The sequence below is a fragment of the Streptomyces sp. NPDC001443 genome (genome assembly GCF_053597355.1).
Window position 1 is genome coordinate 1 of record NZ_JBSFIA010000024.1, and the last position, 51,053, is coordinate 51,053.

39 protein-coding genes and 1 pseudogene are annotated in these 51,053 nt (G+C 71.6%); 18 read left to right on the forward strand and 22 right to left on the reverse strand.

What is annotated here, in order from left to right; translation table 11 throughout:
- Positions 1-215: 215 nt before the first annotated feature.
- On the forward strand, positions 216-614 hold the full coding sequence (locus ACWC24_RS23860; RefSeq protein WP_450664891.1) for a RidA family protein: 399 nt from the start codon (positions 216-218) through the stop codon (positions 612-614).
- Positions 611-1,135, forward strand: a complete 525-nt coding sequence (locus ACWC24_RS23865) for an N-acetyltransferase family protein (protein WP_450664892.1) — start codon at positions 611-613, stop codon at positions 1,133-1,135. Before ACWC24_RS23860 ends, ACWC24_RS23865 begins: the two co-directional genes overlap by 4 nt.
- 42 nt (positions 1,136-1,177) lie before the next feature.
- Here the strand turns inward: ACWC24_RS23865 and ACWC24_RS23870 are convergent, their stop codons facing one another.
- On the reverse strand, positions 1,178-1,756 hold the full coding sequence (locus ACWC24_RS23870; protein ID WP_450664893.1) for an adenylosuccinate lyase: 579 nt from the start codon (positions 1,754-1,756) through the stop codon (positions 1,178-1,180).
- Between the two features lie 419 nt (positions 1,757-2,175).
- On the opposite strand from ACWC24_RS23870, the gene ACWC24_RS23875 reads away from it, so the two are divergent.
- From ACWC24_RS23875 to pssA, 9 genes are all read left to right on the forward strand, one after another.
- Positions 2,176-3,981, forward strand: a complete 1,806-nt coding sequence (locus tag ACWC24_RS23875; protein WP_450664894.1) for a 3-hydroxyacyl-CoA dehydrogenase family protein — start codon at positions 2,176-2,178, stop codon at positions 3,979-3,981.
- Positions 3,982-4,123: 142 nt separating this feature from the next.
- Positions 4,124-4,957: a TetR family transcriptional regulator gene (locus ACWC24_RS23880; protein WP_450664895.1), complete on the forward strand. Its 834-nt coding sequence runs from the start codon at positions 4,124-4,126 to the stop codon at positions 4,955-4,957.
- Between the two features lie 412 nt (positions 4,958-5,369).
- Positions 5,370-6,713 carry a crotonyl-CoA carboxylase/reductase gene (gene ccrA / locus ACWC24_RS23885; protein ID WP_450664896.1) on the forward strand — a complete coding sequence of 448 codons (1,344 nt, stop codon included), beginning with the start codon at positions 5,370-5,372 and terminating at the stop codon, positions 6,711-6,713.
- An 8-nt stretch (positions 6,714-6,721) separates the two neighbouring features.
- A complete protein-coding gene (locus ACWC24_RS23890) occupies positions 6,722-8,749 on the forward strand; it encodes a protein meaA (protein WP_152889570.1) in 2,028 nt (675 codons plus the stop codon).
- Positions 8,746-9,711, forward strand: a complete 966-nt coding sequence (locus ACWC24_RS23895; RefSeq protein ID WP_450664897.1) for an HpcH/HpaI aldolase/citrate lyase family protein — start codon at positions 8,746-8,748, stop codon at positions 9,709-9,711. Before ACWC24_RS23890 ends, ACWC24_RS23895 begins: the two co-directional genes overlap by 4 nt.
- Before the next feature lie 5 nt (positions 9,712-9,716).
- Positions 9,717-10,229 (forward strand): MaoC family dehydratase, encoded by a 513-nt coding sequence (locus ACWC24_RS23900; protein WP_152889566.1) that lies wholly within the window; start codon positions 9,717-9,719, stop codon positions 10,227-10,229.
- A 2-nt stretch (positions 10,230-10,231) separates the two neighbouring features.
- On the forward strand, positions 10,232-11,437 hold the full coding sequence (locus tag ACWC24_RS23905; protein ID WP_152889564.1) for an acyl-CoA dehydrogenase family protein: 1,206 nt from the start codon (positions 10,232-10,234) through the stop codon (positions 11,435-11,437).
- Positions 11,438-11,606: 169 nt separating this feature from the next.
- A complete protein-coding gene (locus ACWC24_RS23910) occupies positions 11,607-12,254 on the forward strand; it encodes a phosphatidylserine decarboxylase (protein WP_351617628.1) in 648 nt (215 codons plus the stop codon).
- A 22-nt stretch (positions 12,255-12,276) separates the two neighbouring features.
- Positions 12,277-13,095 carry a CDP-diacylglycerol--serine O-phosphatidyltransferase gene (gene pssA / locus ACWC24_RS23915; protein ID WP_162468798.1) on the forward strand — a complete coding sequence of 273 codons (819 nt, stop codon included), beginning with the start codon at positions 12,277-12,279 and terminating at the stop codon, positions 13,093-13,095.
- A gap of 155 nt (positions 13,096-13,250) precedes the next feature.
- Here the strand turns inward: pssA and ACWC24_RS23920 are convergent, their stop codons facing one another.
- The gene (locus ACWC24_RS23920; RefSeq protein ID WP_450664992.1) at positions 13,251-14,369 is read right to left on the reverse strand and encodes a glycerate kinase; all 1,119 of its coding nucleotides are present in this window, start codon (positions 14,367-14,369) and stop codon (positions 13,251-13,253) included.
- Positions 14,370-14,584: 215 nt separating this feature from the next.
- Here ACWC24_RS23920 and ACWC24_RS23925 point away from each other — a divergent pair, with 215 nt between their 5' ends.
- Positions 14,585-15,679 (forward strand): ADP-ribosylglycohydrolase family protein, encoded by a 1,095-nt coding sequence (locus ACWC24_RS23925; protein WP_450664898.1) that lies wholly within the window; start codon positions 14,585-14,587, stop codon positions 15,677-15,679.
- A 73-nt stretch (positions 15,680-15,752) separates the two neighbouring features.
- On the opposite strand, the gene ACWC24_RS23930 is transcribed toward ACWC24_RS23925, so the two are convergent.
- Positions 15,753-16,733 carry a hypothetical protein gene (locus ACWC24_RS23930; RefSeq protein ID WP_450664899.1) on the reverse strand — a complete coding sequence of 327 codons (981 nt, stop codon included), beginning with the start codon at positions 16,731-16,733 and terminating at the stop codon, positions 15,753-15,755.
- 310 nt (positions 16,734-17,043) lie between these two features.
- On the opposite strand from ACWC24_RS23930, the gene ACWC24_RS23935 reads away from it, so the two are divergent.
- The 4 genes from ACWC24_RS23935 to ACWC24_RS23950 all read left to right on the forward strand — a co-directional run bounded on the left by ACWC24_RS23935 (position 17,044) and on the right by ACWC24_RS23950 (position 22,151).
- Positions 17,044-17,637, forward strand: a complete 594-nt coding sequence (locus tag ACWC24_RS23935; RefSeq protein WP_450664900.1) for a DUF4291 domain-containing protein — start codon at positions 17,044-17,046, stop codon at positions 17,635-17,637.
- A gap of 137 nt (positions 17,638-17,774) precedes the next feature.
- The gene (locus ACWC24_RS23940; RefSeq protein WP_450664901.1) at positions 17,775-18,440 is read left to right on the forward strand and encodes a hypothetical protein; all 666 of its coding nucleotides are present in this window, start codon (positions 17,775-17,777) and stop codon (positions 18,438-18,440) included.
- Positions 18,441-18,762: 322 nt separating this feature from the next.
- Positions 18,763-20,823, forward strand: coding sequence for a restriction endonuclease (locus ACWC24_RS23945; RefSeq protein WP_450664902.1), 2,061 nt, complete (start codon positions 18,763-18,765; stop codon positions 20,821-20,823).
- Between the two features lie 152 nt (positions 20,824-20,975).
- Positions 20,976-22,151 carry a hypothetical protein gene (locus tag ACWC24_RS23950; protein ID WP_450664903.1) on the forward strand — a complete coding sequence of 392 codons (1,176 nt, stop codon included), beginning with the start codon at positions 20,976-20,978 and terminating at the stop codon, positions 22,149-22,151.
- Between the two features lie 10 nt (positions 22,152-22,161).
- On the opposite strand, the gene ACWC24_RS23955 is transcribed toward ACWC24_RS23950, so the two are convergent.
- Entirely contained in the window at positions 22,162-23,061 is a 900-nt protein-coding gene (locus ACWC24_RS23955; protein ID WP_450664904.1) for a phosphotransferase family protein, read from the reverse strand.
- A 123-nt stretch (positions 23,062-23,184) separates the two neighbouring features.
- Here ACWC24_RS23955 and ACWC24_RS23960 point away from each other — a divergent pair, with 123 nt between their 5' ends.
- Positions 23,185-23,925 carry an SIR2 family NAD-dependent protein deacylase gene (locus tag ACWC24_RS23960; RefSeq protein WP_450664905.1) on the forward strand — a complete coding sequence of 247 codons (741 nt, stop codon included), beginning with the start codon at positions 23,185-23,187 and terminating at the stop codon, positions 23,923-23,925.
- Here the strand turns inward: ACWC24_RS23960 and ACWC24_RS23965 are convergent.
- From ACWC24_RS23965 to ACWC24_RS24010, 10 genes are all read right to left on the reverse strand, one after another.
- The gene (locus tag ACWC24_RS23965) at positions 23,922-24,404 is read right to left on the reverse strand and encodes a methylated-DNA--[protein]-cysteine S-methyltransferase (RefSeq protein ID WP_450664993.1); all 483 of its coding nucleotides are present in this window, start codon (positions 24,402-24,404) and stop codon (positions 23,922-23,924) included. The two genes, ACWC24_RS23960 and ACWC24_RS23965, sit on opposite strands and share 4 nt — an antisense overlap.
- A 20-nt stretch (positions 24,405-24,424) precedes the next feature.
- Positions 24,425-25,894, reverse strand: coding sequence for an AlkA N-terminal domain-containing protein (locus tag ACWC24_RS23970; protein ID WP_450664994.1), 1,470 nt, complete (start codon positions 25,892-25,894; stop codon positions 24,425-24,427).
- 123 nt (positions 25,895-26,017) lie between these two features.
- Entirely contained in the window at positions 26,018-26,515 is a 498-nt protein-coding gene (locus ACWC24_RS23975; protein WP_450664906.1) for a DUF7144 family membrane protein, read from the reverse strand.
- On the reverse strand, positions 26,512-27,978 hold the full coding sequence (locus ACWC24_RS23980) for a hypothetical protein (RefSeq protein WP_450664907.1): 1,467 nt from the start codon (positions 27,976-27,978) through the stop codon (positions 26,512-26,514). The genes ACWC24_RS23975 and ACWC24_RS23980 overlap by 4 nt, the downstream gene beginning before the upstream one ends.
- A 160-nt stretch (positions 27,979-28,138) precedes the next feature.
- Positions 28,139-29,551: a dihydrolipoyl dehydrogenase gene (gene lpdA / locus ACWC24_RS23985; protein ID WP_450664908.1), complete on the reverse strand. Its 1,413-nt coding sequence runs from the start codon at positions 29,549-29,551 to the stop codon at positions 28,139-28,141.
- A 257-nt stretch (positions 29,552-29,808) separates the two neighbouring features.
- On the reverse strand, positions 29,809-34,002 hold the full coding sequence (locus ACWC24_RS23990) for a molybdopterin-dependent oxidoreductase (RefSeq protein WP_450664909.1): 4,194 nt from the start codon (positions 34,000-34,002) through the stop codon (positions 29,809-29,811).
- Between the two features lie 183 nt (positions 34,003-34,185).
- Entirely contained in the window at positions 34,186-34,701 is a 516-nt protein-coding gene (locus ACWC24_RS23995; RefSeq protein ID WP_450664910.1) for an O-acetyl-ADP-ribose deacetylase, read from the reverse strand.
- 176 nt (positions 34,702-34,877) lie between these two features.
- Positions 34,878-36,290 (reverse strand): phytoene desaturase family protein, encoded by a 1,413-nt coding sequence (locus tag ACWC24_RS24000; protein ID WP_450664911.1) that lies wholly within the window; start codon positions 36,288-36,290, stop codon positions 34,878-34,880.
- A gap of 238 nt (positions 36,291-36,528) precedes the next feature.
- Positions 36,529-37,374, reverse strand: a complete 846-nt coding sequence (locus ACWC24_RS24005; protein WP_450664912.1) for an inositol monophosphatase family protein — start codon at positions 37,372-37,374, stop codon at positions 36,529-36,531.
- Positions 37,375-37,558: 184 nt separating this feature from the next.
- Positions 37,559-39,367 (reverse strand): gamma-glutamyltransferase family protein, encoded by a 1,809-nt coding sequence (locus ACWC24_RS24010; protein ID WP_450664913.1) that lies wholly within the window; start codon positions 39,365-39,367, stop codon positions 37,559-37,561.
- A 646-nt stretch (positions 39,368-40,013) separates the two neighbouring features.
- On the opposite strand from ACWC24_RS24010, the gene ACWC24_RS24015 reads away from it, so the two are divergent.
- Positions 40,014-40,721 (forward strand): hypothetical protein, encoded by a 708-nt coding sequence (locus tag ACWC24_RS24015; protein WP_450664914.1) that lies wholly within the window; start codon positions 40,014-40,016, stop codon positions 40,719-40,721.
- Between the two features lie 25 nt (positions 40,722-40,746).
- Here ACWC24_RS24015 and ACWC24_RS24020 read toward each other — a convergent pair whose 3' ends face one another.
- The 8 genes and pseudogenes from ACWC24_RS24020 to ACWC24_RS24055 all read right to left on the reverse strand — a co-directional run.
- Complete coding sequence (locus tag ACWC24_RS24020; RefSeq protein WP_450664915.1) at positions 40,747-42,273, reverse strand: NCS1 family nucleobase:cation symporter-1; 1,527 nt, start codon at positions 42,271-42,273, stop codon at positions 40,747-40,749.
- Between the two features lie 137 nt (positions 42,274-42,410).
- Positions 42,411-43,430, reverse strand: coding sequence for a TIGR03842 family LLM class F420-dependent oxidoreductase (locus ACWC24_RS24025; protein WP_450664916.1), 1,020 nt, complete (start codon positions 43,428-43,430; stop codon positions 42,411-42,413).
- Between the two features lie 11 nt (positions 43,431-43,441).
- On the reverse strand, positions 43,442-44,845 hold the full coding sequence (hydA, locus tag ACWC24_RS24030) for a dihydropyrimidinase (RefSeq protein ID WP_450664917.1): 1,404 nt from the start codon (positions 44,843-44,845) through the stop codon (positions 43,442-43,444).
- A gap of 97 nt (positions 44,846-44,942) precedes the next feature.
- Positions 44,943-45,785 carry a nitrilase-related carbon-nitrogen hydrolase gene (locus tag ACWC24_RS24035; RefSeq protein ID WP_450664918.1) on the reverse strand — a complete coding sequence of 281 codons (843 nt, stop codon included), beginning with the start codon at positions 45,783-45,785 and terminating at the stop codon, positions 44,943-44,945.
- 188 nt (positions 45,786-45,973) lie between these two features.
- Positions 45,974-47,527, reverse strand: coding sequence for a PucR family transcriptional regulator (locus ACWC24_RS24040; RefSeq protein ID WP_450664919.1), 1,554 nt, complete (start codon positions 47,525-47,527; stop codon positions 45,974-45,976).
- 108 nt (positions 47,528-47,635) lie between these two features.
- Positions 47,636-48,919: an aspartate aminotransferase family protein gene (locus ACWC24_RS24045; RefSeq protein WP_450664920.1), complete on the reverse strand. Its 1,284-nt coding sequence runs from the start codon at positions 48,917-48,919 to the stop codon at positions 47,636-47,638.
- Positions 48,916-49,758, reverse strand: coding sequence for a nitrilase-related carbon-nitrogen hydrolase (locus ACWC24_RS24050; RefSeq protein ID WP_450664921.1), 843 nt, complete (start codon positions 49,756-49,758; stop codon positions 48,916-48,918). Before ACWC24_RS24050 ends, ACWC24_RS24045 begins: the two co-directional genes overlap by 4 nt.
- Before the next feature lie 260 nt (positions 49,759-50,018).
- Positions 50,019-51,053: pseudogene (locus ACWC24_RS24055) on the reverse strand (hypothetical protein); the annotation flags it as partial.

Below are 51,053 nucleotides of genomic sequence, written 5' to 3' on the forward strand. Positions count from 1 at the left end.
GTTTAACCAGGTGGAATCCCCCCACCGCCCCCGGCGGCGCCCGGGCCGGCCGCCCCCCCCCCCGCCCCCCCGGGACCGCCGCACGCGGCGGACCGGGCGGGCCGGACCGTGTGGCCGAGCGGGCCTCGGAAGTCGGCCGAACCGACCGGGCGGGCGGCCCGGGTGGGAGGAAGCCCGTCGAAGGCGTCGGGGGCGGGATGGTCCAGGATGGACGCATGAGTGAACCGACCAGGATCGCCGCTCCCGACGGGGTCGCCCCCGCGGCGCAGTACAGCCATGTCGTCACCGCCACCGGCCGGCTCGTCGCGGTCTCCGGCCAGGTCGCGCTCGACGAGGACGGGACGCTCGTCGGCGCGGGCGACGCGGCGGCCCAGGCCCGCCAGATCTTCCGGAACCTGCGGCACTGTCTGGCCGCGGCCGGAGCGAGCTTCGACGACGTCGTCAAACTCACCTACTTCGTCACGGACATGGCCCAGATGCCCGCGATCCGGGCGGCCCGCGCCGAGCACATACCCGACGACCGGCTCCCGGCCGCCTCGGCCGTGCAGGTGGCCGCGCTGGTCCGGCCCGAGTTCCTGATGGAGATCGAGGCGTTCGCCGTGGTGGACGCGTGAGCGGACTCGTCGTCAGGGACATGGAGTTCGCCGACTGCGACCGGGTCTCCGAGATCCGTGTCCGGGGCTGGCGGAGCGCGTACCGGGGCCTCATGCCGCAGACGTACCTCGACGGCCTGAGCGCGGCCGCGGACGCCGAGCGGCGCCGCACCTGGTTCAGGCAAGGTGACGGCCAGGTGGGGAACCTGGTCGCCGAGCGGGGCGGCGAGCTCGTCGGCTGGGCGGCGCACGGACCGTACCGGGACGGCGAAGTGCGCACCGAGGACGCCGAGTTGTACGCGATCTACGTCCACCCCGGGCACTACGGCGGGGGCGTCGGCCGGGCGCTGCTGGCCGAGTCGGTCCGCCTGCGCGCGGCCGCCGGGCACCCCCGCATGTTCCTGTGGGTGCTGAAGGAGAACACCGGCGCCCGGCGCTTCTACGAGCGGGCGGGCTTCCGTGCGGACGGCGCCGAGGAGCCGTTCGAGGCGGGCGGGACGGAGGTCCTCGAGGTGCGATACGCCCGGGACCTGACGGGCTGACGGCTTGACGGACCGACGGCCGCGAAAGCCGGGCCGAGGGCCTCACCCGCGCCGCGGGATCCGTGCCAGCGCGCGCACCGCCGGCTCCGCCAGCGCCGGGTGGGCGAGGGCCTCGTCGAGCACGGGCCGGGCGCGGGGGTCGCCCAGCGTCCCGAGCCCCTCGACACAGGCGAGGGCCACCCGGCGGTACGGGTCGTGCGGGGAGCGCAGCCGTCGGCGCAGCACGGTGATCAGTGCGGGTACGGACTCGGGGGCGTCCAGTTCGACGAGCAGCCGGACCGGGTGCAGCGCGTAGGCCACGCGCAGTTCGTTGGTGGCGAGGGCGGCCGCCGCGCGGGCGGTACGGGGGTCGCCCAGCCGGGCCAGCGCGTACGCGGCCGAGACGCAGCGCTCGGGGTCGCGGTGGTTGAGCAGCAGGACGAGCGTCTCGAAGGCGCGCCGGTCGCCGGCCAACCCCAGCCGGAAGGCGGCCAGTTCCCTGGCCCACAGGGGTTGCCCCGGGGCGGTGAGCACCTCCGCGAGCGCGTCGTGATCCCTGGTCGCCGCCAGCCGTTCGCAGTCGGCCGGTCCGCCCGACTCCCGCCGTAAGCGTTCCGTGAGTGATCGCAACTCTTCGTCCATGGGGTCGAGACTAGGGCCGGTCCCGGGCGTGCAGTGCGGCTCCCGGTCCGCAGGTCGCAAAATCAGGGGCTGGCGCGCTCGTTACTCACGGGTTAAGCTCAGACGAGCGAGTTCACCCACTCGCGTTTCTCCTCGTACCGGCCTGGTGACGCAGCCGGTTCGAGTGTGGTCGGTTCGGTGCCTCGTGTACCGCTGTACGACCCGGCTCCGGGACAGGGCCGGTCGGTTCCCGCCGTTCGCCGCACGGGCGTGTGCACGCCCTCCCCGCTCCCGGTTCCGTCCGGACGGAGACCCGCGGCGTCGGCACCGGGCGTGTGCGCATGCAGCCCGCCAACACCCGCACTCCTCGCACCCCGTGCGCCTCTCGCGGCGCACCCGGGCGCGCTCCCAGTCGTCACCCTCTCTCCAGGAGTCCCGCGATGGCCACTCCCCTGTCCGACACCTCTCTGTCCCCCCTGAAGACCATTGCCGTCGTCGGCCTCGGCACCATGGGCACCGGCATCGCCGAAGTCCTGGCCAAGGCCGGCCGTGAGGTCGTCGGTATCGACGTCAGCGAGTCGCAGGCCGCGCTGGCCGTCGCGGCCCTGGAGTCCTCGACCGCCCGCGCCGTGCAGCGCGGCCGGCTGACCGAGCAGGAGCGCATCGACGTCCTCGCCCGGGTCCGCACCTCCGGTGACCTGCGGGCCGCCGCCGACGCCGACCTGGTCATCGAGGTGGTGCCGGAGTCGTACGAGATCAAGCACCAGGTCCTGCGCGAGCTGGACGGCATCGTGCGCCCCGAGACGATCCTGGCCACCGGCACCAACGCGCTGTCGGTGACCCGGCTGGCCGCCGACTCGGCCCGCCCCGAGCGCGTGCTCGGCCTGCACTTCTTCAACCCGGCCCCGGCGATGAAGCTGGTCGAGGTCGTCTCCTCGGTGCTGACCGCGCCGCAGGCGGTCGCCGCCGTCACGGACCTGGCGGTCGATCTCGGCAAGGAGCCCGTCGCGGTCGGCGACCGGCCCGGGTTCCTCGCGGACGGGCTGCTGTTCGGCTACCTCAACCAGGCGGCCGCGATGTACGAGGCGAAGTACGCCTCCCGCGAGGACATCGACGCGGCGATGCGGCTGGGCTGCGGACTGCCCATGGGCCCGCTGGCCCTGCTCGACCTGATCGGCGTCGACACCGCGCGTACGGTCCTGGACGCCATGTACGCCGAGTCCCGCGACCGGCTGCACGCCCCCGCCCCGATCCTCAAGCAGCTCAGCGAGGCCGGCCTGACCGGCCGCAAGTCGGGCCGCGGCTTCTACACCTACGACGCCCCCGGCAGCGCCACGGTCGTGCGGGACGCGCTGACGCCGCTGGAGGGTGCCGAGCTCACGCCCGGCCGCCAGGTGCGCTCCGTCGGCGTGGCCGGTTCCGGGACGATGGCCTCCGGTATCGCCGAGGTCTTCGCGAAGGCCGGTTACGCGGTCGTGCTGGCCGCCCGCAGCGAGGAGAAGGCGCAGGCGGCCAGGGCCCGGATCGGCAAGTCGCTGGCGCGTTCCGTCGACAAGGGCCGGATGAGCGCCGAGGCCGCGGCGGAGACCCTGGACCTGATCACCGCGGCGGGCTCCTACGACGCCTTCGCGGACGTCGACCTGGCCGTCGAGGCCGTCGCCGAGGACCTGGAGGTCAAGCGGCAGCTGTTCGCGACGCTGGACAAGGTCTGCAAGCCGGGCGCGGTGCTGGCCACCACCACGTCCTCGCTGCCGGTCGTCGCGTGCGCGCGGGCGACCACGCGTCCGCAGGACGTGATCGGCATGCACTTCTTCAACCCGGCCCCGGCGATGAAGCTGGTCGAGGTCGTCCGTACGGTGCTGACCTCGGACGACGTCCACGCGACGGTCCGCGAGGTCTGCGTCCGGATCAAGAAGCACGCCGTCGACTGCGGCGACCGGGCCGGCTTCATCGTGAACGCGCTGCTCTTCCCGTACCTCAACAACGCGATCAAGATGGTGCAGGAGCACTACGCGTCGCTGGACGACATCGACGCGGCGATGAAGCTGGGCGGCGGCTACCCGATGGGCCCCTTCGAGCTGCTGGACGTCGTCGGACTGGACGTCTCGCTGGCCATCGAGAAGGTCCTGCACCGCGAGTTCCGCGACCCCGGCCTGGCCCCGGCACCCCTCCTGGAGCACCTGGTGGCCGCGGGCTGCCTCGGCCGCAAGACGGGCCGGGGATTCCGCGAATATGCCCGCCGCTGAGCGTCCCGGCGACCGGTTCCGGTCGGGCACGGACTGGGGCGGACTGCTCGATCCGGGTGGATTCGGGCGGTCCGGCCGGCCCGACCCTCCCCCGCCCCTCCAGGGCGGGGGAAACCCCGGACCTGCGCACCGAGCTGCGCACATGCAGTACGTTCGGGGCATGCCCCAGCCCGCCAAGTCCTCACGTACCCCAGCCGCGCCAGACGCACCGGAGAGCGCCGCGGGCAGCCGCGCGGCCGCGCAGCGGCTGAAAATGCGCCGCGAACTGGCGGCCGCCGCGATGGAGCTGTTCGCGACCAAGGGCTACGAGGCGACCACGGTCGACGAGATCGCGGCCGCGGCCGGGGTCGCCCGCCGCACCTTCTTCCGGCACTTCCGCTCCAAGGAAGAGGCGATCTTCCCCGATCACGACGACACCCTGGTGCGCGCGGAGGCGGTGCTGAACGCGGCACCCCCGCACGAGCACCCGCTCGACACCGTGTGCCGGGGCATCAAGGAGGTCATGCGGATGTACGCGGCCCGGCCGGAGATCTCGGTCGCCCGCTACACGCTGACCCGTGAGGTGCCCACCCTGCGGGAGGCGGAGATCGCCTCGGTGGCCCGCTACGAGCGGCTGTTCACCCGCTATCTGCTGGGCCACTTCGACGAGCACGCGCACGACGACGACGCCAACGACGACCCGCTGCTCGCCGAGGTCGCCGCGTCCGCGGTGGTCACCGCCCACAACCACGTCCTGCGGCGCTGGCTGCGGGCCGGCGGCCAGGGCGATGTCGAGGCCCAGCTCGACCACGCCTTCGCCATCGTGCGCAAGACGTTCGGTTCGGGGATCGGCGCGGGCCGCGGGACGGCCCCCAAGCCCGCCGCGGCCCCGGCGGCGGTCTCCCACCAGGGCGAGGTCCTGGTGACGGTCGCGCGCACCGACGCCCCGCTGGACGAGGTCATGCGGACCATCGAGGAGGCGCTCCGGGAGCGCTGACCACCCGACCGACCCCTGTGACGACGGCCACCCTCCCGGGTGGCCGTTTTGGCATGTCAGGGCACTTTTTCCACCGGATTTCAGAGCCCGTTCGATCGATCATCGCTCATTTGTTACGTAAAGATTTCATCTGAGATGAATTTCTGGCACCCCGTGCCTTGCACGGTGACACGGAGTGCCATACGTTGAAGTGGTCCGGGCGGCCGGCGTGCAGAGACCATTCGCACGTCGGCTGTCCCCGCAACCACCTGGTCGCGCGCCCGGACGCCTGCGTCACAGGCAACCTCCCGCGCCACAAAGCGCTGCCGAAGCTCCACCCCCGCCGAACCGACGGCACTCCTCACACCCTCAGCAGCACCGCCGCAACCCTCAGCGCCCCTCCCTCAGGGCGCTCACCGCCGGAGGCAACACCGTGACCGTTAAGGACATCCTGGACGCGATCCAGTCGCCGGAATCGACGTCGGCCGACTTCGCCGCTCTCGAGCTGCCCGAGTCGTACCGCGCGATGACCGTGCACAAGGACGAGACGGAGATGTTCGCGGGCATGCAGACCCGCGAGAAGGACCCGCGCAAGTCGCTGCACCTCGACGAGGTGCCGCTGCCGGAGCTGGGCCCGGGCGAGGCCCTGGTGGCCGTGATGGCCTCCTCCGTCAACTACAACTCCGTGTGGACCTCGATCTTCGAACCGCTGTCGACGTTCGGGTTCCTGGAGCGCTACGGCAAGCTCTCCGAGCTCACCAAGCGCCACGACCTGCCGTACCACATCATCGGTTCCGACCTCGCGGGCGTCGTCCTGCGCACCGGCCCCGGCGTCAACGCCTGGAAGCCGGGCGACGAGGTCGTCGCGCACTGCCTGTCGGTCGAGCTGGAGTCCTCGGACGGCCACAACGACACGATGCTCGACCCCGAGCAGCGCATCTGGGGCTTCGAGACCAACTTCGGCGGCCTCGCCGAGATCGCGCTCGTCAAGTCCAACCAGCTCATGCCCAAGCCCGGTCACCTCAGCTGGGAGGAGGCGGCCGCCCCGGGCCTGGTGAACTCCACCGCCTACCGGCAGCTGGTCTCCCGCAACGGCGCCGGCATGAAGCAGGGCGACAACGTCCTCATCTGGGGCGCCAGCGGCGGCCTCGGCTCGTACGCGACGCAGTTCGCGCTGGCCGGCGGCGCCAACCCGATCTGTGTCGTCTCCAGCCCGGAGAAGGCCGACATCTGCCGCTCCATGGGCGCCGAGAACGTCATCGACCGCAACGCCGAGGGCTACCGGTTCTGGAAGGACGAGCAGACCCAGGACCCGCGGGAGTGGAAGCGCTTCGGCAAGCGCATCCGCGAGCTCACCGGCGGCGAGGACATCGACATCGTCTTCGAGCACCCCGGCCGCGAGACCTTCGGCGCCTCCGTGTTCGTCACCCGCAAGGGCGGCACCATCACCACCTGCGCCTCGACCTCGGGCTACATGCACGAGTACGACAACCGGTACCTGTGGATGTCCCTGAAGCGGATCATCGGCTCCCACTTCGCCAACTACCGCGAGGCGTGGGAGGCCAACCGCCTGATCGCCAAGGGCAAGATCCACCCGACGCTGTCCAAGGTCTACTCCCTGGAGGACACCGGGCAGGCCGCCTACGACGTGCACCGCAACCTCCACCAGGGCAAGGTCGGCGTGCTCTGCCTGGCGCCCGAGGAAGGCCTCGGCGTGCGCGACGAGGAACTGCGCGCCCAGCACGTCGACGCCATCAACCGCTTCCGGAACATCTGAGGTCCACCATGAGCGAGCGTCAGAAGGACCGGCCGTGGTTGATGCGGACCTACGCCGGTCACTCCACGGCGGAGGCGTCCAACGAGCTGTACCGGCGCAACCTCGCCAAGGGCCAGACCGGCCTGTCGGTGGCGTTCGACCTGCCGACGCAGACCGGCTACGACTCCGACCACATCCTCGCCCGCGGCGAGGTCGGCCGGGTCGGCGTGCCCGTCGCGCACCTCGGTGACATGCGCCGGCTGTTCCAGGACATCCCCCTGGAGCAGATGAACACCTCGATGACGATCAACGCCACCGCCATGTGGCTACTGGCGCTCTATCAGGTCGTCGCCGAGGAGCAGGGCGCGGACGTCACCAAGCTCCAGGGGACGACGCAGAACGACATCGTCAAGGAGTACCTGTCGCGGGGCACCCACGTGTTCCCGCCGGGGCCGTCGCTGCGGCTGACGACGGACATGATCTGCTACACGGTCAACCACATCCCCAAGTGGAACCCGATCAACATCTGCAGCTACCACCTGCAGGAGGCGGGGGCCACGCCGGTCCAGGAGATCGCGTACGCGATGTCCACCGCGATCGCCGTGCTGGACGCGGTGTTCGCGTCCGGCCAGATCCCGGAGGACCGCAAGGGCGATGTCGTCGCCCGCATCTCCTTCTTCGTGAACGCGGGCGTCCGCTTCGTCGAGGAGATGTGCAAGATGCGGGCGTTCGGCCGCATCTGGGACCAGATCACCCGCGACCGGTACGGCATCGCGGACGCCAAGCAGCGCCGCTTCCGCTACGGCGTCCAGGTCAACTCCCTCGGCCTGACCGAGGCGCAGCCGGAGAACAACGTCCAGCGGATCGTGCTGGAGATGCTGGCCGTGACGCTCTCCAAGGACGCCCGCGCGCGTGCCGTGCAGCTGCCGGCCTGGAACGAGGCCCTCGGCCTGCCCCGGCCCTGGGACCAGCAGTGGTCGCTGCGCATCCAGCAGGTGCTGGCGCACGAGAGCGACCTGCTGGAGTACGAGGACATCTTCGCGGGCTCGCACGTGATCGAGGCGAAGGTCGCCCAGCTCGTCGAGGACTCCCTCGCCGAGATCGACCGGATCCAGGAGATGGGCGGCGCGATGGCCGCCGTCGAGTCCGGCTACCTCAAGTCGCAGCTGGTCTCCTCGCACGCCGAGCGCCGGGCCCGGATCGAGTCCGGCCAGGAGAAGATCGTCGGCGTCAACATCTTCGAGACGACCGAGCCCAACCCGCTGACCGCCGACCTGGACACGGCGATCCAGACGGTGGACCCGGCGGTCGAGGCACGGGTCGTCGAGTCGCTCGGGCAGTGGCGCGACACCCGCTACCAGCCGCCGTTCAACCACCCCCGGCCCTGCAAGGCGCTGGAGCGCCTCAAAGAGGCCGCCAAGGGCACCGGCAACCTCATGGAGGCCACCCTGGAGTGCGCCCGCGCCGGGGTCACCACCGGCGAGTGGGCGGGCGCGCTGCGCGAGGTGTTCGGGGAGTTCCGGGCCCCGACCGGCGTCTCCTCGGCCCCGGTGGCCGTCCCCGCCGAGGCGGGCTCGCCCATGGCGGAGGTCCGCCGCAAGGTGGACGCCACCGCCCGGGAGCTGGGCAGCGGAAAGCTCCGCTTCCTGGTCGGCAAGCCGGGCCTGGACGGCCACTCCAACGGTGCCGAGCAGATCGCCGTGCGGGCCCGCGACGCCGGGTTCGAGGTGGTCTACCAGGGCATCCGGCTGACCCCCGAGCAGATCGTGGACGCCGCCCTCGCCGAGGACGTGCACGCGGTCGGCCTGTCCATCCTCTCCGGCTCGCACGCCCAGCTCGTCCCGGACGTGCTGGAGCGGCTGCGCGAGGCCGGCGCGGCGGACATCCCGGTGATCGCGGGCGGGATCATCCCGAACGCCGACGCCGAGCAGCTCAGGGCCGCCGGAGTGGCCGCGGTCTTCACCCCGAAGGACTTCGACATCACCGGGATCATCGGCCGTATCGTCGACGAGATCCGGAAAGCGAACAAGCTCGACCCCCTGGAGGTCCCCGCATGACCACGCCCGTCAACCGTCTGCGTCCGCGACGCTCCTGCCTCGCGGTCCCGGGGAGCAACCCGCGCTTCCTGGAGAAGGCGCAGGGCCTGCCGGCCGACCAGGTCTTCCTGGACCTGGAGGACGCGTGCGCGCCGCTCGCCAAGCCCGAGGCGCGGCACACCATCGTCAAGTTCCTCAACGAGGGCGACTGGAACGGCAAGACGCGGGTCGTGCGCGTCAACGACTGGACGACCGAGTGGACGTACCGCGATGTCGTCACGGTCGTCGAGGGCGCGGGCCAGAACCTCGACTGCATCATGCTGCCGAAGGTCCAGACGGCCCAGCAGGTGGTGGCGCTCGACCTGCTGCTGACGCAGATCGAGAAGACGATGGGCTTCGAGGTCGGCAAGATCGGCATCGAGGCGCAGATCGAGAACGCCCAGGGCCTGAACAACGTCAACGAGATCGCCACCGCGTCCCAGCGCGTGGAGACGATCATCTTCGGCCCGGCCGACTTCATGGCGTCGATCAACATGAAGTCGCTGGTCGTGGGTGAGCAGCCGCCCGGCTACCCGGCGGACGCCTACCACTACATCCTGATGAAGATCCTGATGGCCGCCCGCGCCAACAACCTCCAGGCGATCGACGGCCCCTACCTCCAGATCCGCAACGTCGAGGGCTACCGCGAGGTCGCCCGGCGCGCCGCCGCGCTCGGCTTCGACGGCAAGTGGGTGCTCCACCCGGGCCAGGTCGAGGCGTCGAACGAGATCTTCTCGCCGTCGCAGGCGGACTTCGACCACGCCGAGCTGATCCTGGACGCGTACGACTACTGCACGTCCGAGGCCGGCGGCAAGAAGGGCTCGGCGATGCTCGGCGACGAGATGATCGACGAGGCCAGCCGCAAGATGGCCCTGGTCATCTCCGGCAAGGGCCGCGCCGCCGGCATGCAGCGCACCACCAAGTTCGAGATCCCGGAGGCCTGAGCGCGATGCAGTTCGGACGGACCTACGAGGAGTTCGAGGTCGGGGCGACGTACAAGCACTGGCCCGGAAAGACGGTCACGGAGTACGACGACCACCTGTTCTGTCTCCTCACGATGAACCACCACCCGCTCCACATGGACACCAACTATGCGGAGAACACGACGGACTTCGGCAAGAACGTCGTCGTGGGCAACTACATCTACTCGCTGCTGCTCGGCATGTCCGTCCCGGACGTCTCGGGCAAGGCGATCGCCAACCTGGAGATCGAGTCGCTCAAGCACGTGGCGCCGACCTTCCACGGCGACACGATCTACGGCGAGACCACGGTCCTCGACAAGACGCCCTCCCGGTCCAAGTCGGACCGCGGGATCGTCCACGTGGAGACCAAGGGCTACAAGCAGGACGGCACGCTCGTGTGCGTGTTCCGCCGCAAGGTGATGGTGCCGACCGAGACGTACATCAAGGAGCGCGGCGGCGAGCAGCCCGGCCGCCCGGAGCTCAAGCAGCAGGAGAAGTAGAGATGGCGCGACTCGCCCAGACCGCCGGTCTGACCGACATCCAGCAGGAGATCCTCTCCACCGTCCGCGACTTCGTGGACAAGGAGATCATCCCGGTCGCCACCGAGCTGGAGCACCGCGACGAGTACCCGCAGCAGATCGTCGACGGCCTGAAGGAGCTCGGCCTCTTCGGGCTGATGATCCCCGAGGAGTACGGGGGTCTCGGCGAGTCGCTCCTGACGTACGCCCTGTGCGTGGAGGAGATCGCCCGCGGCTGGATGTCGGTCTCCGGCATCATCAACACGCACTTCATCGTGGCGTACATGCTCAAGCAGCACGGCACGCAGGAGCAGAAGGACCACTTCCTGCCGCGCATGGCGGCCGGCGACATCCGCGGCGCGTTCTCGATGTCGGAGCCGGCCCTCGGCTCGGACGTCTCGGCGATCTCGTCGAAGGCCGTCAAGGACGGCGACGAGTACGTCCTGAACGGCCAGAAGATGTGGCTGACCAACGGCGGCACGTCGTCCCTCGTGGCCGTCCTGGTGCGAAGTGACGAAGGACACCCCGAGGGCACGGCCCCCCACAAGTCGATGACGACGTTCCTGGTGGAGAAGGAGCCCGGATTCGGTGAGGTCCGTCCCGGTCTGACCATCCCCGGGAAGATCGACAAGATGGGGTACAAGGGGGTCGACACCACCGAGCTGATCATGGATGACCTGCGGATCTCCGCGGATCGCGTGCTCGGCGGGGTCACCGGGCGCGGTTTTTACCAGATGATGGACGGCGTGGAGGTCGGCCGCGTCAACGTGGCGGCGCGCGGCTGTGGCGTCGCCCAGCGCGCCTTCGAGCTCGGTGTCCAGTACGCCCAGCAACGTCACACTTTCGGCAAGGCGATCGCCCAGCACCAGGCGATCCAGTTCAAGCTCGCCGAGATGGCTACCAAGGTCGAGGCCGCCCATGCCATGATGGTGAACGCAGCACGCAAAAAGGACTCCGGGGAGCGAAACGACCTCGAGGCAGGGATGGCGAAGTACCTCGCCTCCGAGTACTGCAAGGAGGTCGTCGAGGACGCCTTCCGGATCCACGGCGGCTACGGCTTCTCCAAGGAGTACGAGATCGAGCGCCTCTACCGCGAGGCCCCGATGCTGCTGATCGGCGAAGGTACCGCCGAGATCCAGAAAATGATCATCGGTCGCAGATTGCTCGAAGAGTACCGAATCCAGGGCTGATTGTCCGGCTACGGGGTGTTTTCTTAGAGAAGAAGATCACACCCCGTCAGCGGCCTCCAGCCATCGACTAAGGTTCCCGACTTACCCAGTTGCGGCTCTTAGCCGCTACGATCGCCGGAAAGCCGCCGTCCCCTGATATAGCGCGGCATCACCGCTACGAAGGTCATCCATGCCCCACAGCCAGTCCTCTGCACCTCGCGGCCGGGTCCGCCTCGCGCGCGGAGCATCGCCGTGGCTTCTCCCGACCGTCGCCACCGCCGCCCTCAGCCTGGCCCGCGCACGCCGTTCCGGCGCCGCCAAGGCCGTCGCCGTGCCCGCGACCGCGCTCGCCGCGGGCATGCTGTGGTTCTTCCGTGACCCGGAGCGCGAGATCACGCAGGGCCGGGTCATCTCGCCCGCCGACGGTGTGGTGCAGAGCATCATGCCGTGGAAGGACGGCCGGACCCGCGTCGCGATCTTCATGAGCCCGCTCAACGTCCACGTGAACCGTGCGCCGCTGGCCGGGACCGTGACGTCGGTCGAGCACATCCCCGGTGGGTTCGTTCCGGCGTTCAACAAGGAGAGCGAGAACAACGAGCGCGTGGTCTGGCATTTCGACACCGAGCTCGGTGACATCGAGATGATCCAGATCGCCGGCGCCGTCGCCCGCCGCATCGTGCCCTACGTCCCGCAGGGCACGAAGGTCGAGCAGGGCGACCGGATCGGCCTGATCCGCTTCGGTTCGCGTGTCGACATCTACCTGCCCGAAGGCGTGGAGGTCGCGGTCGAGGTCGGTCAGAAGACCGTGGCTGGGGTGACTCGCATTGACCGTGATTGATCCGGAGACCCAGGCAGGCTGGGTGCCCGAGGCCGACGAGGTGGACGACGAGGAGGAGATGCCTCTTTCTCTCCGCCTGTCGATAGCGGACACGCTCACGCTCGGCAACGCCACGTGCGGCTTCATGGCGGTGTACTTCACCACCACCGGCATCCTGATCCCGCACCTCACCGGCAGCCAGGAATCCGGCATGGCCCGCCACAGCGCGGCCACCGCCGTCATCCTGATGCTGTGCGCGGCGGTCTTCGACCTCTTCGACGGCCTGGTGGCGAGGAAGCTGCGCTCCTCCCCGATGGGCGCGGAGCTGGACAACCTCTCCGACCTGATCAGCTTCGGCCTGGCGCCGGCCTACTTCGTCCTCGTCTACGGCATGGTCGCGGACGACGCGTACCAGCGCGTGGCGGCGGTGGGCGCGATCGTGGTGCTGCTGGCGGTCGTCCTGCGGCTCGCCAGGTTCTCCTGCGTGACGGTCAAGAACGGAATGTTCCAGGGCATGCCGAGCCCCTTCGGCGCGCTGACGGTCGTCTCGATCGTCCTGCTGGAGCTCCCCTTCGTGGCCACGCTGCTGGCGATCCTGGGCACCGCCTGGCTGATGGTCAGCCGCGTCGAGTACCCGAAGCCGCGCGGCCGGCTCGCCGGAGCTGTGCTCGTCTGGATCGTGCTGAGCATGGGCCTGCTGGCGGCCTGGGCCTTCGACGCCCCCGGCGGCCAGATGCTGCTCCAGACGGGCTGTGCGCTCCAGCTGGTCATGGGCGCGGTCATCCCGCTGTTCGCCACGGCCCGCCGGGTGAACAACTTCCGCGACAACCGGCGCGAGGCGCGGGCGGCGCAGCTGCCGTAGCGCTCCGCCGGGTTCGGCCGGACAAGAGAGGGGCCCCGGGTCTTCCGACCCGGGGCCCCTCTCTCTGTGTTCCCCGCGCCCCTTCAGGGGTGCGGGCAACTGCGCGAACGAGCCCCACCGGCCGCAGACGACCACCAGGGCGACCACCGGGGGCATCAGGTCAGGAAGTCGGTGGCGATCCGGACCGCCAGGCGTTCCAGGATCGGGCCCGCCTCGGAGATGCAGATGGCGATGTCGGGCTCGATCTCCGTGAGCGGGTACGCGCGCCGGATCCCGGCCCGGCCGAGCGCCTCGGGCGGCAGCGCGAGCCGGCCGCACACGGCGACGACCTCCTTGCCCGCCGCGCGGGCCGCCGCCGCGACACCGGCCGGCGCCTTGCCGTGCAGGGTCTGCGCGTCCAGCGAACCCTCACCGGTGATCACCAGGTCGGCCCGCTCCAGCGCGGGCGCGAAGCCGAGGACGTCGAGCATCACCTCGATGCCGGGCCGGAACCGCGCGCCGAGCAGCAGCGCACCGTAGCCGACACCGCCCGCCGCCCCCGCCCCGGGCGCCACCGCGTGCGCGGCGGCGCGCGTACCGACCGCCGCCTCCAGCACCTTCGCGTAGTGGGCCAGCGCGACGTCGAGCGCCTCCACGTCGTCCGGGGAGGCCCCCTTCTGCGGACCGTAGACCGCGGGCGCGCCCTTCGGGCCGGTGAGCGGGTTGTCGACGTCGCTGGCGAGCACCAGCTCCACCGAGTCCAGCCGCGGGTCCAGACCCGACAGGTCCGCCCGCGCCAGGCCGTCGAGCCCACCGCCGCCGGGCGGCACCGGCTCGCCCTCCTCGTCCAGGAAGCGCGCGCCGAGCGCGGACAGCATCCCGGCGCCCCCGTCGGTGGTGGCGCTCCCGCCGACCCCGAACACGATCGTCCGCGCTCCCGCGTCCAGCGCGCCGCGCAGCAGTTCCCCGGAGCCGTACGTCGATGCCGTGAGCGGGGCGAAGACACCCGCGGGCAGCCGTTGCAGCCCGCTCGCCTCCGCCATCTCCACGACCGCGGTGTCGCCGCGCAGCGCGAACGCGGCCGTCACCTCCTGTCCGAGGGGGCCGGCGACCCGGAGCTCGCGCCGCTCGAACCCGGCGGCGACCGCCGCGTCCACGGTGCCGTCGCCGCCGTCGGCCACGGGCAGCGCCTCGACCCGCAGGTCCGGCACGACCCGGCGCAGCCCGGCCGTCACCCGCTCGGCGACCTCCACGGCCGTCAGCGACCCCTTGAACTTGTCCGCGGCGACAAGCACCCGCCGGGTGTTGTCCACGCTTGCGTCCGCCACGCCGAACTCCCCTTGCTCTCCGGGCCCGTGCACATCGGGGCCAGTCGCGCCGTTGCGACCTTAACCGCAGCGCACGCCCGCCGTCATGCCCCGCCCGAACCCTGGGAATCCGCCGGCAGCCCGCTGTGCCGGACGCCGCGCGCGGCCGAGCGGCCGTCCCCGGAATCGGGTAGACCGAAGCCATGACCTCTGTGGGCAACGGGCCGCGGCTCGCCGACCGCGTTCTCGGCGGCTGGCTGGGCCGGATCGCGGGCAACATGCTCGGCAAGCCGGTCGAGCAGGGCGACCTGTGGACGCGGGACCGTATCGACGGCTATCTGCGGCGGGCCGGCGCCCTGCCGCTCACCGACTACCTCCCCGAGCCGGCGAGCGAGGACGACGCGGTGCGGCTGCGCCCCGAGTGGCGCGCCTGTGTCCGCGGCCGCATCGACGGGAGCTGCCGCGACGACGACGTCGACTACGCGATCCTCGGCCTCGACCTGCTGGAGACCCACGGCTTCGGCTTCAGCACCGAGCAGGTCGGCGATCTGTGGCTGCTGCGGCTGCCGTACCGTCAGACGTTCACCGCCGAGCGGGCCGCGTACCGCAACCTCGCGAACGGACTCAAGCCGCCGCTGACGGCTACGTACGACAACCCGTACCAGGAGTGGATCGGCGCGCTGATCCGTGCCGACATCTACGGCTGGACCTGCCCGGGCGCCCCGCAGCGCGCCGCCGCCCTGGCCCGCCGGGACGCGGTGCTGTCGCACACCGGCAACGGCGTGTACGGGGCGATGTGGGCGGCGGCCCTGATCGCCGCGGCGTTCACGGCGCCCAGCGTGCGGCACGCCGTGGACACCGCGCTGACGGTGATCCCGGCGAGCAGCCGCCTCGCGCGGACCGTGCGCCGGGTGACCTCGCTGCACGAGACCCGGCTGGGCTGGGCGGACACCCTCACCACGCTGTCCGAGGAGACCGCGGGCCTCGGCTGGATCCACACCGTCCCGAACGCGGCCGTCCTGACCGCCGGGCTGCTGTACGGGGAAGGCGACTTCACCCGGACCGTCGCGCTGACCGTGCGCGGCGGCCTGGACACCGACTCCAACGGCGCGACGGCGGGCTCGGTGGCCGGTGTGCTGACCGGGGCGGACGCCATCCCCGCCCGGTGGAAGGACCCGCTGCACGACACGGTCCGCAGCGCGGTCTTCGGCTTCGACGGCGCCAGGATCACCGACCTCGCGGCCCGCACCCTGCGCCTGACCGAAGCATCGGGCTTCTCCCAGGCTCCCACGCGGTGAGAACCGCGCACGAGGTCCGTGAACGCCGCTCGGCGACGCGGGCCGAGCCACGTCCACAGACCTGGACCCTCACCTACGCCGCGTCCTCCGAAAAGGCGTCCTGGTCCATCATCGCGGCGCCGAACCCGCCCAGGAGGTCTTCGATGTCCAGCTCGGTGGCACCGGCCGGGGCCGTGGGCGTCCGGCCCTCGCTCATCCGCATCACCAGACCCAGCTTCTTCACCTTCGCGTTCTCGGCCAGCTTGGCGAGGTCGACGGAGACCTCGGTCAACTCACCGTTCTTGAGTGTGAAGTCAGCCGTGACCTTGGCGTTCGGGGCGTCCTTGAGGTCCTTGTCCGTGGGCAGTTCCATGCCCGCCGGCAGGTTCTTCGCGAGCGGCCGGATCTCCCCGAAGAGCTTCGTGATCAGCGTACGGAACGGAGCGGTGGCGGTGATGTGCTCGGCGCCGTCCTTGCCGTCGACCGTCTTGAAGTCGACCTCGCGGGCGATGGTCCCGCGCAGTGCCTCCAGCAGTCGCTTCTGCGTCTTGGCGTCGAGGGTGGTCTCCGGCGCGGGCTTCGCACCCGGCACCGCTCCCATCCCGGCGGTGCCCTCCTGCATCTCCTTGGTGTTGATCTTCACCCACTCGCCCTGGAGCATCTTCTTGAGCCCGTTCGCCTCCGGGGGCAGGTCCTTCGCCGACGGCGCGGGGAAGCCCATCGCCTTGCTGACGGCGTTCACATCGGAGCGGATGTAGGTGTAGTCGCCGACGACCCGGTACTCGGTGAGGTCGCCGTCCTTGTTGCTGAGCTTCAGTGCCATGCCGACGTAGTCCTTCTCCCCGGACTCCCCGATCGGCTTCCTCGACTGCACGGTGACACTGGCCTTCACGCCACTGAACAGTTCGGCGACGTCGTCGGACATCCCCTCCCCGGCCACCGGGTCCGACGTGGCGTCCAACGCCTTCAGGCTCGCGGCGTCGGTGTCGAGATCGAACTCGAAGGAGATCGCCTTCTCCTTGCCGAGCTTCTCGAAGGCGTCGTCGAGCTTCTGCCCGGCGGTGAGCTGCTCCACGGTGCCGCAGGCGGCCGAAGCCGCCAGGACGACACCGACAACTGCGGTGGCGGTCAGGGTCTTGCGTATGGCGATGATGATCGTCTCCTCGTCAGCGCGATCACACCGTGATCGCGCTGACGAAGACTCACGAAACCGCGAAAGGGTTGTACCTCGCACGGTCGCCGTCGAACAGGCGTTGCAGCCCCGCGAGTTCGGCCTGCCCCCGAGAAGCGGCTCACCGGCGGCGCGGCCACCCCCGGTCGTTCACGGCGAACAGCGGTCGAAAATCGGTGGCCACCTGAAACAGGCCGACCCCACGCTGTACGCCATGGAAGAACCGCACCGACAGATCCGCGCACTCCACACGGCATCCACGATCACCGTCTACCAGGCGTACGCCCCTGAACTCGGCGGCCCCGCCGCCCGCAACGGCCGCTTTCCCTCCACGTGGCGGCGAAATCGCATGACGTGGATCAAACCGAGCTTCACATGGATGATGTACCGCTGCGGCTGGGGTACCAAAGCGGGGCAGGAGACGGTCCTCGCCGTCGAGATCACCCGCGAGGGCTTCGAATGGGCGCTGCGCCACGCCTGCCTGTCGAGCTACGTTCGCGGCCTGCACCCCGACCGGGCAGCCTGGAAAAGGGAGTTGAAGCGCTCGCCCGCTCGCGTGCAGTGGGATCCCGAGCGGGACCTGCACCTCAAGCCCCTGCCCCACCGGTCCCTGCAACTCGGGCTGTCCGGTGAGGCCGTACGGCGCTACGCGGACGAATGGACCGTCTCCATGCGCGACGTGACCCCGCTCGCCCACGAGATCCACGCACTGGTCCGCAACGGCGACCTGGACTCCGCCACCCGACTGCTGCCTCAGGAACGCCCCTACTCCCTCGGGAGCGAACTCCTCGCCCGTCTACAGGGATGACGGGCCGACTCATTCGACATACCGCGGCTGCACGGGGGACTCATGGCAGCACCGGCTCGGCCGGGCGTTCTCCACAGACGCGTTCTCGCAGTTCATAGGTGCGTAGCAGCGCCGACCACATGCCTCAGGGGGCACACATGGGCACGTTCAGGCGCGTCAACCTGTTCTACGGCGTCGACCACGAGCAGGTGTACGCAGCGTTGGAGGAGTTCTGGCACCAAGAGGAGCACACGCTCGATCTGAAGAACGTCCACGACGTCAACCTCGATTCCTACGCCCTGCACGAGCGGCGCGGCGACTGGACCGTGCTGGAATGGACCCGAGGTTGGGAGTGGGTCCTGCGCCGGCGCGCCCAGCTTCACGTTTCACGCGCCTACGACTGCCCGGGCCTGCTGGTCTTCATCTACGACGACGATTTCTGGGGCTGCGAACTGTTCCACCACGGCGGAACGATCGACCAGTTCCAGCAGGAGACCGGCATCATCGGTCCGTTCTTCGACGATCTTCCGTGCCAGGGGCGCCCCGACCTCCTGCTGGCCCAGTTCCCGGCTCTGGACCTGGACATCGAGCATGCACGGGGCTATCTGACCCACTACAGCATCGACGACCCCAAGTACGCGGACATCGACTGGGAGAACGAGCACGACCCTCTCAACAGCCCCGTCCGTCCGAGCGACGGGTACGGCCGCCTTGAAGGAGGCGTCTACTGGGACTTCCAGAACTTCCTCGGCGTCGACCACCACGCCCCGGTCTGGCGGAGGTTCACCACCTCGCCCCGGGAACTCGGCAGAACGGACAGATGATCGGCTTTGCCCGAGACGAAGGTGACTGCGCGCACCGCTGATCATCGTCGCCCGGATCGCCCCCCGTACGACGCCCGCGAGTCACCCCTGTGCCCGCTCCTCGCACGGAGCACAGAACGCGCTGCCAGCGGGCCCCGGCCCGGGCTTCCGTCCTGGTTACCCTCCGGTCACGTTGACCTGCGGGGATGAGGCGACCGTATCTCCTTCGACGAGTGGATTTGCGAGACGGTGATTGCTGGCTAGAGTCGTCTCGTCACAACTGGTTGTGGGGACGACCAGGGTGCTTTTCGGCTGCCAACGTCCTGGGGAGGGCCTGCAGCACATGAGTCGTCGCTCCACTGGTTTTGTCGGCGTCTGGGCTGAGATGCAACGGCAGCAGCAGCGTCAACGGGAGGCCGAAGCCAGACAGCGGAGACAGCAGGAACAGCAGGCGCGGGCGTACCAGCGGCGAGCTGCCCAGAGTCACCGCGACTACCGGCAGGCGGAGGCTCTACGGCGTACGGAGGAGCTGGACGCGCAGGTCGCGTCGCTGCAAGGTCTTCTTGCCGCGGGTTGCCGGGCCCCGGCCTTCAGGGCCGCCGCTCTCCTGCGGCCCGAGGAGGTCCAGCCCTTCGCCCCAGGGCCGTTGGCGCAGCCGGTGCCCATGCCGGATTTCGATCACTACCAGACGCAGAACGGCTGGACCGCGAGTCGCCGGGCCCAGGCGCAGGCCGAGGCACGAGCACGCTTCGAGCGGGACCGGCAGGCGGCGCAAGCCGCGGAGGCCCACCGGCAGCAGCAGTTGGCGGCGTACCGGCGGGAGTACCAGCGGTGGGTCGATGCTCAGCTGGCCGATGTACGTCGCCACAACGCCGGCGTCGTGGCGACGACCGAGGGCGTGAGGCGCCGCGACGCCGACTCGGTGATCGAGTACTTCTCTGCCGCCCTCTACGCCTCGACGGCCTGGCCGGAGGGTTTCCCGCGCCAGGTGGCAGCGGCCTACGACCCCGCGGCCCGGCAGTTGGTGCTGGACTGGGAGTTGCCCGCCTACGGCATCGTGCCGGAGGCCAAGGCCGTCCGGTACCTGGTCGGGGCCGACCAGGACAAGGAGACTCCCCGCCCGGTGGGCCAGCGCCGCGCTCTGTACAGGGAGGTTCTGGCTCAGTGCATGCTGCTGGTCCTGCACGAGCTGTTCGCCGCGGACGAGCTGGACGCGCTCGAATCGGTGACTTTGAACGGCTTCGTCGACGGGCACGACCCCACGACGGGCCGGCCGGGCCAGATCTTCCTCGCGACCGTCATGGCCTCGCGCTCCTCGTTCCGTGACCTGCACCTGGCGCAGGTCGACGCGTGCAGTTGTCTGGCCGACGGTCTGCGCGGGCAGCTCTCGCCCCGGCCGGACCAACTCGCACCGGTACGGCCGAGCAGGCGGCCGCAGGACGTCGGGAGCCGCGTCGCCGCCCACGGCAGCGACGAGGGACCGGACCTCTTCGCCATGGACCCGATCGCCTTCGAGGATCTCGTTGCCGATCTCTTCCGCGCCATGGGGATGCAGGCGGTGACCACGCAGCGCTCCAACGACGGCGGTGTGGACGTCGACGCCCTGGATCCGACACCGATCCGGGGCGGCAAGATCGTCGTGCAGGTGAAGCGCTACCGCAACACGGTGCCGCCCACCGCTGTGCGTGACCTGTACGGAACCGTGCAGGACGCCGGTGCGAACAAGGGTGTCCTGGTGACGACGTCAGGGTTCGGCCCCGGCTCGCACGCCTTCGCCAACGGCAAGCCGCTGGAACTCGTCTCGGGCGCCGAACTCGTGGACCTGCTGCATCGCCATGGGCTGCGTGGGCGGCTCGGCGAAGGCGGTCGGCAGGTCGCGGCACAGCCGACGCCGTCCGTGCCGGACACTCGGCTGCCGGACGAATACAACATCCTGGGCATGGCGTGGACCGGGAGCGTCGCCCTGGACGTGTGCGCTCTCGTCTGCCGCGGCAACCGGGTCCTCAGTGACGATCACTTCGTCTTCTACAACAACCCGCGGACTCCGGACGGTTCGGTGCGCGCTCTCCCCGCCACCGCACCCGACAAGGCCGCGATCTGTGTGTCCTTCGACGGACTGCCCGACGACGCCGACCGGCTCGTGCTCGTGGCCGCCATCGACCCGGACACCGACCCGGACGCCGACCTCTCCGGTTTCACGGACGCCTGCATCCGCCTGCTCGACCCGAGGCTGGCCGAACTGGGACGTCTGGACGTCTCCGACGGCCGGCCGAACGAAACCGCCCTGGTGCTCGGCTCCTTCCGGCGAAGGGCGAACGGGGACTGGGACTTCGTCCTGGGCGGCAAGGGCTACCCGGGCGGCCTGGAAGAACTCGTCCAGGACTTCGGCATCGAAGTCGAGTAGCTCCACCCGGGGCCGGAGTTGCCGGGCCGGCGACGCCACACGCGGAGCTCGGAGCTCAGATGTTGCTCAGACCGCTTGTCCGGCGGCCGTCGTGCTGGTCAGCTCTACGCACGCCTGAGCGACACCGGGCGCTCATCGCCGAAGGGGGCCCCATGGATCGTGTCCGGCAGACTCCACCCGAAAGCCCTGCCCTGGTCAGGTGGGCGACTGTTGCCGCGTACGCCGTCGCCGCCGTCGTCCATCTCGTGACGGCGGGACTGCTCATCGGTGGCGTGCTGTTGATCGTGCTCGGGTTCCGCACGGTGGTTCAGCCGATGCTGGGTTTGATACTGCTGGGCCTGGCGCTTCCGCTGTGCCCGCGCCCCGGCAGGCTGGATGCCGAACTGCCCACGCTGCGGCACGCGGACGCCCCGGTCCTGTTCGGTCTGCTGGACCGGATGGCGGACGCGACCGGGGCGCGACGCCTCGACTCGATCCAACTCGGTCCGGAATTCGCCGTGACCGTCACGCGCTACGGTGTACGCCGCAAGCGGTGCCTCGTCCTCGGCCTCCCGCTCTGGGCCGCCGGACCCACCCAGCAGTCGATCGCCGCCATAGCCCACGCTCTGGGGCACCTCGCCGGTCACGATCTCCGGGACGACGCGTTCGTCGGGTCCGCACTCAAGTCCCTTGACGCTGCGGCCCGGACGATGCGCGCCAGGACCAACCCGTACGTCAGATCAAGCGTCCCCGCCCATTCCTGGCAAGCGGGCAAAGTGGCAACGGGCGCAGCACGTTTCAACGCCCGGACCTGGACGAGTGAGTGGGCGCTCGCGATCCCGAGGGCGGCGGTGGCCGCGACGGCCCGCCTGCTGCGCCGGCTCACCCTGCCGGTCGCACGCCGTGCCGAGTTCGCCGCGGACGACGTGGCCGCCCGTACGGCTTCCACCGAGGCCGCCGTCGCCGCACTGCTGGACCGGGACCTGGCGCGCGCGGTCGGCTTGGAAGTGCATCGCCTGGCCATCCGGGCCCGGACGCTCACAGGCGACCGCTCCGCGACGGCCGCACCGGAGGAACTCTGGGACAAGGCCGCCCGCTGTGCCGAGAGCCTGCGCGAACAGCGGGGCCGTGGCGAAGCCACCGATCCCGAGGGCGGCGGTGCCGCGGCCGGCACCGCCGGCCTCCCGTCCGAGACCCTGCGCATGGATCGGCTGACCCGGGCTCCGAGACACAGCGCGACGATCGCGCTCGACGAACCCGACCGGAACCGCATCGAGGACGAACTCCGCCTTCCCGGACAGGCGTTGGCGCGCAAGGTCGTGCGTGATTGCGTCCCGCTGTCAGGCTGAGCGGAGGCGGTCACGGCGGGAACAGCCATTCCATCGCGGCAAGGCTCTTGTCGACGTACTTGTCCTGTTCCGTCTCGATGCCGTGTGCGAGGTCCTCGAAGACGCTGCACCTGGCATAGAACACGGCACGCTCGCCGATCGCCGCGAGGTCGTCGGCGTCGGTTCGACAGCTGTCGACGGCGGCGCGGGCGGCGGCGGGGCCGAGATCGCGGTAGATCAGTCCGAAGTCGTGGGCCGGATCGACGACGGCCGCGTCGCTCCAGTCGATGACGCCGGTCACCGTCCATGTGGCCGGGTCGACGAGAACGTGTTCGATTCCCAGATCGTTGTGGGAGAACGTCGGGGTGCGTCCGTCGTCCGGTGGTGCGGCCTCCAGGAACGCCTCGACGGACCGGCGGTGCGCCGCCGGTACCCGCCCGGCCACCGCCACGTAGTGCTCCGCGGCTTCATGCCGCCACTCGGCCGGCGGCTGGTGGTCCACGTCCACCAGACCGTCGAACCGATCGACCGGAGCGGCGTGCAGCGCTGTGAGCAGCTCGCCGAGCGCGGCGGCGATGGACGTGGCGTGGAGCGATCGCTGATGCAGCGGCATGTCCAGCAGTGGCACACCGGGGAGCTTGCGGTAGGCCAGACATCCATGCTCCGCGACCGTGAACGTCGGTTCGGGGACGGGCAGCGGCGAGATCTCGGCGACGGCGGCGAGCACACGGGCCTCTCGGCCCACGAGGGCGGTCCGCCTCGCCGGGTCGGGCTCCTTGCTGAAGCGCACGATCAGCTCGCCGTTGATCTCGTACGCCAGGTTGTCCAGTCCCTCGCCGAGCGGCACGACGGATTCGATCCGACGGTCGAGCATGTGCGTGGCCACGACGCTGCGGACAACCGCGACGCGGTCGCGGCTGCGACTGGTCATCCGCCGACTTTATCAATCGGTCGCACGAGGCCGGCAGTGGTCGTCGGGTGACCGCGCGACCGTCGGCGCGGGCCCCTGAATATCCATTCGCCCCGCGAGGGGAAGCGTCTTACCCTCAGCCCCATGAACAAGCCCCTCGTCGCCATCCTCAGCGGTGCCGGCGTCTCCACGGACTCCGGTATCCCGGACTATCGCGGCCCCAACGGGCTGTGGCGGCGGGATCCCGAGGCCGAGAAGCTTGTGACGTACGAGTACTACATGGGTGATCCGGAGATCCGGCGGCGGTCGTGGCAGATGCGGCGCAAGAACCGGGCGCTGACGGCCGAGCCGAACGCGGCGCACCTCGCCGTCGCCGAGCTGGAGCGGGCCGGGGTGCCGGTGCGGGTGATCACGCAGAACGTGGACGGGCTGCATCAGCTCGCCGGGCTGTCCGCCCGCAAGGTCGTCGAACTGCACGGCACCGCACGGAAGTTCGTGTGCACGAAGTGTCATGTGCGCGGGTCCATGGAGGACGCCCTGGCCCGGGTCGAGGCGGGTGAGGACGATCCGCCGTGCCTGGAGTGCGGCGGGATCCTCAAGTCGGCCACCGTGATGTTCGGCGAGCGCCTCGACCCGGTCGTGCTCGGTGACGCGCTCGCCATCACCAAGGCCTGCCAGGTGTTCATCGCCGTCGGCACCAGCCTCCAGGTGCAGCCCGCCGCCGGGCTCGCGGGGGTCGCCGCGGACCACGGGGCACGGCTGGTCATCGTCAACGCCGAGCCGACGCCGTACGACGAGATCGCGGACGAGGTCGTACGGGAGCCGATCGGTACGGCGCTGCCCGCGCTGCTGCGCGAGCTCGCCGGTGCGGACGACCGGGCCTAGAACAGGGCCGTTCCGCGTTCGAAGTCCAGCAGGCGCTGCTTGCGGTCCAGGCCGCCGCCGTAGCCGGTGAGACCGCCGCTCGCGCCGATGACGCGGTGGCAGGGGACGATGATGCCGACGGGGTTCTTGCCGTTGGCCAGGCCCACCGCGCGGGAGGCCTTGGGGTTGCCGAGGGCGTCGGCCAGTTCGCCGTACGTACGGGTCTCGCCGTACGGGATGGCGCGCAGCTGCTCCCAGACGGTCTGCTGGAACGGCGTTCCGGTCAGGCGCAGTTCGAGGGTGAACTCCTTCAACTCGCCCGAGAAGTAGGCCTCCAGCTGTTCCTCGGTCGCACCGAAGGCGGTGGCGTCGTGCGTGCCGAAGGACTCCTCGGGCGGGCGGTGGCGCTGCTCGGTCATGTAGAGGCCGCTCAGCACGCCGTCGTCGGCGACGAGCGTGAGGGGGCCGTACGGACTGTCGACGACGGTGTGGTGCCTGATGGGGCTCATGGTGGATGTCCTTAAGCGGGCAGGAAGTTGATCGGGTGGCTGTCCGTCGCCCAGAGGTACTGGACCGCGTAGGCCCGCCAGGGGCGCCAGGCCGCCGCGCGGGCGGTCAGCGCCGCCGAGGTCGAGGGCAGGCCCAACTCCTGTGCGGCGCGGCGGATTCCGAGGTCGGTGGCGAGGAAGGCGTCGGGGTCGCCCAGGGCGCGCATGGCGATGACGTCGACCGTCCAGGGGCCGAAGCCGGGCAGGGCCAGCAGGCGCTCCCGGGTCTCCTGCCAGTCGCCCTCCATGCCCAGGTGGATCGACTTCTCGGCGAGTGCGGTGACGAGGGTGGTGAAGGTCGTACGGCGGGTGCGGGGCATCGCCAGCGTCTCGGGGTCGAGGCCGGCCAGTGCCTCGGGGGACGGGAACAGGTGGGTGAGGCCGCCCTCGGGGTCGTCGACCGGTTCGCCGTACGCGGTGACCAGCCGGGCCGCGTGGGTGCGGGCGGCGGCCGTGGAGACCTGCTGGCCGAGCACGGCCCGTACGGCGAACTCCGCCTCGTCCACGGTACGGGGGACCCGCCGCCCCGGGGCCTTGTCCACCAGGGGCGCGAGGACCGGGTCCGTGCGCAGATGGTCGTCGACCGCGACCGGGTCGGCGTCCAGGTCGAGCATGCGGCGACAGCGGCTGATGGCCACGGGCAGGTCGCGCAGATCGCTGAGGGTGAGGCGGCAGGCGATGTGGTCGGGCCGCGGGGCCAGCCCCACGATGCCGTGCCCGTACGGCAGCCGCAGCGTGCGCCGGTAGGCGCCGTCCCGCCACTCCTCCACCCCCGGTACGGCCGTCGCCGCCAGGTGGCCGAAGAGGTTGTCGGGGTTGAGCGGGGCACGGAACGGCAGGCGCAGGACGAGGACACCGGGGGTCAGGGCGGTCGTCGTACCCGGGCGGCGGGCGCGTAGTTCGCTCGGGGCCAGCGCGAAGACCTCGCGGACGGTGTCGTTGAAGGTGCGGATGGACGAGAACCCGGCGGCGAAGGCGATCTCCGCCATGGGCAGCGCGGTCGTCTCGATCAGCAGCCGGGCGGTCTGGGCGCGCTGCGCGCGGGCGAGGGCGAGCGGTCCGGCGCCCAGTTCGGCGAGCAGCTGGCGTTCGACCTGGCGGGAGCTGTAGCCGAGCCTGGCGGCCAGGCCCGGTACGCCCTCGCGGTCCACCACGCCGTCGGCGATGAGCCGCATGGCGCGGGCGACCAGGTCGGCGCGCTGGTTCCACTGCGGGGATCCGGGGCTGGTGTCGGGGCGGCAGCGCTTGCAGGCCCGGAAGCCGGCCTGCTGGCAGGCGGCCGCGCTCGGGTGGAAGGTCATGTTCTCGGGCTTGGGCGGCACGGCCGGGCAGCTGGGCCGGCAGTAGATGCGGGTGGTCACGACGGCGGTGAAGAACCAGCCGTCGAAGCGCGCGTCCTTGGACTGGACGGCGCGTACACAGCGTGCCCGGTCGGTGTGCATCCCGTTGTTCGGCATGTGTCCAGCATCCGGCACGGGACGGGCCGGGGCTGGCGGGAATCCGACATCAGCGTCGGCTGGGCAGGACGTCCGCGGATCACCGGGCCGGCCGGGAGTGCCGGCCGGTCAGCCCGCTCCCTCCTGGCGGGAGAGCAGCGCCCAGATCACGAACAGGTCGATCGCGATCATGGTGATCGGCCAGAAGACCGCGTACGGCAGGAACAGGAACTGCGCGACGAGGCTGAGCGCGGCGAAGCAGATGCCCGCGATCCTGGCCCAGGCCATGCCCTTGAGCAGGCCTCCGCCGGTGACGGCCAGCAGCACTCCGATGATCAGATGGATCCAGCCCCAGCCGGTGAGGTCCAGCGCGTAGGCGTAGGCGCCGGTACGGACGAAGACGTCGTCCCGGGCGATCGCCGAGATGCCCTGGAGGGCGGACAGCACACCGCTGCACAGCATCAGGACACCGGCGAAGGTGACGCCGCCGCTGACCCAGCTGTCCCGCTCGTGCGGCTCGGCGGTGCCGTCCGGCGGCCGGTTCCAGGCGGTGCCGATGTCGTCGCCCCGGCCGCGGCCGGGGCCGCCGCTCGGGTCGCCGGTGGGGTGGACTGGATCCTGGCTCATGCGGTCGTCCTCTCGGGTCCCCCCTGATGCGGTCCCCCGCCGAACGGCGGTCCCCCCTTGGCCGGCGGTCCCCCGTCGGCCGGTGCCCGCCCCGCGTCCGCCTCGTCCAGGAAGTCGACGACGCACAGCGCGAAGAGCAGGGCGAGAGCGAGGCCGATGACGACCCAGCCGGTCGGGTACGACCACAGGACGTACGCCAGGACCGCCGCGGCGACCAGGATCCAGGTGATCCAGACGCGGAAGCGGTGCACGAACGGCCCGACCGGCCCCGTACGCATTCCCGCGCGGTCGGCGGTGGTGCGGGCCGCGCCGATGCCGGAGTGCCAGAGCTGCCGTACGAGACCGGCGTGGCGCTGGGGTCCGGTCAGCCAGGAGGCGACGGCGATCACCACGCACAGGGCGACCACCGCGCGGACCGAGGTGCGCAGGAAGCGGGTGAGCGCGTCGTACACGGACGAGGCGGCCGGCTGTGAGACACCGCTCGGCAGGTGGTCGAGGTACACGACCCGGAAGACGGTCAGTGCGATGCCCAGCAGGAGCGTGGCGAAGCCGAAGCAGAGGGCCGCGACGATCAGCGTGCGGCGGCGGTGGGCGGCGAGCAGGACGCCCGCCGCGACCAGCAGCACCGCGAGGACGGGCAGCCAGTCACCGGCGATCTGGAGCAGCCGGAAGTAGGTCTTGACCTTGCCGATGTCCTTGGACTGGACGACGGTGATGTTCGTGTGGATCTCGGGGATCTTCCCCGCGACCGTCATGCCCGAGTCGACGAGGCGGGTCTTGACCTGGTCCACGACCGGGGCGAGGTCGATGGTGACCGCGTCGTTCTCCAGCTTCACCGCGCCGCCGCCGCTGCCCGTCAGCGCCTTGTCCAGACTGCTGTGGATCCTGCGGTTGGCCTCGGTCCAGATCCGTGCGAAGACGTCGGAGGCGGCGACCGCCTTCGCCTTGTCGTGCACGAAGCTGCTGACCGCGCCCTCCAGGGAGTTGCCCAGTTTGCCCAGGGCCTTCTCCAGCAGGGGCCGTTGGGCCGGAGCCGCCCCTTCCAGCAGTGCGGGCAGGTCGAGGTGCTGCATCACGGCGTCGGTGACCCGGGTGGCCACGGCGTTCTGGATGTCGGGGTCGGAGGCGAGCGGGGCGACCGTCTGCACATAGCGGTCCGTGTCGCCGACGACGCTGGAGGTCCAGGCGGCGAGCACGCCCAGCGGGGCGAGCAGACAACCGAGGACGATCAGCACGGTGGCGACGAACGCGCGCGTCCGGTGGTGCGCCGGGGGCGGGGCGGACCGTCCCGCCTCCAGCGCCGCGATCCGCGAGCGCAGCTTGTCCAGTTCGGCGTGGGAGACGTCCGGGCCGGGTCCGTCCCGGCCGGATCCGGCCCTGCCCGGTCCACCGGGGTCGGGGCCACCCCCGCCGGGTCCACCCCGGTCGGACGGGTCCGGGCCGGAGGCGGGACTGTCCGGCATGGCGGCCTCCCTCGTCCATCGGTGCTGCGGGTCCGGTGGATGCAAGGAGATCCCGCCCGAGCGGCGACGGCGAGCCCTGCGGGCCGTCCGGGTGAACGGGCCCGCAGGGCCGTGGAGCGGGTCGCGGGGTGGGGTGCGAGGTGGGGCGCGGAGCCCCGGCTCACATATTGATCATGTGTCCGGCCAGGCCGTGCACCGCCTCCTTGACCGCCTCCCCGAGGGTCGGGTGGGCGTGCACGTTGCGGGCGACCTCGTGGACGGTGAGGTCCCACTGCTGGGCCAGGGTCAGCTCGGGCAGCAGCTCGGTCACGTCGGGGCCGATGAGGTGACCGCCGAGCAGCTCGCCGTACTTCGTGTCGCTGATCAGCTTCACGAAGCCGGTGGTGTCGCCGAGGCCGTGCGACTTGCCGTTCGCGGTGAAGGGGAACTTCGCCACCTTCACGTCGTAACCCAGTTCGCGGGCCTGGGCCTCCGTATAGCCGAAGCTGGCGATCTGCGGCTGGCAGTAGGTGGCCCGCGGGATCATCACGTAGTCCAGTTCCATGGTCTCCGCGTCCGCGAGCGTCTCGGCGGCGATCACGCCCATCGCCTCGGCGGCGTGCGCGAGCATCAGCTTGGCGGTGACGTCGCCGATGGCGTAGATGTGCGGCACGGAGGTACGGCAGCGGCCGTCCACGTCGATGGCACCGCGCTCGGTGACGTGCACCCCGGTGTTCTCCAGGCCGTAGCCGGTGACGTTGGGCGCGAAGCCGATCGCCTGGAGGACCTTGTCGGCCTCCAGTACCTGCTGGGTGCCGTCCCTGCCGGTGACCGTGACCCGGACCTGCGGGCCCGACTCGTCGATCGACTCGACCCGGGTCGAGGTGAGCACGCCGATGCCCAGCTTGCGGTACTGCTTGGCGAGTTCGGCCGAGACCTCGACGTCCTCCAGGGGCGCCACACGGTCCAGGAACTCGACGACCGTGACCTGCACGCCGTAGTTGTGCAGGACGTAGGCGAACTCGATGCCGATGGCGCCGGCGCCCGCGATGACGATCGACTGCGGCAGGTCCTCGGCGAGGATCTGCTCCTCGTACGTGACCACCCTGGACGTACGGCGGGTGCCGGGGAGCAACCGGGGTGTGGCGCCGGTGGCGATGATGCAGTGATCGAAGCCGATCGTACGGACCTCGCCGTCGTACCCGGCGACCTGGAGGGTGTGCGCGTCGAGGAAGGTGCCGCGGCCGTCGAACTCGGTGATCTTGTTCTTCTTCATCAGGTAGTGCACGCCCTTGACCCGGCCGTCCGCGACCCGGCGGCTGCGCCGGAACGCCTCGCCGTAGTCGAAGGAGACCTCGCCGTCGACCTTGATGCCGAAGGTCTTGGCCTCACGGGTGACGATGTGCGCGAGTTCGGCGTTGCGCAGGAGGGCCTTGGTGGGGATGCAGCCCACGTTGAGGCAGACGCCGCCCCAGTACTTCTCCTCGACGACGGCGACGCGCTTGCCCAGCTGGGCCGCGCGCACCGCGGCGACATAGCCGCCGGGGCCCGCGCCGAGGACCACGACGTCGAAGCGATCGTCCTGCTCGACCATGAGGAATTCCTTTTCGGTCTTGGGTCTCTTCGTACTGCCCGTCGTACCGTCGCCGGAACGGCACGTCGGCCGGAGCGGGCGGTGAGGTCTGCCCCCGCGCCTCACGGATTGTTTCGTCCCGGCCCCGTTCCCGCCACACGGTCCGGCGGCGCGCCGCGTGAGCGAATCGGTTCGAGCCGTTCGGCGGGCGGCCGGGGCCGGACGGCGGCGCGCGCGGCGAACCGGGTGAGCCCGGCGGGCCGCGGCGGACCGGGCGGTCAGTAGACGTCGCGGACGTAGCGCTTGTCGGCGGCGAGTTGCTTGACGTAGGCCGCCGCCTCGGCCTCGCCGAGCCCGCCGTGGACGGCCGCGATGTCCCGCAGGGCCTGGTCGACGTCCTTCGCCATGCGCGAGGCGTCGCCGCAGACGTAGAAGCGGGCGCCGTCCTGGAGCCAGGACCACAGCTGGGGGCCGTGCTCGCGCATCCGGTCCTGTACGTAGACCTTGGCGCGCTGGTCGCGGGAGAAGGCGGTGTCGAGGCGGGTGAGGGTGCCGTCGGCCCGGAAGGCGGCCAGCTCCTCCTCGTAGTAGAAGTCGGTGGCACGGTGCTGCTCGCCGAAGAAGAGCCAGTTGGGGGCCCGGTGACCGACCGCGCGGCGCTCCTCCAGGAAGCCGATGAAGGGCGCGACACCGGTACCGGGGCCGATCATCACGGCGGGGGTGCCGGAATCGGCGGGCGGACGGAAGTGCGGTGCGCGCTGGACGTGGACCGGCACCGGGGTGCCGGGCTCGGCGTCGGCGAGGAACGGGGAGCAGACGCCGTGCCGGGGGCGGCCGTGCAGGTTCTCGTACCGGACGACGGAGACCGTCAGGGAGACCAGGTGCGGGTCGGTGAGCGGGCTGGAGGAGATGGAGTACAGGCGCGGCTGCAGCCGGCCGAGGACCCCGGCCCACTCCTGCGCGCCGGCCCGGACGCCGAACTCGGCGATCACGTCCACGGCTTGCCTGCCCCAGGACCACTTCGCCAGCTCGCCCTTGTTGTCCGGGCGCAGCAGCCGCTTCAACTCCCGTGGGTCGCGGGCGCGTTCGGCGACAAAGCGGAGCAGGTCCGGGGTGATGCGGGTGATGTCCAGATGCCGCAGCAGGGCCTCGCCGAGGGGCATGTCGCCCAGTCCGTCGAGGTGCACGGCCGGGCCCGCGGCGGACGCGCCGAGCGTGCCGTCCGGGCCGGGCACGGCGCTGTCCAGGCCGGTGACGGTCAGCCACTCCCGCACCAGGGCAGGAGAGTTGAGCGGACGGACACCGAGGGCGTCGCCCGTCTCGTAGACGAGCGGGGTCTCGCTGTCGCGGGTGTCGAAGGTGAAGCGGCGCACCTCCTTGTCCGAACCCGGGCGGCTCAGCAGGCGGTTGCCGGTGAGACGGGCGGTGACCGGGGCGGGCCGTCGGGGGCGGGGGGCGGTCGCGGCGGGGGCCACGGGGACGGCGGAGGCGGGTGCCGTGGGGGCGGGGGCCTGGTCCACGGAGGCGAGGGCGGCGAGCACCTGGTCCAGCCAGGCCTCGGCGCTGCTCTCGAAGTCCGGTTCGCAGTCCGTGCGCGGGGCGAGGCGCAGCGCGCCCAGCTCGTCCATCCGCAGGTCGAGCCGTCGGCCGTGCCCGCAGAAGTCGTCGTACGAGGAGTCCCCGAAGGCGAGCACGGCGTAGCGGCGCCCCTCCAGGCGCCGGGCGTCGGGGGCGGTGAGGCTGTCCCAGAAGCCGGTGCCGTTGTCGGGGGCGTCGCCGTCGCCGAACGTGCTCGTGATCAGCAGGAGGTCGGCGTCGGAGGGCAGTGCGCCGGGGTCGGTCTCGTCCATGGCGACGAGGGACGCGGTGTGGCCACCCGCGCTGAGCCGGTCCGCGGTGGCGGCGGCGAACTCCTCGGCGTTCCCGGTCTGCGAGGCCCACAGGATCAGCACCTCGCGGGCCGGGGCCGACGGGGCCGGGAGCGCCGGCGGGGCGGCGGCCGCGGTCCGCGAGTACATGCCGGCGAGGGTGCCGTTGACCCACAGGGCGTGTTCGGGGGTGAAGGGCGCGTCCGGCGGGAGCACCGGGACACCGGGCGCGCCGGAGGGGATCCCGGCGAGGAAGCCGGTCAGGTACAGGCGCTCGCGCTCGGAGAGCACCGGCGGCGGTGCGGGGGCGAGACCGAAGGGGGACGCGGACGCGGCGAGGGCGGTGGTGGCGGCCGGGCCCTCGGTGGTGGCGTCGGGGGCCGGGACGGCGGCCGACGCACCCCCGGCGGTCGCGACGGCGGTCGGGGGCTGCACCGTGACGGGCGTGGACACCCTGGTGAGGGACACCGCGCACACCTTGAACTCGGGCTGGAAGGAGAGCGGGTCGACGGCGTCGCTCGTCACGGCGTTGACGCTCAGGTACTCCCCGAACAGGTCGTTCCAGTGGAACGGCGCGAAGCACGCTCCCGGCAGCACCCGGTCGGTGACCACCGCGGGCAGTACCGCGCGGCCCCGGCGCGAGGCGACCTCCACCGAGTCGCCGTCGGCGATGCCCAGTGCGGCCGCGTCCTCGGGATGCACCTCCACGAACGGTCCGGGGTCGAGCCGGTTCAGCTTGGCCACCTTCGCCGTCTTGGTCAGCGTGTGCCACTGGTGCTGGAGCCGGCCGGTGTTGAGGAGATACGGGTAGTCGTCGTCCGGCAGCTCGGCCGGCGGCAGGTGCGGGCGGGCGTGGAAGACGGCGCGGCCGCTCGCGGTGGGGAAGGTGAGGCTGCCGTCCTCGTTCACGTAGCGCACGGGGTTGCGGTCGGGGCCGTCGGCGGTGGCGGCCGGCCATTGCACGGGGGTGGAGCGCAGCCGCTTGTAGCTGACTCCGCGCAGGTCGTAGCCGGTCACCGGGTTCCAGGCCCGCTTGATCTCCTCGAAGATCTGCTCGGCGTCGGTGTAGGAGAACGCGTCCTCGTAGCCCATCGCGCGGGCCACGGCCGCGATGATCCGCCAGTCGGCCGTCGCCTCGCCCGGCGGGTCGGCGGCGGGCTGGGCGAGGGTGAGGTTGCGCTCGCTGTTGATCAGGACGCCCTCGGTCTCGGTCCACAGGGCGCCGGGCAGGACGACGTCGGCGTACGCGTTCGTCTCGGTGTCGGTGAAGACGTCCTGGGTGACGACGAACTCGGCGGCCTCCAGTCCCTCGATGACCGTCCTGCGGTTGGCGACGGAGGCGACCGGGTTGGTGCAGATGATCCAGCAGGCCTTGATCTCGCCGTCGGCCATCTTGCGGAACATCTCGACCGTGCCCTTGCCGACGCCGTCCGCCCTGATCGTGCCCGGCGGCAGCTCCCACAGTTCCTCGGCGAAGGCGCGGTCGGCGTCGACGAGTACGGACCGCTGGCCCGGGAGTCCGGGACCCATGTAGCCCATCTCCCGGCCGCCCATGGCGTTGGGCTGGCCGGTCAGGGAGAAGGGGCCGCTGCCCGGGCGGCAGATCGCACCGGTCGCCAGGTGCAGGTTGACCAGGGCGTTCGTGTTCCAGGTGCCGTGGGTGGACTGGTTGAGGCCCATCGTCCAGCAACTGGTCCACTCCCCCGCCTCGCCGATCAGCCGGGCGGCCTCGCGCAGGTCGTCCTCCGCGACGCCGGTGATCTCGGCGACGGTGGCCGGCGGGTAGTCGGCGAGGAACTCGGGCATCGCCTCCCAGCCCTCGGTGTACGCGGCGACGAACGCGGGGTCGGTGTGGCCGTTCGCGTGCAGCAGGTGCAGCAGGCCGTTCAGCAGCGCCAGGTCCGTGCCCGGCTCGACCTGGAGGAACAGGTCGGCCTTGGCGGCGGTCGCGGTGCGCCTCGGATCCACGACGATGAGCTTGGCGCCCGCCGACTTCACCCGGTCCATCATGCGCAGGAACAGGATGGGGTGGCAGTCGGCCATGTTCGAGCCGATGACGAGGAAGACGTCCGCGAGGTCGAGGTCCCGGTAGGAGCCGGGCGGGCCGTCCGCGCCGAGCGACAGCTTGTAACCGGTGCCCGCACTGGCCATGCACAGCCGGGAGTTGGACTCGATCTGGTTGGTCCGCAGGTAGCCCTTGGCCAGCTTGTTCGCCAGGTACTGGGCCTCCAGGCTCATCTGCCCGGAGACATAGAGGGCGACCGCGTCGGGCCCGTGCTCGTCGACGATCGCCCGCAGCCGTCGCGCGGTCTCGGCGATCGCCGCGTCCACGGGCGCGGGCTCCGGCTCCTGTCCGCGGTCGGGCCGCACCAGGGCCGTGGTCAGCCGCCCGGGGGCGGAGAGCAGGTCGGCGGTGGTGGCGCCCTTGGTGCACAGCCGGCCGAAGTTCGCGGGGTGCTCCTTGTCGCCGGACGCCTTCAGCACCGTACGACGGCCGTCCGGGCCGCGGCCGATGTCGAGGACCATGCCGCAGCCGACACCGCAGTACGAGCAGACCGTCCGCACCTTCGACGTGCTTGCGTTCCGCGAGTCCGGCGCGGTCACGGGCGCCCCCTCTCCGATGATCGGCCCGGCTTCGACCTTCCGTGACCGTACGGAGAGCGGATTACACGCACGTCTCGTGGGCTGATCACCGGGGGTTAATCCCGGCGCACACGCGGGCGGCGGCCGGTGTGAGCGGGCGGCGGGCCCGGCCGCCGCCCGGCCCGCGCCCCAGGTCGGACCCCCTCAGCCGGGGTCGGCGGCCGCGGCGAACGCGTCGTACGCGCTCTCGTCGAAGAGGACGAAGCGGACCTCCTCCACCGAGGTGTCGGCGGCGCGCACGGTCTGAACCGCGATCCGGGCGCCGTCGTCCATCGGCCAGCCGTAGATGCCGGTGGACACGGCGGGGAACGCGACGGTACGGGCCCCGAGCTCGTCGGCCACCCGCAGGGACTCGCGGTAGCAGGAGGCCAGCAGTGCCGAGCGGTCCTCGCCGGCCGACCAGACCGGGCCGACGGTGTGGATCACCCAGCGGGCGTCCAGTTCACCCGCGGTGGTGGCGACCGCCTGGCCGGTGGGCAGGCCCTTGCCGTAGTGGGAGGCGCGCAGGCGTCGGCAGTCCTCCAGGATCGCGGGGCCGCCCCGCCGGTGGATGGCGCCGTCGACGCCACCGCCGCCGAGCAGCGAGGAGTTCGCGGCGTTGACGACGGCGTCGACGGACTGGCGGGTGATGTCGCCCCGGACGAGCGTGATCGTGGTCATGCCCGCCTCTATACCAGCTCGGTCGCCGGACGCGGTCGCGCACACGGGCGCGGCAGGCGAGGCCGACCCGTCAGGCACCCGGGCGCGCCGGGCGAGGCCGACCCGTCAGGCACCCGGGCGCGGCGGGCGAGCCCAACCCGTCGGGCACCCGGGCGCGGCGCGAACGGCGGCCCCCGTCAGGGCTGTTGCCGCAGCCTGCGCCAGACGGCCTTCGCCGCGTTGTGCCCCGACATGCCGTGCACGCCGGGACCCGGCGGAGTGGCCTGGGAGCAGATGAACACGGCCGGGTGCGGGGTGCTGTAGGGGTGCAGCGACAGTCTCGGACGCAGCATGATCTGGAGTCCGGAGGCCGCGCCCGTGGCGATGTCGCCGCCGACGTAGTTGGCGTTGCGGGCGGCGAGTTCGCGCGGTCCGGCGACGGCGCGGGCGAGGACGCGGTCGCGGAAGCCCGGCGCGAAGCGCTCCAGTTGGCGTTCCATGGCGTCCGTGAGGTCACCGGTCCAGCCGTTGGGCACATGGCCGTAGGCCCAGAAGACCTGCTTGCCCGCCGGGGCCCGGCCCGGGTCGACGACACTGGGCTGCACCGTGATCATGAACGGTCGCTCCGGTGCGCGGCCCTCCCGGGACGCCGCGCGCAGCGCCGCGCCGATCTCCGCGCTGTCCGCGCCGATCTGTACGGTCCCGGCGACCCGCGCCTGGGGCGCGGTCCACGGGACCGGTCCGTCCAGCGCGTAGTCGATCTTGAAGGCGCTGGGCCCGTACCGGTACCCCTCGTAGATACGGCCGAGGCCCGCGATTCGGGCCAGCGCGGTGGGCGAGGTGTCGAAGACGTACGCGCGGGCGGGCGGCAGGTCGTCGAGCCGCTTGACCTCGTAGTCGGTGTGCACGGTGCCGCCGAGGTCGCGCAGGTAGGCGGCGAGGGCGTCGGAGACGGACTGGGAGCCGCCACGGGCCACGGGCCAGCCGCGGGCATGGGCGGCGAGGGCGAAGACCAGGCCGACGGCTCCGGTGGCCACGCCGTCCAGCGGGGCCATGACGTGCGCGACGAGACCCGCGAACAGGGTCTTGGCCCGCTCGTCGTGGAAGCGGCGGGTCAGCCAGCTGGACGGGGGCAGGCCGACGAGTCCGAAGCGGGCGAGGGTGAACGGGTCGCGGGGCAGCGCGGACAACGGCAGGGACATGAAGTCGCGGACGAGGCCGTCCCACCGGGGCAGGAACGGCTCGACGAGTCTGCGGTACGCCCCCGCGTCACGCGGCCCGAAGGAGGCGGCGGTCTCGGCGACCGAGCGGGACAGCACGGCGGCGGTGCCGTCGGTGAAGGGGTGGGCCATGGGCAGCTCGGCGTGGAGCCATTCCAGGCCGTAGCGTTCGAGCGGCATCGCCCGGAAGGCCGGGGAGTTGATGCCGAGCGGGTGCGCCGCCGAGCAGGGGTCGTGCCGGAAGCCGGGAAGGGTGAGCTCCTCGGTGCGGGCTCCGCCGCCCACGGTGTCACGCGCTTCGAAGAGGGCCACGGAGAAGCCGCGGCGGGCCAGCTCCACGGCAGCGGTCAGCCCGTTCGGCCCCGCACCCACCACGACCGCATCGAGCATCGACGGCACCTTCGGACTCCTTCGTCAGCCGACGGCCACTGGACATCAGGATATGCAGGGGGTCCGACAGCCTTCACGGCGCGGGTGGGGTCGACGGGGTGACGCGGCGGGTGCGGCACCGACGCCGGACCGGGCTCGACGGGCCATGGACCGCTCACCGGCATCGGCACCGTGGACCGGCACCGTGGACCGGACACCTGATTCAGGCTCCCGCACGAGCCCCGCCGTCGGGCCCCGATCAGGCTCCGCCCGCCAGGAGCCCGCGCACCCGCAGGGCCGTGGCCGCGTCCCGTGCCGCCGTGAACGGCAGGGTGTTGCCGCCGGTGACCCGGAACGGCTCGCCGGTCAGGGTCAGATGGGCGCCGCCCGCCTCCTCGACCAGGAGCAGACCGGCCGCGTGGTCCCAGGCCAGTTCCCATGAGAAGGCCGTCGCGTCCAACTCGCCGCGGGCCACGGCGAGATACTCCAGTCCCGCCGAACCGCAGGGGCGCGGTGCGACTCCGTCCGCCCACAGGCCCAGCAGGGCGCGCTTCTGCTCTTCGGTGGTGTAGTCCGGGTGGGAGGTGGCGATCTCCAGGTCCCGGCCGGGTGCGGGCGGGCCGGCGAACAGCCGCTCGCCGTCGAGGAAGGCGCCGCCGCCCCTTACGGCCGTGGCCAGTTGGCCGCGGGCGGGCGCGTAGGTCCAGGAGGCGAGCGGGGTGCCGCGGTGCACGAGCGCGACCAGGGTGCAGAAACCGTCGTCCCCGTGGACGAACTGCCGGGTGCCGTCGACCGGGTCGACGATCCAGACCGGTGCGTCGCCCTGTATCGCGTCGTAGATCGCGGGGTCGGCGTCCACCGCCTCCTCGCCGACCACGACGGAGCCGGGCAGCAGGGCCGCGAGTTCCTTGGTCAGGTGGCGCTCGGCGCCCCGGTCGGCGTCCGTCACCAGATCGTGGGGGCCGCTCTTCTGGCCGATCTCGCTCGCGCCGAGCCGGCGGAAGCGCGGCATGATCTCGGCGGCGGCCGCTTCGCGGATCGCCTGTTCGACGTCGGCGGAGCGGCGGGCGAGAAACTCGTCGATGGTTTCCGTGTCTTGAATCATGCCTCCATAAGACCATGTACGACTGACAATCCCCGCCGGCCCGGTGTACGGCAGGTGGAATCACCATGAATACCCGGTTCCGCTTCCCGGCGCCTCCACGGTCCGCGTCCCGCCGCCTCCACGGTCCGCTTCCCGCCACGGCTCCGTCCGGCTCGGCGCTTGACCGGCTCTGCGCCGGGCCGACTCAGCGCCCGACCGCGTACCCCTGCATCCCCCGCGGGTTCGCCGCCGCCGACAGGATCCCGGTCTCCGGGTCCCGGGCGACGGCGCAGAGCCGGCCCTCGGACCAGGCGTCGGCGACGGTCACGTCATGGCCGCGCCGCCGCAGCCCCTCGACGACCCCGGCGGGCGTCCGGGACTCCACGGTGACGCTGCCCGGCCGCATCCCGCGCGGGTAGAAGGAGCCGGGGAAGGCGTCGTTGTGCCAGTTCGGGGCGTCGATCGCGCCCTGGAGGTCGAGACCGCCGCGCACCGGCCCGCGCAGCGCGACGGCGAGGAAGAAGTGCAGCTGCCACTGGTCCTGCTGGTCGCCGCCGGGAGTGCCGAACGCCATGACCGGGACCCCGTCCCGCAGGGCGAGCGACGGCGTGAGCGTGGTGCGGGGGCGGCGGCCCGGGGTGAGGGAGTTGGGCAGCCCCTCCTCGAGCCAGGCCATCTGGAGCCGGGTGCCGAGCGGGAAGCCCAGCTCGGGGACGACCGGGTTGGACTGGAGCCAGCCGCCGCTGGGCGTGGCGGCGACCATGTTGCCCCAGCGGTCGACCACGTCGAGGTGACAGGTGTCGCCCCGGGTGGCGCCGTCCGCACGCACCGCCGGTTCCGCCCCGGCGCCGACCGTCGGCTCGCCCGCGCCCATCGGGTTGAAGCCGGGGCCGTCGGCCGCCACCCGGTGCGCCTGCGCGCTCAGCCGCGGGGTGCGGCCGCCGGGACTGCCGGGCCGCAGCTCGTACGAGGCCTTGTCGCCGACGAGTTGCCGCCGCCCCGCGTTGTACGGCGCGGACAGCAGGTCGTCGAGCGGCACCTCGGCCGCGTCCCCGTACCAGGCCTCGCGGTCGGCCATGGCGAGCTTGCAGCCCTCGACCAGCAGATGGACGTACGCCTCGGATCCGTAGGGGGGCAGCTCGGGCGGGAGCAGGGCGAGCTGCTGGAGGAAGGCCGGGCCCTGGCTCCAGGGGCCGGCCTTGCACAGGGTCCAGCCGTTCCAGTCGTAGGTCACCGGCGCCTCGTAGGACGCGGACCAGCCGGCCAGGTCGGCGGCCGTGAGGGTGCCGGTGTGGTGCTCGCCGCTGGTGTCCAGGGCGGGCCGGCGCGCCTGCCGTACCAGCGCCTCGGCGACGAAGCCGGTGCGCCACACCTCGCGCGCCGCCTCGATCTGCGCCTCCCGGTCGCCCGCCCCCGCGACCTCGGCGAGCAGCCGCTCCCAGGTCGCGGCCAGGGCCGGATTGCGGAACAGCTCGCCCGGCCGCGGGGCCCGGCCGCCCGGCAGATAGACGTCCGCCGACGAGGTCCACTCGGTCTCGAACAGCTCCCGGACGGTCTCGACGGTCGCGCCGACCTTGTCCACGGGCGCGTGCCCGTCGCGGGCGTAGCCGATGGCGTACTTCAGGACGTCCGCGAGGTGCTTGGTGCCGTGGTCGCGCAGCAGCAGCATCCAGGCGTCGAACGCGCCGGGGACCGCGGCGGCCAGCGGCCCGGTGCCCGGGACGAGATCCAGCCCGAGTCCCCGGTAGTGCGCGACGGTGGCCCCGGCCGGTGCGACGCCCTGTCCGCACAGCACGCGTACCTCGCCGCCCGCCGGGGCGAGCAGGATCGGCACCTCGCCCGCGGGCCCGTTCAGGTGCGGCTCGACGACGTGCAGCACGAAGGCGCCGGCCACGGCGGCGTCGTAGGCGTTGCCGCCGTCCTCCAGGACGGCCATCGCCGACTGCGAGGCCAGCCAGTGGGTGGACGACACCATGCCGAAGGTGCCCTGAAGGGTGGGTCGGGTGGTGAACATGTGGCCCTCGTCTCACAGTCCGCACATGATGGCCGAGGCGGTCCGCACCATGGACCCGTACCCGGAGGACTCCGGGGAGCCGGTGCCGTGGCCGCCCCGCCCGCTCCCCCAGGAGTCTATCGACGCGCCGCGCCGCCACCGGGACGGCGTCCGCCACCGACCCCGGCACGCCCGAGCACCACCTTTTTCCGGCCACCCGCCCCGGTCCCTCCGCCGAGGGCACGCGGCCGACGGGTGAGACGGCGGACGTCTCACGCGCGCGCCTCGCGCAAGGGCCGCGAGGACCCTGCACCGGCGGTCGCCACCCGCGTCGTGTCGACACATCCCACACCTTCAACGCCCTTGTCCGGTAAGCCCGTTCGGTGTGCAAGCCGGGACGGGCAGGGGTTGCTCGGACGGTGCCCTCCGCCACCCCGATCGCCGCCGTCGCGAAGGGAACGGCTCGGCCGAAGGGTTCGGCGCGACCCTCGACGAGGCGCACCACCGGGGGGACAAACCGCCGCACACGTCTCAGGAGTTACTGGCTGCTGTGACCAGTCGTGTACACAGCGAGTTCGCACTTCCACCCCACAGACAGACGTGTGACACTGGCGTCCCGTTCGCAGTGCGGACCCCCCTCCGCACCCACCCCCACGAGAAGTGCGCCTTGCGTTCACTGCCCCTGCCGCTCGCCCTCACCGCGCGTCTGTCGCCGGTCGTCGTGCTCGCCGCCGCCGGCTGGTCGCTGACGTCCGGACCGTTCGCGCCGACACCGACGGCCGGGCACGAGTCGGCTTCGACGACGCCCGGCTCGTCCGCCTCCGAGTCCTCGTCGGCCGGATCCGGGTCGGGTTCCGGGTCGGGATCGGGATCGGGTGCCGCCGTGAAGGCGTACGCCGCCGCCCCCACGCCGTGCACGAGCGTGGCCGTGAAGACGATCGAGTCGCTGGTGCCGGGTGCCAAGACGGACGGCAAGGAGATCCCGTCGACGGACACGAAGGCGCGCCGGACCTGCTCCTGGAACGCGCTGAAGGGCTTCGACTACCGCTGGCTCGACGTCTCCTTCGAGGTGCTGGACTCGGAGCAGGCGGCGGACAAGACGTACAAGGAGCGGATCACCGAGAAGAGCGGCGGCGGGGCCGTGCCGGGCCTCGGTGACAGCGCGTACTCGATCGTGAACCTCACCACCGAGGACAAGCAGCAGACGCGCGAGGGCGAGGTGATCGTCCGCTCGTCCAACGCGCTGGTGGTCGTCACCTACAACGGCAGCGACTTCGAGACGAAGAAGGCGCCGAGCACGGACGAGATCAACAAGGGCGCCATCAAGGCGGCCAAGGACGCGATGGCGACGCTGGCGGGCGGCGTCAAGAGCTGAGCCCCGGCCGCCCGCCGGCCGTGTGTCACACCCTGTTCCGCTCCCGTCCGCTCAGCAGCATCAGGGCCACGTAGAGCACCATCGAGGTGCCGAGGCCGACCGCCCAGCCGTAGTCCGCGAGGGGTTCCAGCGCCGGGACTGGCCGCCCGTCGATCAGGGGCTTGAAGCTCGCGCCGCCGATCGCCAGGACACCGCCGACCGCGAAGGCGACGACGGCCCGCCAGTTCCAGCCGCCGTCGTACCAGTAGCGGCCGCCCGTGGTGTACAGGTCGGCGAGGTCGAGCCGGCCGCGGCGCAGGATCCAGTAGTCGGCGATGAGGATGCCGGCGACCGTGCCGAGCAGCCCGCCGACCAGGCCGAGCCAGGTGAAGATGTAGCCCTGGGGGTCGGAGTACAGCTTCCAGGGGAAGATCAGCACGCCGAGGACGCAGGTGGCGAGGGCGCCGGTGCGGAAACTGATCCTGCGGGGCGCGATGTTGGAGAAGTCGAAGGCCGGGGAGACCAGGTTGGCCGCGATGTTCACGGACAGGGTCGCCACCAGCACGGTGACCAGCGCGTAGAGCAGGCCCACGACGTTGTCGGTCTTGGCGGCCAGTTGTACCGGGTCCCAGACCGCCTCGCCGTAGACGGCCTGCGAGCCGGAGGTGACCAGCACCGACAGGAACGCGAACAGGGTCATCGTCGTGGGCAGGCCGAGTGCCTGGCCCCAGGTCTGCGCCTTCTGGCTCCTGCCGTAGCGGGTGAAGTCGGGGATGTTCAGCGACAGCGTGGACCAGAAGCCGATCATGCCCATGAGCGAGGGGGCGAACAGCTTCCAGAAGTCGGCGCCCCAGCCCAGCTTCGACGGCTGGTCGAAGAGCGGGCCGAAGCCGCCCGCCTTGCTGCTCATCCACCACAGCATCACGAACGCGCCGACGAGCACGAAGGGCGCCGCCCAGTTCTCGAAACGGCGGATCGTCTCCATGCCCCGGTAGATGACGGCCACTTGGATCGCCCAGAAGATCGCGAACGACAGCCACATGGTCCAGGGGTGGCCGCCGAACCGCGAGGCGTCGGCCCAGCCGGCGCCGATGAGCTTCCCGGCGAGGAAGAAGATCGCCTCGCCGCCGATCCAGGTCTGGATGCCGAACCAGCCGCAGGCCACCAACGCCCGTACGACGGCGGGGAGGTTGGCGCCGCGCACCCCGAAGGAGGCGCGGGCGAAGACCGGGAAGGGGATGCCGTACTTCGGTCCCGCGTGCCCGGTCAGCAGCATCGGCACCAGCACGATCAGGTTGGCCAGGGCGATGGTGAGCACCGCCTGCTTCCAGTCCATGCCGACCGCGATGAGACCGGAGGCGAGCGTCCAGGAGGCCGTGTTGTGGGCCATGCCGACCCACAGCGCGGAGAAGTTGTACGTGGTCCAGGTGCGCTTCTCGACGGGGACCGGCAGCAGGTCCTCGTTGGCGTACGGGCCACTGGGCGGCGGCGAGCCGGGGGCGAGCTCCACCCGGCCGTCGGGGAGGGCGACTTGGGAGGTCGGCGGTATGTCCGCGGGGGCGATGTCGGTCATGGGCAGGCCAATCGGGGAGACGGGACGGGAGAGGCCGTGCGGGTGGAGCCGAGGGGGGTGCGCCCCGAAGACAGATGGCTCGGAGTGCCCTGGGCCCCCTTCCCAGGACGGCGGGAAGGGGGAGTTCACAAGGGGGGTCAGCCGTTGAGGGCCGGGATCACCTTCGATCCGTAGGCGTCGATCACGGCTTCCTGCGCGTCGTGCATGTCGTAGACGGCGAACTGGTCGACACCCAGGGCGCGCAGCGCGTTCAGCTTCTCGATGTGCTTCTCCACCGGGCCGATCAGACAGAACCGGTCGACGATCTCGTCCGGCACGAACTGGGTGTCGGGGTTGCCGCTGCGCCCGTGGTGCGCGTAGTCGTAGCCCTCGCGCGCCTTGATGTAGTCGGTGAGCTCGTCGGGGACGGCCGCCGAGTGCTCGCCGTACTTGGCGACCAGGTCGGCGACGTGGTTGCCGACCATCCCGCCGAACCAGCGGCACTCGTCACGCGCGTGGGCGAGCGCCTCGGGCGAGTCGTCCTCGGTGACGTAGGCGGGGGCGGCGACGCAGATCTTCACCTCGGACGGGTCGCGCCCGACGGCGACGGCCGCCTCCCGCACCGCCTTGACCATGTACTCGGTGAGGTAGAGGTCGGCGAGCTGGAGGATGAACCCGTCGGCCTCCTCGCCGGTCATCTTCAGCGCCTTCGGGCCGTACGCGGCCATCCAGACCGGGAGTTCGGCGCCGGGCCTGATCCACGGGAACTTCACGACCGTACCGCCGAGGTCGGCCTCCTCGCCCCGGCCCAGCGCGCGGATCACCTTCATCGCCTCGCTTATACGGGCGAGGGTGTTGGGCTTGCGGCCGGCGACGCGCATCGCGGAGTCGCCGCGGCCGATGCCGCACACCGTGCGGTTGCCGAACATGTCGTTGAGGGTGGCGAAGGTGGAGGCGGTGACCTCCCAGGTGCGGGTGCCGGGGTTGGTGACCATCGGGCCGACCGTCAGCTTCGTCGTGGCGGCGAGGATCTGGCTGTAGATGACGAACGGCTCCTGCCACAGCACGGCGGAGTCGAAGGTCCAGCCGTACGTGAAGCCGTTGCGCTCGGCGCGCTTCATCAGGCTGATGACCCGCGAGGCGGGCGGGTCCGTCTGCAGGACGAGTCCGAAGTCCATGTGCGCCACTCCTAGTTGAGGTACTGACAGGTGGAGCGGGGCGTGTAGACCCCGTGCCCGGCGTGCCCGGTGTACTCCCGCTCGTCGATGACGACCCGGCCGCGCGAGAGGACCGTCTCGACCCGGCCGGTCAGACGCCTGCCCTCGTAGGCCGAGTAGTCGACGTTCATGTGGTGCGTCGCGGCGGAGACGACCTGCTCGGCGTGCGGGTCGTAGACGACCACGTCGGCGTCGGCGCCCGGGGCGATGGTGCCCTTCTTCGGGTACATGCCGAACATGCGGGCCGGGGTGGCGCAGGCGATCTCGATCCAGCGGCGCCGCGAGATGTGCCCGTCGACGACGGCCTGGTGGAGCAGGTCCATCCGGTTCTCCACGCCCGGCAGACCGTTGGGGATCTTGGAGAAGTCGCCCCGGCCGAGCTCCTTCTGGCCCTCGAAGCAGAACGGGCAGTGGTCGGTGGAGACCACCTGGAGGTCGTTGGTGCGCAGGCCCCTCCAAAGCGCCGCCTGGTGCTCCTTGGGCCGCAGGGGCGTGCTGCACACGTACTTGGCGCCCTCGAAGTCGGGCTCCGCGAGGTTGTCCGTGGACAGGAACAGGTACTGCGGGCAGGTCTCGCCGAACACGTTCAGGCCCTCGTCGCGGGCCCGGGCCAGCTCGGCGACGGCCTCCTGCGCCGAGACGTGCACGACGTACAGCGGGGCGCCCGCGACCTGGGCGAGCCGGATGGCGCGATGGGTGGCCTCGGCCTCCAGCAGCGCCTTGCGCACCTCGCCGTGGTAGCGGGGATCGGTCTCGCCGCGGGCCAGGGCCTGTTCGACCAGGACGTCGATGGCGATGCCGTTCTCGGCGTGCATCATGATCAGTCCGCCGTTCTCGGCGGAGCGCTGCATGGCGCGCAGGATCTGGCCGTCGTCGCTGTAGAAGACGCCGGGGTAGGCCATGAACTGCTTGAAGGAGGTGACGCCCTCCTCGACCAGCAGGTCCATCTCCTTGAGCGTGTCCTGGTTCACATCGGAGACGATCATGTGGAAGCCGTAGTCGACGGCGCAGTTGCCCTCGGCCTTGGCGTGCCAGGCGTCCAGGCCCTCGCGCAGGGAGTGCCCGACGCTCTGCACCGCGAAGTCGACGATCGTCGTGGTGCCGCCCCAGGCGGCGGCCCTGGTGCCGGTCTCGAAGGTGTCCGAGGCGAAGGTGCCGCCGAACGGCAGCTCCATGTGGGTGTGGGCGTCGACCCCGCCCGGGATCACGTACTTCCCGGTGGCGTCGATCGTCCGCTCGGCCGTCCAGGCCTCGGCGGCCGTGCTGCTGGAGGCGGCGAGGGCGGCGATCCGGCCGTCCTCGATCAGTACGTCGGCGTGGATCTCGTCGGACGCGGTGATGACGAGGCCACCACGGATGACGGTACGGCTGCTCATGCTCCCTCTCCTGCCGTGTTCAACTCATCTGTCGTACGGGTCGGTCGGTACCGCCGGTCCGTTCCGCACCGGCCCGGCGGCACCGTCGCGGTCGGTCCTAGGGAGCGGTCAGCGGCTCGTACGCGTCGGGGCGACGGTCGCGGTAGAACTGCCAGCGGTCGCGCACCTCGCGCAGCGACGCCATGTCCAGGTCGCGGACGACGAGTTCGGTCTCCTTGTCGCCGGCCGGCTCGCCCACGAACCGGGCCTCGGGGTCGACGAAGTAGGACGTGCCGTAGAAGTCGTTGTCGCCGAGTTCCTCGACGCCGACCCGGTTGATGGCGCCGACGAAGTACTCGTTGGCGACGGCCGCGGCCGGCTGCTCGAGCTGCCACAGGTAGCCGGACAGGCCGCGCGAGGTGGCCGACGGGTTGAAGACGATCTCGGCACCCGCCAGGCCCAGGGCGCGCCAGCCCTCCGGGAAGTGCCGGTCGTAGCAGATGTAGACGCCGATCCGGCCCACGGCGGTGTCGAAGACCGGCCAGCCGCTGTTGCCCGGCCGGAAGTAGAACTTCTCCCAGAAGCCGGGCACTTGCGGGATGTGGTGCTTGCGGTACTTGCCGAGGTAGGTGCCGTCCGCGTCGATCACGGCGGCGGTGTTGTAGAGGACGCCGGGCTGCTCCTCCTCGTACATCGGCAGGATCAGGACGATGCCGAGTTCGCGGGCGAGTGCCTGGAAGCGCTGGACGATGGGGCCGTCGGGGATCCGCTCGGCGTACTCGTAGAACGCCTTGTCCTGGACCTGGCAGAAGTACGGTCCGTAGAAAAGCTCCTGGAAGCAGAGGATCCGTGCTCCCTGCGCGGCCGCGTCCCGGGCCGCCTGTTCGTGCACCCGGATCATCGACTCCTTGTCGCCGGTCCAGGCGGTCTGGAAGAGGGCGGCGCGGATCACTCTGCTCATCGGGACCTCCGGTCGCTCGGTGTGCTGGAGCGGACTCCGGGGGTGCCGTCGTCCGCCCCTGGAGCGTAGGAAGTCCGCGCGACGGCTTTGAGTTGCACCGTGTCACGTCTGCGGGCGCGTGGCGTGCCACCGTGTCACACCTTCGTCGACCCATGTTTCACCGCCGTTTTCCCAGGTGGTCGCCTGTTTCAGCGCTGTTGCGCGTCATGCGCGAGCAGCGCGATGTGCACCGAGGCCGCCTGCTCGAAGTCGTCGAGGTCCACGCCGAGCCGCGCCCGTATCGCCTCCAGCCGGCGGTACAGCGCGGGCCGGGAGACATGGTGGAGCTGGGCGGTGCGGGACTTGTTGCGGCCGGTGGCGAGATAGGTCCGCAGCACCGACAGCAGGTCCTCGTCGGCGTCGCGCAGCAGCCCGTCCAACTCCCGCTCGGCGAAGGACTGCACCTGCGGGTCGTCGCGCAACAGGCGGATCAGGCCGCGCAGATGGACGTCGCGCAGCCGGACGACGGCGGGCAGGTCGAGGACGGCGGCGGAGTCGGCGACGGCCTCGGCCACGTGCCGGGCCTCGCGCAGTCCGGCGGGTACGTCGTCCCAGGCGGTCCGGCCGTCGGCCGCGGCGACGACCGTGCAGGGGGCGGTCTCCGTCCGCAGCCGGGCCGCGAAATGCGCGGCGAGCGCCTCGGCGTCCTGGTCGCGGGCCAGGCTCAGCAGGACGGCGGTGGAGCCGCCGGCCAGCTCGGCGACCAGGCCCGGCATCCCCAGCAGGCGCAGGATCCGGTCGAGCCGGCCGGGGTCGCCGTCGCGCACGACCAGCGGGACGAAGGTGCGCCGGTTGACCGGCAGCCCGGCCGCGCGCGCCCGGGGCAGCAGTTGTCTGGCCGGTACGACCTCGCTGATCAGGTCGGTCAGTAGGCTCTGCGCGGACTGCTCCTCCCAGCTGTGGGCGGAACCGCCGCCGAGCATCCGGTGCAGCACGAGCGCCTCGGCGGCCCGGTCGGCGAGCAGCCGCCCGGTGGCGGCGTCACCGCGGTAGCCGCACAGCACGATGCCGCCCCAGCGTTCCCCGCGGCCGCCGAGTTCGGCGCGGATCCAGCCGTCGCCCTCGCCGCGGCCGGCCTGCCGGGAGATGCGCTCCCAGTCGCGCAGCACGTCGTCCACGGCCGGCCGCTCGCCCGCGGTGGCCAGGACCCGGTGGGCGAGGTTGGTGACGACGACGGGACAGCCGCTGTGCTGGGCGATCTCGTCGAGCAGGTGTTGCAGCGGGGCGCCCGCGGTGATGAGGCCGGTCAGGGTCGTGCGGACGGCTTCGGAGAGGCTGACGGCGGCGAACTTGCGCCGAACCAGGCGGGACTGGACCTCCTCGGTCAACTCGGCGAAGGGGAAAGGCCGGTGGAGCACCACCATGGGCAGTCCGCAGCGTTCGGCCGCGCGGCGCATCACGTCCGGCGGGGCCGGGAAGGCGCGGCCGAGTCCGAGGACGACGGCGGCGGCCTCGGCGCGGTGCAGGGAGCGGATGTACTCCGCCTGCAGGCCCTCGTCGCCGGCCAGCAGCACCCCGGTGGTCAGGACCATCTCGCCGCCGCTGAGCATCACGCCGACGTCGGCGGCCTCGGCGACGTGCACCCAGCGCACGGGCCGGTCGAGCTGGCCCGCGCCGGCCACCACCTCGGGCTCCCCGGCGAGCACCCGCTCCAGGGTGAGGACCTGACGGACCGACAGGACGGGTTCCAGGACGGTGGTCATGGTGGTGTTCCCTTGCTGTGGCGTTACCGAATGCCGGTCACCGAGAAGCCGGTCACCCCGCGCCCGTGGCCGGTTCGCGGTGACCGGACCTGCGTCACCGGGTGCCCGTCACGCGATGCCGCGCAGCGCGCTCTCGAGGATCGCGGCGCCCTCCTCGGCCTCCGCGACGGTCAGGGACAGCGGCGGCGCGATCCGCAGGGCGCTGGTGTCGTGGCCGCCGCCCTTGCCGACGAGCAGTCCGCCCTCGCGGGCCGCTTCGAGCACGGCGGAGGCGGCCTGCGGATCGGCCTCGTCCGTACCGGGCCTGACCAGTTCGATGCCGATCATCAGGCCCCGGCCGCGCACCTCCCGCACCCACGGGAGCTGCGCGCCGACGGCCCGCAGCCGTTCGATGAGCAGTCCGCCGACCCGCCGGGCGTTGCCCTGGAGGTCGTGTTCGAGGAGGTAGCCGAGGTTGGCGAGGCCGGCCGCCATGGTGAGCTGGGTACCGCCGAACGTCGAGATGCTGTTGGCGTCCAGACAGTTCATGATCTCGGCGCCGGCGATGACGCCGCCGATGGAGGCGCCGTTGCCGATGCCCTTGGCGAAGGTGACGATGTCCGGCGGGCCGCTGCGGGCGTGCGCCTGCCAGCCCCAGAAGTTCTCGCCGGTACGGCCCCAGCCGGTCTGCACCTCGTCGGCGATCCACAGGACGCCCCGCTGCCTGAGCACCTCGCGGAAGGCCGCGTACAGGCCGTCGGGCGGCGAGGTGAAGCCGCCGACGCCCTGGATCGGCTCGGCGATCAGGGCGGCGGGCGGCCGGATGTGCCCGAGCAGGTCCTTGAGGTCGTCCACACAGGCGGCGACGAAGGATTCGTCGTCGAGATGCGCGAACGGGCCCCGGGTGCGCACCCCGCCGTGGACGTACAGCGTCTGGAGCGGGGACAGGGAGGTCGGGGACCAGCCGCGGTTGCCGGTGACGCCGACCGTGCTGAAGGACCGGCCGTGGTAGCTGTTGCGCATCGCGAGGACCGTGTTGCTGCGCCGGTAGGTGGTGGCGAGCAGCAGGGCGGTGTCGTTGGCCTCGGTGCCGGAGGTGGTGAAGAACACCCGGGCGTTCGGGATCGCGCTCAACTGGGCGATCCGTTCGGCGAGTTCCACCATCGGCCGGTTGAGGTAGAGCGTGGAGGAGTGGACGATCCGGCCGGCCTGTTCACCGACCGCCTTGGTGACCTCGGGCAGCGCGTGCGCGGTCATCGTGGTCAGGATGCCGCCGAAGAAGTCGAGGTAGCGGTTGCCGTCGGCGTCCCAGACGTGCCGGCCCTCGCCGTGGGTGATCTCCAGCGGCTCCTCGTAGTAGAGGGCGAGCCAGTCGGGCAGGACGTTGCGGTGGCGTGCGTAGAGGTCGTTCACGGCTGGACCAGCCCCTCGTAGGCGTCGGGCCGGCGGTCCCGGTAGAAGGCCCACTGCTGCCGGACCTCCTCGATCAGGTCGAAGTCGAGGTCGCGGACCACCAGTTCCTCCTTGGTGTCGCTGGCGACGTCGCCGACGAACTGGCCGCGCGGGCTGACGAAGTAGCTCGTGCCGTAGAAGTCGTTGTCGCCGTACTCCTCCTGGCCGACGCGGTTGATCGCGGCGACGAAGTACTCGTTGGCGACGGCGGCGGCGGGCTGCTCCAACTGCCAGAGGTAGGCGGACAGGCCGCGCGAGGTGGCGGACGGGTTGTAGACGAGCTGGGCGCCGTTCAGGCCGAGTTGGCGCCAGCCCTCCGGGAAGTGGCGGTCGTAGCAGATGTAGACGCCGACCTTGCCGACCGCCGTGTCGAAGACCGGCCAGCCCACGTTGCCCGGTTTGAAGTAGTACTTCTCCCAGAAGCCCTTGACCTGTGGGATGTGGTGCTTGCGGTACTTGCCGAGGAAGGAGCCGTCGGCGTCGATCACGGCCGCGGTGTTGTAGTAGAAGCCGGACTGCTCGATCTCGAAGACCGGCACGACGATCACCATGCCGGTCTCGCGGGCGAGTTCCTGCATACGACGCACGGTCGGTCCGTCCGGGACCGGTTCGGCCCAGCGATAGTGCTCCGGTTCCTGAACCTGACAGAAGTAGGGGGCGTTGAAGACTTCCTGGAACCCGATGACCTGGGCACCCTGGCGGGCCGCCTCGCGCGCGTGTTCCTCGTGTTTCGCCACCATGGACTCGGTGTCGCCGGTCCAGGTGGCCTGGACCAGTGCGGCTCGTACGACGTTGGCCATGAGCTGCTCCTTCGACGGGACGTCAGAGCCTCTACGCCCGTAGACGCAGGCCGTAGAGGGACGAACGTAAGCCTCCAGGACGGCCTTGCCAAGACCATCGTCGTTAACCCGCTGAGTCGATCGCGTTTCACACTCCGGTGGGTGAGCCGCTGGGCCGTCCGGGTGACTCGGACGGCGGATCCCGCCTCGGCCGGGTGGCGGATCCCGCTCCGCCCGGGCGGTCGATTCCTGTCACCCCTGGACCGTTCGTCCCGCCGGCCTCAGACGGTGAAGCCGGCCACCCGCAGCGCGTGCACCACGTCCCAGTGCCGTTCCTCCGAGACGCCCCGCGCCGCCTCCAGCAGCAGCGGTACGAGCGTCTGCGGGTCCGGCACGACGCAGCGGGCCGCCTCGTCAGGGGTACGGACGCGCACGTACGCGTTCAGCAGCGCGCGGACCTCACGGTGGGCGCCCGCCCCGGTCAGCGCGAGCACGGCCGCGCCTATCTCGGCGGCCGGGCGGGCCACGCCCTGGCGCAGGATCTGCTCGCCGTCACGGGCGCGGCCCGCCCCGGCGAGGGCGTCGGCGGCGGCGACCACCTGGCCGGTCGGCAGCGAGGCGGCCTCCCACAGCAGCGTCGCCCAGTCGGCGCCGAGCGCGGCCCGCTGGAGCTCGGCCGCGAGCAGCGGGAAGCGGGCTGCGGGCCAGTGCGCGATCTCCACCAGCAGGGCGTGCGCCTCGCCGCTGCGTCCCTCGGCCCGCAGCCGTACCAACCGCTCGACCGTCTCGGCGGTCTCCCGCCCGGCCACCGCGTCCGGCGCCCCGGCGGCCGGCTCCGGCTCCGGCGCCGTCCGCCGCTCCGCCTCGGCGACCCGCCCGAAGCGCGCACCGCGCGGGGTACGGCCGGGGGCCGCCGGGGACTCCGGCCGGGGCGGTGCCGCGTCCGGCGGTACGACGACGGAGGCGGCCCCTTCCTCGGCCATCCCGGCGAACCGGGCACTGCCACGGCGCCGCTTGCGCTGCTTGACGGGGGCGGGGGCGGGCACCGGAGCGGCGGGGGCGGGCGCCGGAGCGGCGGGGGCGGGCGCCTGGGTGTCCGGCGACGCGGCGGCCCGGGTCCGCCCGGCGCCGGGAGCCGACTCCCGGGCGCCGGGCACCGGGGTGCCGTCCGCGGGGGCGCGGGTGTGGTCCGCGGCCGCCGCGAACACGGACGCGTGGGCACCGTCCGCGGGCGCGGACCCGGACGCGGAGACGCCGTACTTGGGCGCGGACCGGGGGCCCGAGGGGCCGTCCGCAGGCGCGGGCCCGGATTCGCG

Coding starts and splice junctions, on each gene's coding strand:
- ACWC24_RS23860 (WP_450664891.1), top strand. CDS start 216: ATGAGTGAACCGACCAGGATCGCCGCTCCCGACGGGGTCGCCCCCGCG.
- ACWC24_RS23870 (WP_450664893.1), bottom strand. CDS start 1,756: ATGGACGAAGAGTTGCGATCACTCACGGAACGCTTACGGCGGGAGTCG.
- ACWC24_RS23875 (WP_450664894.1), top strand. CDS start 2,176: ATGGCCACTCCCCTGTCCGACACCTCTCTGTCCCCCCTGAAGACCATT.
- ACWC24_RS23880 (WP_450664895.1), top strand. CDS start 4,124: ATGCAGTACGTTCGGGGCATGCCCCAGCCCGCCAAGTCCTCACGTACC.
- ACWC24_RS23890 (WP_152889570.1), top strand. CDS start 6,722: ATGAGCGAGCGTCAGAAGGACCGGCCGTGGTTGATGCGGACCTACGCC.
- ACWC24_RS23895 (WP_450664897.1), top strand. CDS start 8,746: ATGACCACGCCCGTCAACCGTCTGCGTCCGCGACGCTCCTGCCTCGCG.
- ACWC24_RS23900 (WP_152889566.1), top strand. CDS start 9,717: ATGCAGTTCGGACGGACCTACGAGGAGTTCGAGGTCGGGGCGACGTAC.
- ACWC24_RS23905 (WP_152889564.1), top strand. CDS start 10,232: ATGGCGCGACTCGCCCAGACCGCCGGTCTGACCGACATCCAGCAGGAG.
- ACWC24_RS23910 (WP_351617628.1), top strand. CDS start 11,607: ATGCCCCACAGCCAGTCCTCTGCACCTCGCGGCCGGGTCCGCCTCGCG.
- ACWC24_RS23925 (WP_450664898.1), top strand. CDS start 14,585: ATGACCTCTGTGGGCAACGGGCCGCGGCTCGCCGACCGCGTTCTCGGC.
- ACWC24_RS23935 (WP_450664900.1), top strand. CDS start 17,044: ATGGAAGAACCGCACCGACAGATCCGCGCACTCCACACGGCATCCACG.
- ACWC24_RS23940 (WP_450664901.1), top strand. CDS start 17,775: ATGGGCACGTTCAGGCGCGTCAACCTGTTCTACGGCGTCGACCACGAG.
- ACWC24_RS23945 (WP_450664902.1), top strand. CDS start 18,763: ATGAGTCGTCGCTCCACTGGTTTTGTCGGCGTCTGGGCTGAGATGCAA.
- ACWC24_RS23950 (WP_450664903.1), top strand. CDS start 20,976: ATGGATCGTGTCCGGCAGACTCCACCCGAAAGCCCTGCCCTGGTCAGG.
- ACWC24_RS23955 (WP_450664904.1), bottom strand. CDS start 23,061: ATGACCAGTCGCAGCCGCGACCGCGTCGCGGTTGTCCGCAGCGTCGTG.
- ACWC24_RS23960 (WP_450664905.1), top strand. CDS start 23,185: ATGAACAAGCCCCTCGTCGCCATCCTCAGCGGTGCCGGCGTCTCCACG.
- ACWC24_RS23970 (WP_450664994.1), bottom strand. CDS start 25,894: ATGCACACCGACCGGGCACGCTGTGTACGCGCCGTCCAGTCCAAGGAC.
- ACWC24_RS23975 (WP_450664906.1), bottom strand. CDS start 26,515: ATGAGCCAGGATCCAGTCCACCCCACCGGCGACCCGAGCGGCGGCCCC.
- ACWC24_RS23980 (WP_450664907.1), bottom strand. CDS start 27,978: ATGCCGGACAGTCCCGCCTCCGGCCCGGACCCGTCCGACCGGGGTGGA.
- lpdA (WP_450664908.1), bottom strand. CDS start 29,551: ATGGTCGAGCAGGACGATCGCTTCGACGTCGTGGTCCTCGGCGCGGGC.
- ACWC24_RS23995 (WP_450664910.1), bottom strand. CDS start 34,701: ATGACCACGATCACGCTCGTCCGGGGCGACATCACCCGCCAGTCCGTC.
- ACWC24_RS24000 (WP_450664911.1), bottom strand. CDS start 36,290: ATGCTCGATGCGGTCGTGGTGGGTGCGGGGCCGAACGGGCTGACCGCT.
- ACWC24_RS24005 (WP_450664912.1), bottom strand. CDS start 37,374: ATGATTCAAGACACGGAAACCATCGACGAGTTTCTCGCCCGCCGCTCC.
- ACWC24_RS24010 (WP_450664913.1), bottom strand. CDS start 39,367: ATGTTCACCACCCGACCCACCCTTCAGGGCACCTTCGGCATGGTGTCG.
- ACWC24_RS24020 (WP_450664915.1), bottom strand. CDS start 42,273: ATGACCGACATCGCCCCCGCGGACATACCGCCGACCTCCCAAGTCGCC.
- ACWC24_RS24025 (WP_450664916.1), bottom strand. CDS start 43,430: ATGGACTTCGGACTCGTCCTGCAGACGGACCCGCCCGCCTCGCGGGTC.
- hydA (WP_450664917.1), bottom strand. CDS start 44,845: ATGAGCAGCCGTACCGTCATCCGTGGTGGCCTCGTCATCACCGCGTCC.
- ACWC24_RS24035 (WP_450664918.1), bottom strand. CDS start 45,785: ATGAGCAGAGTGATCCGCGCCGCCCTCTTCCAGACCGCCTGGACCGGC.
- ACWC24_RS24040 (WP_450664919.1), bottom strand. CDS start 47,527: ATGACCACCGTCCTGGAACCCGTCCTGTCGGTCCGTCAGGTCCTCACC.
- ACWC24_RS24050 (WP_450664921.1), bottom strand. CDS start 49,758: ATGGCCAACGTCGTACGAGCCGCACTGGTCCAGGCCACCTGGACCGGC.